Origin of the sequence: Paludisphaera rhizosphaerae (genome assembly GCF_011065895.1) — a bacterium.
In the GTDB taxonomy this organism is placed as follows: domain Bacteria; phylum Planctomycetota; class Planctomycetia; order Isosphaerales; family Isosphaeraceae; genus Paludisphaera; species Paludisphaera rhizosphaerae.
The window spans coordinates 1-46,497 of sequence record NZ_JAALCR010000039.1; the positions used below are offsets into that span (position 1 = coordinate 1).

Annotated in this window: 37 protein-coding genes; 23 read left to right on the plus strand and 14 right to left on the minus strand. The window is 67.5% G+C overall.

Features of this window, described 5'->3' with window-relative positions; all coding sequences use genetic code 11:
- Positions 1 to 230 precede the first annotated feature (230 nt).
- A complete protein-coding gene (locus G5C50_RS28730; RefSeq protein ID WP_165074653.1) occupies positions 231 to 1,100 on the plus strand; it encodes an oxidoreductase in 870 nt (289 codons plus the stop codon).
- 10 nt (positions 1,101 to 1,110) lie between these two features.
- Here G5C50_RS28730 and G5C50_RS28735 read toward each other — a convergent pair whose 3' ends face one another.
- The 3 genes from G5C50_RS28735 to G5C50_RS28745 all read right to left on the minus strand — a co-directional run bounded on the left by G5C50_RS28735 (position 1,111) and on the right by G5C50_RS28745 (position 3,124).
- Positions 1,111 to 2,229: a Kelch repeat-containing protein gene (locus tag G5C50_RS28735; RefSeq protein ID WP_165074655.1), complete on the minus strand. Its 1,119-nt coding sequence runs from the start codon at positions 2,227 to 2,229 to the stop codon at positions 1,111 to 1,113.
- A gap of 81 nt (positions 2,230 to 2,310) precedes the next feature.
- Positions 2,311 to 2,895: a TMEM175 family protein gene (locus tag G5C50_RS28740; protein ID WP_165074657.1), complete on the minus strand. Its 585-nt coding sequence runs from the start codon at positions 2,893 to 2,895 to the stop codon at positions 2,311 to 2,313.
- 22 nt (positions 2,896 to 2,917) lie between these two features.
- Positions 2,918 to 3,124, minus strand: a complete 207-nt coding sequence (locus G5C50_RS28745) for a hypothetical protein (protein ID WP_165074659.1) — start codon at positions 3,122 to 3,124, stop codon at positions 2,918 to 2,920.
- 440 nt (positions 3,125 to 3,564) lie between these two features.
- Here G5C50_RS28745 and G5C50_RS28750 point away from each other — a divergent pair, with 440 nt between their 5' ends.
- From G5C50_RS28750 to G5C50_RS28760, 3 genes are all read left to right on the plus strand, one after another.
- Positions 3,565 to 4,884 (plus strand): ATP-dependent 6-phosphofructokinase, encoded by a 1,320-nt coding sequence (locus G5C50_RS28750; protein WP_165074661.1) that lies wholly within the window; start codon positions 3,565 to 3,567, stop codon positions 4,882 to 4,884.
- Between the two features lie 75 nt (positions 4,885 to 4,959).
- Positions 4,960 to 5,532, plus strand: coding sequence for a hypothetical protein (locus tag G5C50_RS28755; protein ID WP_165074663.1), 573 nt, complete (start codon positions 4,960 to 4,962; stop codon positions 5,530 to 5,532).
- Positions 5,529 to 6,050: a hypothetical protein gene (locus G5C50_RS28760; RefSeq protein WP_165074665.1), complete on the plus strand. Its 522-nt coding sequence runs from the start codon at positions 5,529 to 5,531 to the stop codon at positions 6,048 to 6,050. Before G5C50_RS28755 ends, G5C50_RS28760 begins: the two co-directional genes overlap by 4 nt.
- A 19-nt stretch (positions 6,051 to 6,069) precedes the next feature.
- Here the strand turns inward: G5C50_RS28760 and G5C50_RS28765 are convergent, their stop codons facing one another.
- From G5C50_RS28765 to G5C50_RS28780, 4 genes are all read right to left on the minus strand, one after another.
- Positions 6,070 to 6,807 (minus strand): hypothetical protein, encoded by a 738-nt coding sequence (locus G5C50_RS28765; protein WP_165074667.1) that lies wholly within the window; start codon positions 6,805 to 6,807, stop codon positions 6,070 to 6,072.
- Between the two features lie 165 nt (positions 6,808 to 6,972).
- Complete coding sequence (locus tag G5C50_RS28770; RefSeq protein WP_165074669.1) at positions 6,973 to 8,076, minus strand: hypothetical protein; 1,104 nt, start codon at positions 8,074 to 8,076, stop codon at positions 6,973 to 6,975.
- 83 nt (positions 8,077 to 8,159) lie between these two features.
- Positions 8,160 to 9,284, minus strand: a complete 1,125-nt coding sequence (locus G5C50_RS28775) for a hypothetical protein (protein ID WP_206107900.1) — start codon at positions 9,282 to 9,284, stop codon at positions 8,160 to 8,162.
- An 86-nt stretch (positions 9,285 to 9,370) separates the two neighbouring features.
- The gene (locus G5C50_RS28780) at positions 9,371 to 10,201 is read right to left on the minus strand and encodes a hypothetical protein (RefSeq protein ID WP_165074673.1); all 831 of its coding nucleotides are present in this window, start codon (positions 10,199 to 10,201) and stop codon (positions 9,371 to 9,373) included.
- Positions 10,202 to 10,870: 669 nt separating this feature from the next.
- Between G5C50_RS28780 and G5C50_RS28785 the strand changes: the two genes are divergently transcribed.
- The 7 genes from G5C50_RS28785 to G5C50_RS28815 all read left to right on the plus strand — a co-directional run bounded on the left by G5C50_RS28785 (position 10,871) and on the right by G5C50_RS28815 (position 18,122).
- Positions 10,871 to 12,013, plus strand: coding sequence for a glycoside hydrolase 5 family protein (locus G5C50_RS28785; protein WP_165074675.1), 1,143 nt, complete (start codon positions 10,871 to 10,873; stop codon positions 12,011 to 12,013).
- A gap of 385 nt (positions 12,014 to 12,398) precedes the next feature.
- Complete coding sequence (locus tag G5C50_RS28790) at positions 12,399 to 13,214, plus strand: hypothetical protein (RefSeq protein WP_165074677.1); 816 nt, start codon at positions 12,399 to 12,401, stop codon at positions 13,212 to 13,214.
- 55 nt (positions 13,215 to 13,269) lie between these two features.
- Positions 13,270 to 14,076: a hypothetical protein gene (locus tag G5C50_RS28795; protein ID WP_165074679.1), complete on the plus strand. Its 807-nt coding sequence runs from the start codon at positions 13,270 to 13,272 to the stop codon at positions 14,074 to 14,076.
- A 6-nt stretch (positions 14,077 to 14,082) separates the two neighbouring features.
- Positions 14,083 to 15,129, plus strand: a complete 1,047-nt coding sequence (locus G5C50_RS28800; RefSeq protein WP_165074681.1) for a putative GNAT family N-acetyltransferase — start codon at positions 14,083 to 14,085, stop codon at positions 15,127 to 15,129.
- A 99-nt stretch (positions 15,130 to 15,228) separates the two neighbouring features.
- Positions 15,229 to 15,939 carry an ABC transporter ATP-binding protein gene (locus G5C50_RS28805; RefSeq protein WP_165074683.1) on the plus strand — a complete coding sequence of 237 codons (711 nt, stop codon included), beginning with the start codon at positions 15,229 to 15,231 and terminating at the stop codon, positions 15,937 to 15,939.
- 25 nt (positions 15,940 to 15,964) lie between these two features.
- The gene (locus G5C50_RS28810; RefSeq protein ID WP_165074684.1) at positions 15,965 to 17,509 is read left to right on the plus strand and encodes an ABC transporter permease; all 1,545 of its coding nucleotides are present in this window, start codon (positions 15,965 to 15,967) and stop codon (positions 17,507 to 17,509) included.
- A 94-nt stretch (positions 17,510 to 17,603) separates the two neighbouring features.
- On the plus strand, positions 17,604 to 18,122 hold the full coding sequence (locus G5C50_RS28815) for a hypothetical protein (protein WP_165074686.1): 519 nt from the start codon (positions 17,604 to 17,606) through the stop codon (positions 18,120 to 18,122).
- A 154-nt stretch (positions 18,123 to 18,276) separates the two neighbouring features.
- Here G5C50_RS28815 and G5C50_RS28820 read toward each other — a convergent pair whose 3' ends face one another.
- Together G5C50_RS28820 and G5C50_RS28825 are read right to left on the minus strand one after the other, a co-directional pair.
- Complete coding sequence (locus G5C50_RS28820) at positions 18,277 to 20,274, minus strand: redoxin domain-containing protein (protein WP_165074688.1); 1,998 nt, start codon at positions 20,272 to 20,274, stop codon at positions 18,277 to 18,279.
- Between the two features lie 79 nt (positions 20,275 to 20,353).
- Complete coding sequence (locus G5C50_RS28825; protein ID WP_206107901.1) at positions 20,354 to 21,235, minus strand: metallophosphoesterase family protein; 882 nt, start codon at positions 21,233 to 21,235, stop codon at positions 20,354 to 20,356.
- Between the two features lie 26 nt (positions 21,236 to 21,261).
- On the opposite strand from G5C50_RS28825, the gene G5C50_RS32450 reads away from it, so the two are divergent.
- The 3 genes from G5C50_RS32450 (at position 21,262) to G5C50_RS28840 (ending at position 26,783) form a co-directional block, all read left to right on the plus strand.
- Entirely contained in the window at positions 21,262 to 23,565 is a 2,304-nt protein-coding gene (locus G5C50_RS32450) for a nucleoside hydrolase (RefSeq protein WP_206107902.1), read from the plus strand.
- Positions 23,566 to 23,633: 68 nt separating this feature from the next.
- Entirely contained in the window at positions 23,634 to 25,967 is a 2,334-nt protein-coding gene (locus G5C50_RS28835) for an alpha/beta hydrolase family protein (protein ID WP_240907408.1), read from the plus strand.
- A gap of 138 nt (positions 25,968 to 26,105) precedes the next feature.
- Complete coding sequence (locus G5C50_RS28840) at positions 26,106 to 26,783, plus strand: O-methyltransferase (protein WP_165074691.1); 678 nt, start codon at positions 26,106 to 26,108, stop codon at positions 26,781 to 26,783.
- A 150-nt stretch (positions 26,784 to 26,933) separates the two neighbouring features.
- Here the strand turns inward: G5C50_RS28840 and G5C50_RS28845 are convergent, their stop codons facing one another.
- Complete coding sequence (locus G5C50_RS28845; protein WP_165074693.1) at positions 26,934 to 27,446, minus strand: hypothetical protein; 513 nt, start codon at positions 27,444 to 27,446, stop codon at positions 26,934 to 26,936.
- 363 nt (positions 27,447 to 27,809) lie between these two features.
- Between G5C50_RS28845 and G5C50_RS28850 the strand changes: the two genes are divergently transcribed.
- The 4 genes from G5C50_RS28850 to G5C50_RS28865 all read left to right on the plus strand — a co-directional run bounded on the left by G5C50_RS28850 (position 27,810) and on the right by G5C50_RS28865 (position 35,137).
- Complete coding sequence (locus G5C50_RS28850) at positions 27,810 to 28,265, plus strand: hypothetical protein (protein ID WP_165074695.1); 456 nt, start codon at positions 27,810 to 27,812, stop codon at positions 28,263 to 28,265.
- Positions 28,266 to 28,391: 126 nt separating this feature from the next.
- Positions 28,392 to 30,008, plus strand: coding sequence for an efflux RND transporter periplasmic adaptor subunit (locus G5C50_RS28855; RefSeq protein WP_165074697.1), 1,617 nt, complete (start codon positions 28,392 to 28,394; stop codon positions 30,006 to 30,008).
- A 114-nt stretch (positions 30,009 to 30,122) separates the two neighbouring features.
- The gene (locus G5C50_RS32825) at positions 30,123 to 34,244 is read left to right on the plus strand and encodes an efflux RND transporter permease subunit (protein WP_240907409.1); all 4,122 of its coding nucleotides are present in this window, start codon (positions 30,123 to 30,125) and stop codon (positions 34,242 to 34,244) included.
- Positions 34,245 to 34,495: 251 nt separating this feature from the next.
- Complete coding sequence (locus G5C50_RS28865) at positions 34,496 to 35,137, plus strand: NAD(P)-dependent oxidoreductase (RefSeq protein ID WP_165074699.1); 642 nt, start codon at positions 34,496 to 34,498, stop codon at positions 35,135 to 35,137.
- Here G5C50_RS28865 and G5C50_RS28870 read toward each other — a convergent pair.
- Entirely contained in the window at positions 35,131 to 35,664 is a 534-nt protein-coding gene (locus G5C50_RS28870; RefSeq protein ID WP_165074701.1) for a HEAT repeat domain-containing protein, read from the minus strand. The two genes, G5C50_RS28865 and G5C50_RS28870, sit on opposite strands and share 7 nt — an antisense overlap.
- 290 nt (positions 35,665 to 35,954) lie before the next feature.
- Between G5C50_RS28870 and G5C50_RS28875 the strand changes: the two genes are divergently transcribed.
- Genes G5C50_RS28875 through G5C50_RS28895 form a run of 5 tightly spaced genes read left to right on the plus strand, consistent with a single transcriptional unit; the run spans position 35,955 to position 42,850 of the window.
- On the plus strand, positions 35,955 to 37,448 hold the full coding sequence (locus G5C50_RS28875; RefSeq protein ID WP_165074703.1) for a GMC family oxidoreductase N-terminal domain-containing protein: 1,494 nt from the start codon (positions 35,955 to 35,957) through the stop codon (positions 37,446 to 37,448).
- Positions 37,445 to 38,371 (plus strand): archaetidylserine decarboxylase, encoded by a 927-nt coding sequence (asd, locus tag G5C50_RS28880; protein WP_165074705.1) that lies wholly within the window; start codon positions 37,445 to 37,447, stop codon positions 38,369 to 38,371. Before G5C50_RS28875 ends, asd begins: the two co-directional genes overlap by 4 nt.
- A complete protein-coding gene (locus G5C50_RS28885) occupies positions 38,325 to 40,193 on the plus strand; it encodes a hypothetical protein (protein WP_165074706.1) in 1,869 nt (622 codons plus the stop codon). The genes asd and G5C50_RS28885 overlap by 47 nt, the downstream gene beginning before the upstream one ends.
- Before the next feature lie 7 nt (positions 40,194 to 40,200).
- Complete coding sequence (locus G5C50_RS28890; protein ID WP_165074708.1) at positions 40,201 to 42,360, plus strand: aminotransferase class III-fold pyridoxal phosphate-dependent enzyme; 2,160 nt, start codon at positions 40,201 to 40,203, stop codon at positions 42,358 to 42,360.
- Complete coding sequence (locus tag G5C50_RS28895; protein WP_165074709.1) at positions 42,317 to 42,850, plus strand: hypothetical protein; 534 nt, start codon at positions 42,317 to 42,319, stop codon at positions 42,848 to 42,850. The genes G5C50_RS28890 and G5C50_RS28895 overlap by 44 nt, the downstream gene beginning before the upstream one ends.
- Before the next feature lie 284 nt (positions 42,851 to 43,134).
- Here G5C50_RS28895 and G5C50_RS28900 read toward each other — a convergent pair whose 3' ends face one another.
- The 3 genes from G5C50_RS28900 to G5C50_RS28910 form a co-directional block, all read right to left on the minus strand.
- Positions 43,135 to 43,947 (minus strand): class I SAM-dependent methyltransferase, encoded by an 813-nt coding sequence (locus G5C50_RS28900; protein WP_165074711.1) that lies wholly within the window; start codon positions 43,945 to 43,947, stop codon positions 43,135 to 43,137.
- A 64-nt stretch (positions 43,948 to 44,011) separates the two neighbouring features.
- Positions 44,012 to 44,794 (minus strand): UDP-2,3-diacylglucosamine diphosphatase, encoded by a 783-nt coding sequence (locus tag G5C50_RS28905; protein ID WP_165074713.1) that lies wholly within the window; start codon positions 44,792 to 44,794, stop codon positions 44,012 to 44,014.
- Between the two features lie 243 nt (positions 44,795 to 45,037).
- The gene (locus G5C50_RS28910) at positions 45,038 to 46,444 is read right to left on the minus strand and encodes a DUF1501 domain-containing protein (RefSeq protein ID WP_165074715.1); all 1,407 of its coding nucleotides are present in this window, start codon (positions 46,442 to 46,444) and stop codon (positions 45,038 to 45,040) included.
- Between the last annotated feature and the right edge of the window lie 53 nt (positions 46,445 to 46,497).

Genomic DNA, 46,497 nt, shown 5'->3' on the forward strand with positions numbered 1-46,497 from the left:
TGAAGCTCAATTCCCGTGCCGAACAGTATTGGCCCGAAGGGCCGGATGAGGGGGGTCATAACGGCATTGGCTTCCGGTTGTGAACCCCTCATCCGCCGCTGCGCGGCACCTTCTCCCACAAGGGGAGAAGGGAGGTGTCAACGGCCCTCGCGTCTGCACTTCCAGAGTCAGCCGCTGTATGATGCGGAAACGCTCCGGTTGAACGAGCAGACTCACGGGGAGATGATCTCATGAACCCGAATCACGACCTCGCCGGAGCGTTCACGTTCCCCGGCTCGTCCACCACGGTGAAGCGTCTGGGCTATGGGGCGATGCAGTTGGCGGGCAAGGGCGTCTGGGGGCCGCCGGAGGATGAGGACGCGGCGGTGGATGTGCTGCGCGAGGTGGTCGCGAGCGGCGTCGATCACATCGACACCAGCGACTTCTACGGGCCGCACGTCGTCAACCGGCTCATCCGCAGGGCGCTTCATCCCTATCCGGAGCGACTGACGATCGTCACGAAGGTCGGATTTCGACGGCCGGCGGATCGGTCGTGGCACCCGGCGCACTCGGCCGAGGAGTTGACGTCGGCCGTGCACGACAACCTCCGCAACCTCGGGCTCGACGCCCTCGACGTCGTCAACCTGCGGGTCGGCGACGACGGAGAATCGATCGCCGAGCGGCTGACCGTCCTGGCCGACCTCCAGCGACAAGGGCTGATCCGACACATCGGCCTCAGCAACGTCACCGCCGGGCAGGTTGAGGAAGCCCAGTCGATCGCCGAGATCGTCTGCGTGCAGAACCTCTACAACGTCGCCAACCGCCGCGACGACGCGCTCATCGACGACCTGGCTGCGAAGGGAATCGCGTACGTCCCCTTCTTCCCGCTCGGCGGCTTCACGCCGCTCCAGTCGTCGGCCCTCGATTCGGCATCGGCGTCGCTGGGAGCGACGCCGATGCAGGTCGCCCTGGCCTGGCTGCTGCAGCGCTCGCCCAACATCCTGCTCATCCCGGGGACGAAGTCGCTCGGCCACCTGCGAGAGAACCTGGCCGCCGCCAGCCTGCGCCTCACGGAGGAGACGGTCGCGGAACTTGACGCCATCGCCGCGAAGACCGGATGAGCGGGATCGCTCAGGAGTCGCCCTGAAGAAGGCACGGCCTTCCCGTCGCCGCCTCGACGGCCTGACGGCATTCCTCGGCGATCTGATCCGCCTTCGCCGGGTCCATCACGCCCTCGACGACAAGCTTGATTCCCGGATGGCTCAGGTCGACGCCGATCGGAACGCCGTCCACGAGGAACCGCTCGTTGGGCCTCCATTTGCCGAAATCCCAGTCCTCGTCGAACGGCGTCTCGACGTCCTCGTAGGCGAAACTCCGAGGACGTATGCATCCGGGATCGATGGAGATGCTCCACTTCTCAATCTTCGGCGGCTCCTCGCAGGCTTCCTCTTCGTCGCTCGAGCAACAGCCGAGAGGACCAAAATCCCTCATGAACGACTTACCCCCGGCGTCACGGATCAAGAACTGCCGCCACCCTCGATTCGTCAGGCGCGTCCAGAGCCCCGTGAGGGGGTCGTAGGCGAACTCGTCGAAGTTGAAGAGGATCGGCAGGTCGTCCTGCGGCGGGAGCCATTCGCCGTCGGCTATGGTGATGCGGCCGTCGGGGCCGAGCGTCGCCGAATGGCTGTGGATCCAGCCCGGCGATTCGCCGTGGGAGGGAAGCTCGACGATCCGGTAGTCGCGCAGGTCGAGGGCGAACACCGGCGTCGCGCCCGGTCGGCGGTCCTCCTCATAGCCAAGGCTGCCGATGATGATCACGCGATCGCCGAGAAGGGTGGCGGAATGGAAATCCGTGGGCGGAAAGACGTCTCGCGGGTAGCCGTAGATCTCGACGGAACCGTCCAGGTCGAGGATCACGACGTCGTTATAGATGCAGAAGTCGGGGTCGTACCCGTCCTCGTGTTCGCCGGCGATGCAGATCATCCGCCCGTCGGGATGCGGCGTCCGGCTCGCGCCCATCCGCTCGAAGTTCCAGATGGGCCCCTTGGAATAGTCGCCCTCCTGGCCGAAGTGCCGGCGGACCTGGTAGGGAGACCGGATCAGGTCCCCGCTCTCAGACCATTCCCGCAGGCGGCTCTCCTCCTGGTTGCGGATGATCCACTCCCAGAACGCGAGCCTCATACGCTCGGGATTCGCGCCGCCGAACCGTCGGCCGCGCTGCTGCTCGAAGACGTCGAGCGAGATCTCCATGCGGGCTTCCTCCGGCGACGGGCGAATCGGCGACCGTCTTGCTCAGACTTCTCGCGAGCCTCCCAGGTTCGGGCCGACGCCTCAGGATTCGACACGATCGTTGAGGGCCTCGATGCGACGGTCCGGGATCAGCCAGATCAGCGCGACGGCGGCGTAACAGCCGATGGCGAGCCACGGGTTGACGAAGGAGATCGCCACGCCGACGGCGTAGACGAGGAGCGAAACCTTCCCCTTCGCATCCTCGCCGACGGCGCGCTTGAGGCGCGACCCCTCCCCCTCGGCCCGGATGATGGCGGCCTGGAGCAAGGTGTAGGCGATCGCGGCGAGGAACAGGACCACGCCGTAAAGCGACGCCGGCAGCGCGGCGAACTCGCTGGCAGCCAGCCAGCTCGTGGCGAACGGGAAGAGCGAGAGCCAGAACATCAGATGCAGGTTCGCCCACAGCACCAGGCCGTCGATCCGGTCGGTCGCCTGGAGCATGTGGTGGTGGTTGTTCCAGTAGATCCCCAGGTAGACGAAGCTCAGCGAGTACGTGAAGAGCGTCGGCGCCACCGACAGGAGCGCGGGCAGGTCGGACCCCTTCGGGGCCTTGACGTCGAAGACCATGATCGTGATCAGGATGGCGATCACGCCGTCGCTGAAGGCTTCCAGCCGTCCCTTGCCCACGTTCGCCGTCGCATCCTTCCTCTTACACTCGGCGCGGCCAGTAACCGGTCCGGGCGATCGTCGCCAGGACGTAGGCGAGCAGCAGGTTGAATCCGACGAAGCCAACGCCGTGGAGACGGTCGCGATCGTTCACGGCCGCCAGCACCGCCAGCGTGGGACCGATGACGGCCATGACCGCGGCCAGCTTGCGGGCCGTCGGCCCGGCAGGAGGCCGCGTAACGGGGCTCATCGTATCGGAACCTCCAGAGATGCACCGCCCACGAATCGGCCAGCGTCTGCCCTTGAATGCAGCATTCTAGCACAGCCGGCCGCCGGGAATACGAGAAATCTCGAAGTCGCGCGGCTCGGCGCGGGAGTTGCTTCCCGCGTGACGCGGACCCTTTGCCGACCGTCATGGATTCGGGTCGACGATCATAACGGCCTTCCCCCCTGGAGGGGGAAGGTGGCCCGAAGGGCCGGATGAGGGGGACGACCGGCGTCGGACGTGGGTCCGACAGGTTATTCTCAATCCCGCGGCGGTCGTCCCCCTCATCTGACCGCTTCGCGGTCTGTCTTCCCCCTCCAGGGGGGAAGACGGTCTTCGTCGAGGCCAGCCCAGCATGCATGACGGTCAGCCGTTCCGCCTGCCTCTCCGAACGAAATCGTCGCCGTCGTCGAGGACGCCCATCCATGGTCACCCATGATGATCTGGTCGTGAAATCGCTCGGGCCGTGTCGGGTGGATTCGCCGCTCTTGCCGATGCTGGAGAAGCGGCAGCGGAGCTATTACAACGTCGACGAGTCCGACCGCGTGCTGTTCGACGACACGCTGTCGGCGCTGCAGGCGCGCGGGGGGGCGATCGACCAGATCCCGGGCTTTGTGCCGGCCGGGGCTCGGCGGAAGATCTACTTCGACCCAACCAAGAGCCGGGCCGGCATCGTCACCTGCGGCGGCCTCTGCCCGGGGTTCAACGACGTCATCCGGGCGCTGGTGATGGAGCTGCACTTCGCCTACGGGGTGCGGCGGATCCACGGGTTCTGCAACGGCTATCAGGGATTCATCCCCAAATATAAGCGCCCCGTGCTGGAAATGACGCCGCAGTCGGTCAGCCGGATCAACGAGCTGGGGGGGACGATCCTGGGGACCTCGCGGGGCCAGCAAGACCCGGTGGAGATCGTCGACTGCCTGGAGCGGATGGGGATCAACCTGCTCTTCGTCATCGGCGGCGACGGCACGCTCCGGGGCGCCCAGGCGATCAGCCGGGAGGTCGAGGAGCGGGGGTCGAAGATCGCCGTGGTGGGCGTCCCCAAAACGATCGACAACGACATCATGTTCATCGACCAGTCGTTCGGCTTCCAGACCGCCTTCTCGGTGGCCGCCGACGTGATCCGCACCGCCCACGCGGAGGCCAAGGCGTCGCCCAACGGGATCGGGCTGGTGAAGGTGATGGGGAGGCACTCGGGCTTCATCGCCTGCTATGCGTCGCTCGCCCACAACGACGCCAACTTCGTGCTGATCCCCGAGGTCCCGTTCAAGCTCGACGGCCCCGACGGCTTCCTGGCCTCGGTGAAGGCCCGCGTCCGCGACTGCGGCCACGCGGTGGTGGTCGTCGCCGAGGGCGCAGCCCAGGAGTTGATGGGGGGCCACTCGGGCTCGGACGCCTCCGGCAACGCCAAGCTGGGGGACGTCGGCGTGTTCATCCGGAACCAGATCACGGAATCGTTCGCCGCCGACAACATGGAGCTGAACCTCAAGTACTTCGATCCCAGCTACCTCGTCCGAAGCGTGAAGGCCAACCCGTTCGACGCCGTGTACTGCCTGCGACTGGCCCACAACGCCGTCCACGCCGCGATGGCCGGCTACACCGAGGTCGTCGTCAGCCGATGGCACGGCCGGTTCGTCCTGCTCCCCATCCCCCTGGCCGTCCGCGACCGACACACCGTCGACCCCAACGGCGACCTCTGGATGTCCGTCCTGGAATCCACCGGCCAGCCGCAGACCTTCGGGTGAGCATGCTTGCCCCTGGCCCCGGCCCGCCTTAGAATCGCCTCTCTGACGATTGTCGATTCTCGGCGAGGCCCCGCCATGCGGCCGAATCCCTACCGCCGCTTCTCGATCGCCGACGCGATGATCCTGGTGGTCGCCGGCGCTGTCGCCGCGCTCCTCGGCCGATCGATCGCGCCGAGCCTCAAGGAGCCTCCGCCGTCGGGATTCGCCGCGATCTGGCAATACGTGGGCTGGGTGCAACAGGTCGGCACGTGCGCCGCGGTCCCGGGGATGGCGGCGATGATCGCGATCCGACTGCGACGGCCGCGGCCGTCCCGGCTCCGCCTGAGCTTTCAGCCGGGATTCGTCGCCTGCGTGGCCGTGATGGCGTCGCTGCTCCCAGGCCTGGCCTGGTACGCCGGCATCCGCCATCGGCCGGGGTTTCAACGTCCCGGGTTTTTCGATCAGGTCTGGTATTGCGTCACCGAGTGGACCGGCACGGCGGTCCTCGGCGCGTGGATCGCCCTGCTCCTCGCCCGTCGCTGGCGGCCCGAGCCGTCGTGGATCGATCGGACCGGCCGCGCCCTGGGCTTCTACTGGATCGGCCTGCTCGTCCTGTCCTATGGGATCCAGGCGATGCTCGAGCTGCAACGACGAGGATTCCTCCATTGATCGGCCGGACGGTCCTTCGGGCCGCGATCATCCTGGCGGCCGTCGCGCTTGGGAGCGTGCTCATGCGACGGGCCGACGCCGAATTCGAACTCCTCCCATCGAGGCCTTCATCGGCGTGGGAGCATCGATACAGCCGTGTGAGGAACGCCCTGCCCTGGGCCGGCGTGGCAGCCACGCTCGGCGCGGCGGGCCTGGTCGCCGCCGACCCCCGATCGCGACGCCGCCCCTGGTCCGCCGGCGCGATCACCGTCGCCACGGCGGCGTTCACGGCGGCGGTCGTCATCGCCTCTTACATCCTGACGTTCCCGCCGGCTTTCCGAGCCAATCGCGATTTCATCAACCTGGGGGATCAACTAGGGACCAGGGTCCCCGGCGCCGTGATCGGCGTGTGGGTCGCCCTGCTCCTGGCCCCTCGGCGAAGACGCCGCGCGCCGATGGAACTCGCGGGCCTGCTGGTCGGCGGGATCTGGATGCTGGACGTCGTCCTGTTGATCCTCTACGGAGTCATCTTCGGCTGACGGCTCGTCCCGGTCGGTCTCAGAAAGCGACGGGGAAAACCCGCAAGCTGGGCCTGGCGGTCTCGGCGTCGGTGGAGATCAACTCCAGGCCGCCGGCTCCGAAGGAGTAGGTCTCGTCGACGTAGTCGTTCACGAAAGAATGGCGAAGGGAGTAGGAACACAGGTACGGCGAGAACCGGACGGTGATCAATCGGCCGCCGGGGACTTCCTCGATCTTCTGGACGACGCCCCACCAACCGACCGGGAACGTCCAGCCGAAGTACGGGAGCCAGGCGAAGTGCAGCGCCCGCGAGGCCGGCTGGGGATCGCTGTCGCGCATCGCCATGGCGAAGGCCGCCACAACCTCCAGGGTCGCGTCGTCCGCCTTCGGATCCAGCCAGATGCGCGTACCCTTGTAGGGCGGCGGGGTCGGATCCTCGGGGATCGGCATGAGATCCCGGGGGATGCCGAAATGCGCCGTCTTTTTCTTCCGCCATTGTTCGAGTTCCGCCGCGCGCCGGAGCCGCTCGCGGTCTCGCTCCTCCTTCTGGCGCTTCCAGTCGGGGGACCCCATCTCGTAGCTGTAGCGGGCTTCGGTCGTGCCGGGTAACGGGGGAATCGCGATCCTCCGCCATCCGTTGGTCGACGTCTGAAAGCCGATGCCCGTTGAGGTCCAGGGTACCGGCCAGGAGTCGGGCGCCGGTTCGTCTGCCCGGCCGACCGTCGTCCCCAGGACCGCCAGCGTCGCACCGATCGCGAGCCGAACTCCCTTCCGCATGGCGCATCCTCCCGCCGGCCTCCGGGTCCAAACCGCCGCAAGGCGAGATTCAACCCGAGGGAACAGGTTCGTGCAAGGCCTTCCGTCGTCCTCGCAACGCCCGGGCGCCCACGAGCAGGACCGTGAACGCTATCCGTCGCGCGGAAGGGCGGCGGGCCCGCCGCCTCAGATTCGCGAGCGCGCCAGGCGGGCCTTCTCGCGACGGGCGGCGTCTCGGGCCTCCCGCTCTTCTTCGAGGGAGCGACTGAGCCGACGAGTCGCCGAGACGCTCGCCAGCAGAGTGAACCACACGCCGTTCAGGACCAGGAAACGGTCGAGCTGATCCTGAGCCTCTTTGTTGGTCATCAGCCGGCGCTGCTGCCACTTGAAATCCAGGGCTTCCAGAAGCGGAAACGTCATCGAACTCGACGACCTGGTTCCTGATCCCGGCAACGACGGCGGAGGCCGATTCGCATTCGCGGGAGGAGTCGCCTGCGAAATCCATTTGGGGACGCCCACATACTGGAGCGGCCCGACGAGCGAATCCGGCAGGCTGGGGTCCAGGGCCCAGGTGAAGACGGCGAAGGCGATCGCCGAAGCCGCCAGCCTGGGCTCGCGGAGATACCACACCGCCGCCGCGCCGATGACCACGACCAGGATGATGCCGTCGACCTCGAACGAACGGAACGGAAACGCGTACACGCCGCAGAGCATCGCCATCAGCGGCAGGGCCAGGACGTAAGACCCCATGAGCCCCCGGCCTTCCGGCGACCGTCGCTTCCTCCTCGGGACGCCGAACCCAGCGTGACCGCGCTCCTCCAGCGCCAGGACGAGCGGCGCCCCGGCCCGGCCGCTTCTCGATCGGTCGGGCTCCTCATGCTCGCGACGCCGCTTCCACTCCGCGAGGGCCAGCAGTCCGAGGAACGCCCCGGCGTTCAGGACGACATAGGTGTAGAGCCGGCGCTGGGCGTCGGCCTGCTGCTCCCGGCGGAACTTGACCCACTTTCTAATCTGCTGTTCTCCGAGGGTCGCGCCCTCGGGCGGCTCCGGCGCGGCGACCATGCTCCGCAGCGGGTTCGGTCCGACGGGCGGCCCCAGGTCGAGCCAGCATGTCGCCAGAGCGATGGCCGCCGCCCCAACCGCCAGCCGAGCGTCGCGCAAATACCAAACGGCCGCCGCCCCGATCACCATCATCAGGAACAGGTGATCCGGCCAGAAGTCGCGCTCCGACTGCATCAGCACCAGCACGACCACCAGCGCCAGCATCGGTGCCGCGACCCAGGAAACCATCCTCAATCTTCGTCGCGACTCGCTCATCCCATCCCCCGGCCGGTCCATCAACCATCAGCCGACGTCATGCGATCGCGTCCCGATCAAACGCCCGAACGACTCAGCCGCGGCGGCGCGCGGCGAGCGGCCGCGCGAGCCTCCTTCGCCTCGCTCGCGGCGCGGCGTTTCCGGAGGACGGCGGCCGTCGCCGCCAGGGCTCCGAAGCCCAGGGCGTTCAGGATCAGGAAGCGGTAGAGCTGCTCCTGAGCATCGTCCCGGCTGAGGCTCGCCCGCCGCTTCCACTCAGCGTCGACGAAGGAGAAGTACCCCTCGTGAGTATGCGGCTCCCAATCGTACGTCACTCCGTTCCAGACGGCGATGTACATCGCCGACGGATTCGAGGTCGCCGACGCGACAGCCTTGGCCATCAGGAGGGACGAAGGCGCGCCCATCCATCGCAGGGGGGCCGCGATCGGAAGCGGCATGTCGGGGTCGACGCACCACGTGCAGGCGGCGTAGGCGATCGCCGCCCCGGCCAGTCTGGGCTCGCGGAGATACCACACCGCCGCCGCGGCGATCACCACGACCAGGATGATGCCGTCGACCTCGAACGAACGGAGCGGGAACGCGACCACGCCGAAGATCATCGCCATGAGCGGCAAGGCCAGGATGTACGAGCCCATCAGCCCCCGACGTTCCCTCGAGCGCCTGCGGCTGCTCGCGCCGAACTCTCCATTGACGCCTTCCTCGATCGCCAGGACCGGCAGCGGTTCAACGCCCCGTCGCAGCGACGATCGATCGACCGCCTCACGCAGGGCTCGACGCCGCATCCGCCAGGCGACCGCCAGCAGACCCACGAACCCCAGCGCGTTCAGACCGACGAAAACCACAAGCCGGCGCTGGGCGTCGAGTTGCTGGTCGGCGCGCCACCTGGCCCACGCCTCCTGCCCCGCCGACCTACGGATCGTCAACTCCGAAGGGGCGGCGGGGGGCTCCACCATGGCGGCCAGCGGATCCGGCCCAACCGGCGGACCCAGGTCGAGAAAGCACGTCGCGAGCGCGATCGCCGCCGCGCCGGCGATCAGCCGAGGGTCTCGCAGATACCACGCCGCCGCCGCGCCGAACAGGGCCGTCAGGCAGAGGTGGTCGGGCCAGAAGTCCCGCTCAACTGCATCAGCACCAGCGCGACCATCCCCGCCAGCGCCGGCGCGGCCAGGCAGGAAATCCACCATGATCCTCGTCGTTGAGATTCGCCCATCCCGCCGCTCCGATCACACGCCACGCTCGACGACGAGCCGTGCTCCAACATCCAACTTCAGCAGGACCGAGGCCCAGGTCCGATGCGCAGCCGCCCGAGGCGAGCGAGTTCGCGCTGCCGGGCGGCGACCCACGCCATCTGTTCACTCGTGACGCGATGCTTCCGATGAAGGACCGCCACCGTCGCCAGGGCCCCGAACGCCAGGGAGTTCAGGATCAGGAATCGGTAGAGCTGCTCCTGCGCCTCGTCCCGACTCAGGGCCCCCCGCCGCCGCCATTCGAGGTCGAGCGACTCCATGAGGCTCTGGGCGTTGAACCTGATCAGAGAGTTCGAGGGGCGATTGTTGCGACGAGCCCAGGCCGCGGCCGAATCGCTCGGGACCTCCGCCGTCGTCGCCTTCGCCCACATGACCGAGATCGGCGCCCCCGCCCATCGCAGGGGAGCGGCGATCGGCTCCGGCATGTTGGGGTCGACGCACCAGGTGAGGGCGGCGAACACGACGGCCGCCCCGGCGAGCCCGGCGTCGCGGAGGTACCACACCGCGGCCGTCGCGATGACCACGACCAGGATGAGGCCGTCGACCACGACCGCCCGGCCCGGAAACGCGGCCACCCCGCAGATCATCGCCAGCAGCAAGGGCGCCAGAAGGGACGACCCCATGATCCCCCGACGACCCGACGACGGTCTCCACCGCCGCGCGCCAACTCCCGAGCCGCCCCCCGCCTCGACCGTCCACATGAGTCGGCCAGCCTGTCTGCGTCCGCTTCGTCGACGCACCACCCGCGCGAGCACCGCCGCCATCGCCGATGCCGCGAGGTAGGAGATCCGCCTCAGTCCTCGTCGTCGCGAGTCGCTCATCGCCATCGCCCCGAGCGGGTCGCGGTCCATGAAGAGAACTTCACAACCAACGCGATTGTTTCACTTTGTTTGATTTTAACGCCGACCCACGATCAACCGCCAGAGGACGTTGGCGCTAGCATTCAAACTTTTCGCCGGCGCGACCAGAACGACGAATCAGTCTTAAGGTATCTCAATAAGAGGGGTCGTCGAACGACCGAGGCCCGTCGGAAGGGAGAGGTGGCCTGACGGATGGACGAAACGGTCGAACGAACCCGATTGCGTCGGCGGGGCTTTGCAGCCTGAAATCCAGGGAAAATGCGAGAAAACGGGAGGCGGCGACGTGACGAACGAACCCGAAGGAAGCCGCCGCGAGGGCGCAATCAAAAAGGCGGGCGAGACGTACTGGTTCCTTGACGCCTCGCCCGCCCGGGGAGTGTTTCGAGTTGGGATCGCGAGGGCGGGGCGGGTTCTGGGGTGTCGAGCTTCTGAGCGTTCGGCGGGTGCTTCCCGGCCGGCCAGCCTTCGCGATCGGCTGTATTATGCCACCCCCGATGCGGAACGCAAATGCTCGTCGCGGAATCGTCGGGAATCGGCCGCCAAGCGCCCGCCGCCGCCGCGCGGGGCGGTTGATCCCGGGTCGCTCGCGAGCGTAAACTGCGCCCTGGCCAAGACCTGTGCAACCCTCTCCTCACGAACCGAACGGATGAAGACATCGCCATGAGACGCGCCCGCCCGATGTTCCCGGCAATCGTCGCGACCGCCGCACTCGCCCTCGCCTGCGCAGCGGGCGCCACCTCCACCCTGGCCGAAGAGGGCCCCTGGCCGGTCGCCCGGGCCAAGGCCTGGGGCGAGGCCCACCCCTGGCTCGCCGGCTGCAATTACTGCACCAGCACAGCCATCAATCAACTTGAGATGTGGCAGCCCGAGACCTTCGACCTGCCCACCATCGACCGCGAGCTGGGATGGGCCCACGACCTGGGGTTCAACTCCATGCGGGTCTTCCTGCACGACCTCCCCTACAAGCAGGACCCCGAAGGTTTCCTCAAGCGGATCGACCAGTTCCTGGAGGTCGCCGACCGCCACGGGATCGGCGTGATGCTCGTCCTCTTCGACGGCGTCTGGGACACCGACCCCAAGCTCGGCAAGCAGCGCGACCCCAAGCCCGGCCTGCACAACTCCGGGTGGGTCCAGAGCCCCGGCCGCGCGATCCTGGGCGATCCCTCGCGGCACGACGAGCTGAAGCCGTACGTCGTCGGCGTCGTCTCCCGGTTCAAGGACGACCGCCGCGTCCACGTCTGGGACCTCTTCAACGAGCTGGACAACCCCAACACCAACAGCTACGGCGCCACCGAGCTGAAGGACAAGACCGAGCGCTCCTGGGAATTGCTCAAGAAGGAGATCTCCTGGATCCGCCCGCTCAACCCCAGCCAGCCCCTGACCATGGGCGTCTGGCGGAACAACTACACCGACCCGGCGAAGATCACCCCCATCAACAAGTTCCAGCTTGAGCAGTCGGACGTGATCAGCTTCCACAACTACAACCCGCCCGACAAGATGAAGCACGACGTCGACGCCCTGAAGAAGTACGACCGCCCCGTCCTCTGCACTGAGTACATGGCCCGCCCCAACGGCAGCCGGTTCGACCCGATCCTCGGCTACCTCAAGAAGGAAGGCGTCGGCGCTTACAACTGGGGCTTCATCGACGGCAAGAGCCAGACCATCTTCCCCTGGGACTCCTGGCAGAAGCCCTACCCCGGCGAGCCCCCCGTCTGGTTCCACGACATCCTCCGCCGCGACGGCAAGCCCTACGTTCAGGCCGAGGTGGACTACATCAAGTCGGTCACGGGGGGGAAGAAGTAAACGCATCGATCGAACCGGCACTCGAAAGCCCCTCGGCCGACCCTTCGTCCCCTCTCCCGCCGGGAGAGGGTGGCCCGAAGGGCCGGGTGAGGGTCGTCGGACTTGCAGGCTTGGCAATGGGGGCAAGAACATCTTCCCCCCTGGAGGGGGAAGACAGACCGCGAAGCGGTTAGATGAGGGGGACGACCGGCGGCGGGTTGAAGCAAGTCGCCAGGCTCGAAGGCTTCTGGATCTCCACCCCTCATCCGCCCCTTCGGGGCACCTTCCCCTCAAGGGGGGAAGGCCGTTACGGTCCCGGATTTAATCTGACACGTTCTCTGATATCCCACGACTCTCACCCGCCGCTGCGCGACCGTCCTCTCCCACCCACCCGGAGCCCCGACCGATGAGACGCATCTTGATCCTCCTCTCGGTCCTCCTGGCGGCAGCCCCCCTGCTCCGGGCGTCGGCCGCGCCGGCGGCGGGTTCGCCGGAGGCGGTGGTGGAGAAGGCGTTCGACGCCCTGTACCACAATCGGATCCCGGAGTTCATCCAGGCGTTGCACCCCGACGCGCTGAAGGAGTTTCGCTCATCCATCCTGGAACTCCTGGACCTCGTCGCCAAGAAGGGGCACCCGGAGATCCTGACGGAGGCGTTCCAGGGGGTTGCCAACGCGGAGGAGCTGAAGAAACTCGACGCGGCGGCGATGCTGACGGCGAGGTTCGCCAACCTGACGTCCTCGCCTCGCGTCAAGATGTCGTGGGAATCCACGAAGGTTGAGGCCGTCGGCAGCGTCCTGGACGGACAGGACAGGGCGTACGTCGTCTGCCGATCGAAGACGACGATCGGCGACGTGATGATCCAGCGCTTCAGCGTCGTCGCCGCCCGCAAGAGCGGGGAAGACTGGAAGATGTCAATGCCCGACGAGTTCACCGGGGAACTGGCCCTGATGAAGCAGAGCGTCGCCGAGGTCCCCAAGCCGCCCAACTTCGCCGCGACGAAGTTTGAGCCGCTGGGCCACGTCATGGACGGCAAGGACGCGGCGATGGTCGTCTACCGCATGGAGACCCCGGTGGGCGAGACCTCCCTCACGCGGATCAACGTCCTGAGATCCACCCCCGACGATCCCGAGTGGGCCAACGTCCTGAAGGACGAGAAGGCCGCCACGCTGGAGCTTCTCAAGCGGAAGGTCCCACTCCCTCAGGCGTCGGACGCCCGATAGGCCGCTCTGAGCGCGACCGTCCCACCACGACCAGGTTCTAGCGGAGTCTCGGACGATGAAGCGAATCATAATCCTCCTGACCGTCTCGCTGGCGACGCCGCAGATGCACCTCGCCGCCGCCGCCGACGGATCGCCCCGAGAGGCGATCGAGAAGGCCCTCGACGCCATGAATCACGGCCGCACGTCCGAGTTCGTGCAGGCCGTGCATCCGGACGACTTGAAGGAGTTTCGCGCCAGCGTGCTCGACGTTGTGAACCTGGCCGTCGAGAACGGGCAGGCGGAAGAGGTCCTGGCCGTATTTCATGGCGTGAAGAACGCCGACGAGCTGAAGAAGCTCGACGCGGCGGCGATGTTCACCGCGATGATCTCCAAGGTGACGTCAGACCCCGAAGCCAGGCAGGTTCTCGCGGGCATGCGGGTCGAGGTCATCGGCACCCTACCAGCCGGCAAGGACAAGGCGTACGTCGTCTACCGAACGAAGATGCAGATTGGCGACACGGCGATCGAACGCCTCACGACGACCGGCGTCCGCAAGAGCGGAGACGACTGGAAGATGCTGCTGGACGACGTCGCCGGCGAGATGGCCGTCCTCAAGGCGCGCCTCGCCGATGACTCCAAGCTGCCGGACGTCGCCGCGACGAGGTTCGAACCGCTGGGGCACGTGATGGACGGCAAGGACGCGGCGATGGTCGTCTATCGCATGGAGACGCCGATGGGCGACGTCGTCCTCGCCAAGATGGGCGTCGTGAAAGCCGCGCCCAGCGACCCCCAGTGGACCGCGGTCCTGAAGGACGAGAAGGGGCCCGTTCAGGAACTCATCAAGTCGAAGAGCCCCCTGCCCCGACTCCCCCGTCCCGAATGAGCCGTCATGAGCGTTGAAATCCGCCCGCTCGCCGACGCCGACCTCCCCGCGCTCTCGGGCTTCCTCACGGCCGGCTTCCACACGCCGCCGGACGCCGAGTTCGCCTCGGTCGACGTCCTGCGCTGGAAGTATCTGGAATCGCAGGGGGACGCCTCCGAGCCTGCGCCGCGGAGCCACGTGGCCGTCGACGCCGGGGCGATCGTCGGTCACGTCGGCTACGTCCCCTCGGCGTTCGTCGGACCGGGGATGAGCCGGGCCGTCCCTACGCTGCACATGATCGACTGGCTGGGATCGGCGGGTCATCGGTCGGTCGGCGCCAGCCTGATGCGGCGGGCGCACGAGACGGCGCCCGTTCAGTTCGGCCTGGGGGGAAGCGACGCCGGCCGCGCGGTCATCAAACGGGGCGGCTACGAGCCGATGCCCCCGATCTTCGTCTTCGATCGGATCCTCCACCCGCTCCGCTGGCTCCGCGCCGGCGGCTCCTCGCCCCGAGGCGTGGCGCGGACGGCCCGCGACCTCGCCCGAAGGTTGATCAACCCCGTCCGCTCCACGAACCTCGACCTGATGCTGGAGCCAGTCTCATCCTTCGGTCCCGAAGTCGCCGAGATCGTCCGGGGCGGCTCGCAGTCGGCCCTGATCGCCGTCCGCAGGCCGGAGCGGCTGAACTACCTGCTGCGATACCCGCGCCTCCGACCGATGGGATATCTCATTCGCGACGAGGACCGCCGCCCCCGGGGCTTTGCGATCCTCGCCGCGATCCCCCGCGAAGGCGGCCGGGTCACCCTTGGGCGGATCGTCGACCTCCTGCTGGACGACGCCTCCCCCGACCTCTGGCACGCCTCCCTGCTCCTCCTCTCGCGCGAGCTGGCCCGCCTCGGCGCCCACGTCGCCCAGGCGTTCGCCTCGCCCCCCTGGACGATCGAAGCCCTCCGCCGCGCCGGCTACGTCCAGCGCCACCCGTTGGAGTTCCAGCTCCGCGACCGCGACAGGCTCATCCCCCGCGAACATCCCTTTTATGTAACGCCGATCGAAGCGGATTATGCGTTCACATAACTGAATTTCTCCACAACCCTCGCAGGCTGGCAAAGCTGTAGCAATCTGGTACGATGTCCACCCGACGACGAGTGTCCGACGAAGAGGAGCGAGACGGTGATGGGATCGGATCGCGACGGGACCGACGGGCCGGCCATCCGCGCGGTCGAGGTCCGCAAGGTTTACGGGACGAAGGCGGCGCAGGTCGAGGCGCTGCGGGGGGTCTCGCTGGAGGTCGCGCGCGGCGAGCGGGTGGCCTTGCTGGGGAAGTCGGGGTCGGGGAAGTCGACCTTGCTGAACCTGCTGGGGGGCCTGGACCGGCCCAGTTCGGGCGAGTTGAGCGTCGGAGGCCATGACCTCCACGGGCTCTCCGGGCGTGAGATGGCCCGGTTCCGGTCGACGACGGTCGGCATCATCTTTCAGTCGTTCAACCTGATCGCCTCGCGGTCGGCCGTGGAGAACGTCGAGCTGCCGATGGTCTTCGCCGGCCGATCGCCCCGCGACCGGCGGTCCGCCGCGCGCGGGGCGCTGGAGGCCGTCGGGCTCGGGGGGCGGCTGACGCATCGGCCGAGCCAGATGAGCGGCGGCGAGAGCCAGCGGGTCGCCGTCGCGCGGGCGCTGGTGAACCGGCCCCGGATCGTCCTGGCCGACGAGCCGACGGGCAACCTGGACAGCCAGACGGCGCGGCAGGTCATGGCCCTGATCATCGATCACGTCCGCGAACACGACGCCACCCTCGTGCTGGTCACCCATGACGAGGAGTTGGCCGCGACCTGCACCGACCGGATCGTCCGACTGTCCGACGGCCGGCTCGCGGCGGGGGAAGCTTGATCGGGAGTTGATGGAGGATCGCCTCGTGCGCTGGATCGACCTGCTGCGGTTTCCCCTCGTCTCGCTGGGCCAGCACAAGCTGCGGACGTCCCTGACGACCCTGGGCGTCGTCTTCGGCGCGTTCGTGCTCGCCGCCAGCCTGTCGATCGATGAAGGGGTGCAGCGGACCATCGAGCGCGAGGCCGGCAAGGGGGACGTCGCGCGCAAGGTGACGGTCTCTTCGGGGTGGCGGCCGGCCAAAACCAAGAAGCCGGAGGAGGTGAAGGTCGCCGGGCGGATGTCCCAGGGTCGCCGCGATCGCATCCACAAGGTCTTGACCGAGAGGGCCCGCCAGGGCGGTTCCGACCAGGAGCAGGTCAAGCTGACCCAGGAGCGGCTGGCGGAGCTTTCGCGGCTCCCCCACGTCCGCCAGATGGTCCCGATCGTCGGCGGCCGGGTCGTCGCGACGCTGGGCAACCGGCCCGAGGAGGCGGGCGTCTCGTCCGGCGCCGGCGAGGATCCCGAGTTCCCCAAGCGGATCGTTGCCGGCCGGGCTTTCCGATCGGAAGACGAGCGGTCGGTCCTGCTCTCCGAGATGTTCGCGCATCGGATCGGCCTGGTCGACGACGCGGATCTGGAGCAGGTCGTCGGCAGGCCGTTGCGGCTCGAGATCCGCAGCCAGGAGGCCGGGCCGACCTTCAACGTCTCGCTCGCCGATCGGTCGCGGTCCGGAGGCGGTCGGGACGAGCAGCTAGCGCTCCGCCAACTCGCCTGGCAGCTCCCGGGGGCGCTCGACAAGTTCAGCCTGACCGATGCGGAGCGCACCACCCTGAAGGCGGCGATCCAGAGTGAGCCGGCGAAGGCCGATTCGGACGTCGTCGTCGAGGACTTCCAGGTCGTCGGGATCTTCCGCGAGATGACCGACGAGGAGAAGAAGGAGGCCTGGAGCCAGTTCCCCGCCGACACGGACCTGGTCCTCCCCCGGCGGACGGCGGTCGACTTCGCCTTCCGCTCCCCCGCGTATCACGAGGACGGTCTCCCGCGGGTCGTACTGTTCGTCGACGACATGAAGAACGTCAAGGAGGTCGAAGGCCAGGTCGCGGCCCTCGGCCTGAACGGCCGCTCGGCCCACGACTTCATCGAGCGCCAGCGGCTGACCTACCTGCTCGTCTTCGGCGGGATGACCTGCGTGGCCGCGGTGGCCCTGCTCGTCGCCTCGCTGGGGATCGCCAACACGATGCTGATGAGCGTGTTGGAGCGCCGTCGCGAGATCGGCATCATGAAGGCCGTCGGCGCGACGAACTGGCAGCTCCAATCCCTCTTCGTCATCGAAGGCGCCCTGATCGGCCTGGTCGGCGGGACGCTCGGTCTGCTGCTGGCCTGGTCGATCTCCTACCCGGGCGACGCCTGGGTCCGCTCGATGGTCCACCGCGACATGAACATGGACCTCTCGGGCTCGATCTTCGCCTTCCCCAACTGGCTCGCCTGGACCGTCCTCCTCTTCACCGTCGGCGTGACCATCGCCGCGGCGCTGTATCCTTCAAGACGCGCGGCGAAGGTCGACCCGGTTACGGCGCTGAGGCATGATTGAGAGGGTCCGGCCCGACAAGATCGAACACTCGATTCTCTGACAGAATTACCGTCGACGACCAACCTACCTCCGGACCATCCTTGGAAGTGTAAACGTGGGTTGCGATATCCATTGCTGCATCGAGTACGCTTCCCGGCCCTCCTCGGACGACTCGCTGTGGGATTACACTCCCTTCGCCTGGGAGATCAACCTGGGCCGCGACTATGACCTCTTTGCTCTCCTGGCCGGGGTCCGCGGCAGAGATGGCGTCGTGCCAGTCTGTGAGCCCAAAGGGCTGCCCGAGGACGTCTCAACCGCGTTCTTGTTGCACTCGTCCTACAAGATCGACGACGAATTGGCCGCCCTGGAGGTCGATGGCTACTGCAGCCGCGAAGAGGCCGAGCAGTGGGTTCAGGAAGGGTCTTCGCTTTCTGTCGGTGAGACTGCGGTCACGAATCCTGACTGGCACTCGATCTCGTGGTTGAACGTTGCCGAGCTTCAAGAAGTTCAGCGTCGCTATCGGCTTCTGCACGATGCCGATCATCTCAAACTCTCAGCGGTCATCGCCGCGATGGGCGCATTGGATAACCAGCAAGGGGGACGGAGTCGTCTCGTCTTCTGGTTCAAGGGATAGAAATGATGGGTGCCACCGAAGCGGCCACGTCGGCTCCTGGCTGATCGACGACAGTCGTGCACCTGCCCAACGCCGGTTCATGGCCACGCGAGCGTGGCCATGGCACCCGAGTCGAGGACTCGACGGAGAGCGAATAGCCCGGAAGGGTTCCTTCTCACGGCAGACGGATCAGGCTGTTGTGGAAGAAGCCGGCCGAATTGGGGTTCCCCGGGTCGTGGCGGAAGGTCTGGCCGTCGATGAGGAATTTGTACTCGTGCGATCCGGCTTCGAGGGGGATCGTGGTGGAGTAGTTCCCCTGGGCGTCGGGGCCGGTCATGGCGAGGGGCCGGTTCTTCCAGTCGGTGAACGTGCCGACGAGGGCGACTGACTTCGCCGGGCCCTCGGGATGGTGTCGGAACGTCACCTCGTACCGGCCGTTTTCCAGCTTCTTCGAGACCGGCGCGCCGAGCGTCAGATCCTGGTCGGCGAGGACGAAGTTGAGATAGCCGATGTGCATCTCGTCCCACGTCTGTTCGCCGAAGGTCACGGCGCGTTTCGGGTCGGGGTTGTTGGGGTTCTCGTCGGAGTTGTCGAAGTGGGCCTCGGTGCGGAGGATGGTCCCCTCGGGCATCGGCTTGGGCTCGGCGAGGACGTAGAGGTTCTGCCAGTCGAACTCATAGCGGGGGACGTCCAGCACGGTCTCGCGACGACCGTCAGGATAGTCGACGACGAACCGCATCGACTTGCCCCGCAGGTGCATGTGGGGCATGAGCGAGATGAGCATCGAGGGCTGCGAAAACCGGAACTCTCCCCGCGAAACGTAGTCGCGCGTGCCGGGCGGGATCTGGAACCGGAAGTCGAGCGCCATGCCCGACATCAGCTCCTTGCGAACCGTCGTCGGGTCGGCGAAGACCAGGCCGATGCCGCTGCGGTCGACCTGCTTCGTCCCCCGGGTGGTGTAGTGGAGCTGGAGCATGATCCTCGACCCGGCCGGGATGCGCTTGGCCATGCCGTCGGCCAGGATCCGGGGGGGCATGCCCGGTGCGTAGGCGGCCAGGAAGTCGCCCCCCTCCTCGTCGATCTTCGACACGCCCGGCGGCATCACGTAGGCGACGACGTGGTGGACGACCGACGTATTCCGCGGGCGCACCTGCGAGGCGCGGACCCAGACGTCATGGCTCAGCTTGGGGTCGATCTCGACGAGTTCGTAGGGCATTGAGCCCTCGGCCGGGATCTCGACCTCGCGAGGCATCTCGAGCACGAGGTCGGGCTTGGGGATCCGCCAGCCCTCGACGAACGTCGCGGGCGGAGGAAGGTCGGCCGGATCCCCCTCGGGCGAGCCGGCGGCGACCCAGTCGCGGATGGCCTGCTTCTCCTCGGCCGTCAGCCGGGCGTCGTTGGCGAACTTGCCGTGCTCCGGCGAGGCGTGCCAGGGGGGCATCCGTCCCTCGTCGACCACCTCGGCGATCATGCTCGACCAACCGGCCGCCTGGCGGTACTCGGTCAGCGAGAACGGGCCGATCTCCCCCGGCCGGTGGCAGGAGACGCACCGCGACTGGAGGATCCGCGAGACCTGCTTCGCATAGGTCACGGTCGCGCCCGCCGACGGCTTCGACACCCGCCCGATCAGGCAGCCGACCACGTCCGTCCTGGGCGTGGCGACCGGCCGCCCGGCGAGGGCCGCCTCGACGGCGTCGACGAGGTCGCGACGGGTGGGCGTGGGCCGATGCACGCCGATGGCGTACTGATCGTCGATCCGCCCCCGGTAGACGACGGCCCGCGACTCGTTCAGGACGAAGACCTCGGGCGTGCGCTCGGCCCCCAGGCGATCGGCCAGCTCATTGCCGACGTCCTTCAGGACGGGGAACGGCAGCTTGTGCTTCTCCGCGAACCGGCCGATCGCGACCGGCCCGTCCTGCTGGTTGGCGTCGACGCCGAAGAAACCGACGCCCCGCTTCTCGAAGTCGCGGGCGGCCTCGGCCAGGATCGGCGCGTAGGTGTCGGCCAGCGGGCACTCGACCCCCAGGAAGGCCACGACGACGACCTTCCGATCGCGGGCCTCGTCCAGCGTGTGCCAGGCCCCGCGATAATCCTGGAGACGGAAGTCGGCCGTCGTCTCGCCCGACGCCGCCAGGCCCGCCAACACGACCCCGATCAAACCGGCAGCGATCATCGCCAGGCCCTCGTCATACCCAGGCCGATCCCCGAACCCCGCATCGACAATACCACAGATGTCCGAGATCCGCCACGGCTCATGACCAGCGGTAGTTCTGCTGGCGGCGGAATCCGGTCACCACGATCGAGCCGTCCGGCCGGATGGAGGCCGTCGAGTAGCCGCTGTTCTCGGGGCCGGAGCCCTCGATCATCGCGGCGAGGGTCGCGTAGTGGACGCCGTTGATCTCGCGGTGGTCGTTCTGGTGGCTGTGGCCCTGGAAGACGGCGAGCACCTTCCCCGAACCCTCCAGCGCCTGCCGCACTCGGGCCGCGTTCTTGACGAAGTGCGAGCCGGTCCCGTCGAGCCGCTGGTGGGCGAAGACGACGACCTTGCCGGCGGCAGCCTTCAGGTCGCCCTCCAGCCATTCCAGTTCCTCGGCCGGGATGTTGGCGTCGGTCCATTCGGAGTTCTTGCGGCCGTAGGGCTTGCCGTCGCTCCGGAAACAGGCGTCGAGGACCACAAAGTGGACTCCCCCTCGGTCGAAGGAGTAGTATGACCGCTCGCGACCGACGCCGCCGAGAAACTCCTCCTTCGTCAGCGTGTCGACGCAATGATTCCCCAGCACGTAATGCCGATCCGCCGAAGCCGTCGAGAACTCGGCGTCGATCTCGCTCAGCCAGCGCTTCTCGACGTCGACCGAATCGGCGGCGTCGATCAGGTCGCCCAGCTCCACGACGAACGCCGGCCGCAACTCCTTGAACTTCGCGACCGCCTCCGCGAGCTTCCCCCGCGTCTCGCGATAATACCGCGTCCCGGCCGGCGCCTTGTCCGCATGGTGCAGGTCCGTCGCCAGGCCGATCAGCAGGCCCTCGCCCTCCACGACGGCTCCTCCCACGACCGACGTCGCCGCGAGCAGCAAGGCGCCGTCGGCCAGGAACGCCCGCCGACCCATCGTCCAACCGCCTTCATCGCGCCGCATGACAGGACTCTCCCGGGGGATGAACCATGAAGAAGACGAAGAGCACCACCGGCGACGGAACCAAGCCTCTCTTCTTCAATCGAGGCCAGTGCGAATCGTCCCTTCTCCCCTCGGGAGAAGGTGCCGCGCAGCGGCGGATGAGGGTCGCCGCGCTTCGGGAAGAGATCCGCTCTCGCGGCATACCGTCCGAAATCCGACGACCCTCACCCGACCCTTCGGGCCACCCTCTCCCGGCGGGAGAGGGAACGTTCCATCGCCTTCATCTTCAACGCCAAGGCCCCGCGCGTCCAGCATGCGGCCAGGCCCTGACCGTCCTGGCGCTCATACTCTTACCCCTCACAACCGCGCCCGCCGCCGAGCATAAAACCAGCGTCGCCATCGTCGGCGACGCCTTCCACATCAACGGTCGGCCGACGTTCGAGGGCCGGGTCTGGAAGGGGAAGAGGGTCGAAGGGTTGCTGCCGAACTCGCGGATGGTCCAGGGGATTTTTGACGATCGCAACCCGGAGACTCGCCCTCGGTTCGCCTACCCGGACACGGGCGTCTGGGACGCCGAGCGCAACACCCGCGAGTTTATCGCCGCCATGCCCGAGTGGCGCCGCCACGGGCTGCTCGCGTTCACGATCTGCCTTCAGGGCGGCAGCCCGGAGGGCTACTCGAAGGACCAGCCGTGGCACAACTCGGCCATCGAGGCCGACGGCTCATTACGAGCCCCGGATATGGCCCGGCTCGCCCGCATCCTCGACCGCGCGGACGAACTGGGGATGGTCGTGATCCTGGGCCTCTTCTACTTCGGCCAGGACCAGCGCCTGGCCGACGAAGCGGCCGTCGTCCACGCCGTCGACGAGGCCGCGGCCTGGGTGCTCGCCGGCGGCTGGCGGAACGTGATGATCGAGGTCGCCAACGAATGCAACGTCCGCTACGACCATGAAATCCTCCGGCCGAAGCGCGTTCATGAATTGATCGAACGCGTGAAGGCGAAGACCGTCGACGGCCGCAGGCTGCTCGCGGGCGTCAGCTACGGCGGCGGTACGATCCCCGGCGAGAACGTCGTCCGCGCCTCCGACTTCCTCCTGATCCACGGCAACGGCGTGGCCGATCCCGAGAAGATCGCCGCCATGGTCAAACGTACCCGCCAGGTCCCGGGCTACACCCCCAAGCCCATCCTCTTCAACGAGGACGACCACTTCGACTTCGACAAGCCCGCCAACAACTTCCTCGCGGCTCTCACCGAATACGCCTCGTGGGGCTACTTCGACCCCGGCGATCGCGGCCCTGACGGCAAGCGACTGCCCAACTACGCCGACGGCTACCAGACCGTCCCCGTCAACTGGACGATCAACACGCCGCGCAAACGGGCCTTCTTCAACCTGCTGGCCGAGATCGTCGGCGCGGACGCCGGCGGGGCCTCGCCGGGTCCCGTCAAGCTGATCCTCGACACCGACATGTCCGGCGACTGCGACGACGCCGGCGCGATGGCCCTCCTGCTCGCCCTGGCCGATCGCGGCGAGTGCGACCTGCTTGCCATCCCCGTGAACCGCGCCGACCGCACGAAGGCCTCGGCCGCCGCCGTCGACGCAATCGCCACCTATTACGGCCGGCCGAACATCCCGATCGGCACCGACAAGCAGGGCCCCACCGCCCTCCAACGCACCAGCGCCTATGCCCCCGCCCTCCGCGACGGCTTCCCCAACGACGTCGGCCCCGACGACCAGGCGCCCGACGCGCTCGACGTCTATTGCAAGGCCCTGTCGGACCAGCCCGACGGCTCCGTGACGATCTGCTCCGTTGGCGCGCTGTCGAACCTCGCCGAACTCCACCGCCGCGAGCCCGCCTTGGTGCGGGCGAAGGTCCGTCGGCTGGTCGTGATGGCGGGCGAGTTCCCGCCGTCGAAGAAGCCCGAGACGAACCTCTTCACCCACCTGGAGGCGTCGCGGTACGTCGCCGATCACTGGCCGGGGGAGATCGTCTGGCACGGCTTCGAGGTCGGCGAGGCCCTGTTCACCGGCTCGCGATTGAAGGAGACGCCGGCGGCCAATCCCGTCCGTCGCGCCTACGAGCTGAAGCCCTACGGCAAGCGCCCGGCGATCGAAGGGGGCCAGCCGAGCTACGACCAGGCCGCGGCGCTCTTCGCGGTTCGCGGCCCGCAGCCGGAGTTCTGGCAGGTCGTCTCCGGCGGTCGCGTGCGGATCGACGACGCGGGCCTCACCCACTGGGAGCCCGACCCGAACGGCCGGCACGCCTACGTGAAAATCGCCGGCGAGCCCGCGCGGCTGGCGGCGGAGATCGAAACCCTGATGATCGCCCCGCCGAAGGGCGGCACTCCCTGATGCGACCGACTCCGGGCGCGGACGACCCGACGTTTTCTTCCCTCGGTTCACTTCTCCAGGAGAGGCATGTGCCAGGCATTCGCACTCTGCTCGCATTCGCTCTCGGCTGTGCGGCGTCGATCGCGCTCGGCTCATTTCCGGTTCCCGCGACGGCGAACGAGCCTTTGCCGAACACTCAGGCGCTGACCGAAGAGGGCGACCTCGCGGCCAAGATGGTGGCCGGGATCCACAGGTACCTCGACCGTGAGTTGGCGGCGTCTGTCGAGAATCGGAAGGCGATGTGGAAGGTGGACGCCTCCTCGGTGGAGGCCTATCGCAGGTCGGTCGAGCCGAATCGGGCGCGGTTGCGGAAGTACCTGGGGGTCGTCGACCCGCGCCTTCCGGCGAGCGTCGAATACGTCGGCGGTCCGGATCAGCCGGCGCTCGTTGCCGAGGCCGCGGAGTATCGGGTCTACGCGATTCGCTGGGCGGTCCTGCCCGGCGTGGACGGCGAGGGCCTGTTGCTGGAGCCGAAGGGGAAGGCCGTCGCCAACGTCGTGGCCCTGCCCGACGCCGACTGGACGCCCGAGATGGCCGTCGGCCTGGCCCCGGGCGTCGCGCCCTCGGCGCAGTTCCCGCGTCGCCTGGCCGAGAACGGCGTTCGCGTGATCGTCCCCACGCTCATCGACCGCAAGGACGACTTTTCAGCGAACCCCAGGCTCAACCGCGCGACCAACCAGCCTCACCGCGAGTTCATCCACCGGATGGCCTTCGAGATGGGCCGGACCTTGCTCGGCTACGAAGTGCAAGAGGTGCTGGCCGCCGTCGACTGGTTCTGTCGCGACGAGGGCCACCCGCGCACTGGCGTCATCGGCTACGGCGAAGGCGGATTGATCGCCTTCTACGCAGCGGCGCTCGACGAGCGGATCGACGCCGGCCTGATCAGCGGCTCCTTCGGCCCTCGCGAACAGATCGCCGAGGAGCCGATCTACCACGACGTCTGGGGCCTGCTCACCGAGTTCGGCGACGGCGACGTCCTGCGCCTGATCGCCCCGAGGTCGATGGTGTTCGCGGCGGCCCCGTTCACCGCGCCGGCCGGCCCGCCCGCTCGAAGTGGGAGGAGCGGGGCCGCACCCGGAAGGAGCCAGGCCGCGAGCCCGGAAGCGGCGAAGAACGAGGCCGCAACTGTCCTTCACGAACTCGCCGGCGCCGGCGACGCCGCCCTGCGAGGCGTCCGGTTCCCCGTCGAGGCGAGCGCCGGGGCGGACGAGCCGGTTTCCGAGGCCGCCTCTGCGAGCTTCTTCCAGATGCTCGGCATCCCGGCGAAGCCAGCCGCGCCGGGGGCGCCTCCCGTCGACTCCCGCAAATCGTTCGATCCGGTCCCCCGCCAGAAGCGGCTGTTCGATCAACTGGTCGGCTTCACTCAGAAACTGTGGCGCGACAGCGAAACCACGCGCAAGGCCTTCTGGGCCCGGGCCGACGCCCCGTCGCCGGCGAGTTGGGAGAAGTCGTGCGAGTGGTACCGCGACTACTTCCATACCGAGGTGATCGGCAAGCTCCCGGAGCCGACGATGCCCCCGAACCCGCGCACGCGGCAGGTCTACGACCAGGCGACCTGGACCGGCCATGAAGTGATGATCGACGTCTATCCGGACGTCTTCGCCTCCGGCGTCCTGCTCCTCCCGAAAGACCTCAAGCCCGGCGAGAAGCGGCCCGTGATCGTCACCCAGCACGGCCTGGAGGGGACGCCCCGGCATACCATCGATGCCGAGAAGAAGCCCGTTTACGACGAATTCTCCAGGAAGCTCGTCGAGCAGGGGTACATCGTCTACGCACCTCAGAATCCGTACTACGGCGACACGGTGTTCCGCCAGTTGCAGCGGAAGGGGCACCCGCTCAAGCTCGCGATCTTCAGCTTCGTCATCCGCCAGCATCAGCGAACGCTCGACTGGCTGGAAACCCTGCCGAACGTCGATCCCGGGCGGATCGCATTCTACGGCCTGAGCTACGGCGGCAAGACGGCGGTCCGCGTCCCGGCCGTCGAGAAGCGCTATTGCCTCTCAATCTGCTCCGGCGACTTCAACGAATGGATCGGCAAGAACGTGTCGGTGGACCTCGACCGCAGCTACATGTGGACGCGCGAGTACGACATGGGCGAGTTCGACATGGGGAACACCTTCAACTACGCCGAGATGGTCAATCTGATCGCGCCTCGGCCCTTCATGGTGGAGCGCGGTCACGACGACGGCGTGGGGACCGATGAGATGATCTCCTACGAATACGCGAAGGTCCGCTACCTCTACGCCAACCGCCTCAAGATCCCCGATCGCACCGAGATCGAATACCAACCCGGCGGCCACCGCATCTACGGCAAGGGAACGTTCGACTTCCTGCGGAGGCACCTGGGATGGACGAGCAAGTGAATCATCGCCGGCGAGCCCGCGCGGCTGGCTGGGCCGTTCGGCGCCCTGAGCGACTCCTGGCGTGGGCCCCCTTGCGGGCGCATACTCGGGGGGAATCGACCTGATCGAGACCCGTCGCGAGAAAGGGGGATCCTAACGATGATGTTTCAACCCAAGGCCCTGACCCTGATCGCCGGGGCCCTGCTGCTGGGGGTGCCCGCCATGAGCCAGGGCCAGCAAGCGGCCGACCCAAAGAATCCGCAGAAGCCCGCCCTGGCCAAGGACGACGGCGAGAAGCGGATCATGGAGACGATCGTCGAGGCCCGCAAAGGCCAGCGCTACGCCAATGTTTCCGAGGCCGACGGCCGCCTGATGCGGCAGCTCGTGGAGGCCCTCGGCGCCAAGCGGGTCGTCGAGCTGGGCACCAGCACCGGCGAGTCCGGCCTGTACTTCTCGATGGCCCTGCGCAAGACGGGCGGCAAGCTCTACACCTACGACATCGACCCCGAGCGCTCGAAGGTCGCCAAGGCCAACTTTGAGAAGGCCGGCGTCATGGACCTGATCGTCATGACCCTGGGCGACGCCCACGAGACGGCCCCCAAGAACACCGACCCGATCGACGTCCTGTTCATCGACGCCGAGAAGCCCGGCTACGACGCCTACCTCCGCGAGCTGCTCCCCTACGTCCGCCCCGGCGGCCTGATCCTCGCCCACAACATGCGCCAGCCCGCCCCCAACCCGAAGTACATCGAAGCCGTCACCACCAACCCCGACCTCGACACCTCGTTCGTCCTGATGGACGGCGCGGGCCTGGGCATCACCCTGAAGAAGCGTTGAAAAGCGGGAGCCAGGGGCTCGCACCCGCGAGCCCCTCGCCTCTGTCAGGCTGAAACCACCCGCGAAAAAAGCCGCCGCACCGGGTCGACCCCGATGCGGCGGCGATGTATTTCAATCGGACGTGCGGACGCCCGGTGGAATCCAATCAGGTTAAATGTTCGCGCCGCGCTCGCGGCGGATCTGGGCGCAGCGGTCGTAGGCGTCCTTGACGGGTTCGCGTGCGCGTTCCCATTCCATGTCGCCTTCCCAGCCGCTCTTCAGGTCGTCCTCGATGTCGCTGAACTTGCCTTCGCCGTACTGCGACTCGGCCGTGGCGCCGTAGCGATAGGCCGGGACGTGGGTGTCGAAGGTCTCGCCCTCGCGGACGTAGGGACGAGAAGAGAAGTTGTCGCGCAGCCAGTTGTCCTCGGTCGTGGGATCGATCAGCTCGCCGATCCCCTTGCCGGCGTAGCCGCCGGCGACCGCGCCGAGGGCCGCGCCGACCGCGGTCCCCACGGGGCCGGCGACCGAGCCGACCGCCGCGCCGGAGGCGGCCCCGCCGAGGGCGGCGCCGACGCCGACTTCGATCGGGTGCGAGCCCGGGGCGTCGGTGATCGGGTCTGGATTGCGGTCGCCGTGAGGCGGGAGATCGACGCTCTTCTCGGGATTGTGGGTCGTGGCCATGGTGTCGCTCCGGAGAGGTTTATCGTGGCTATCCCCCCGAGTCGATCCCCGGGGAGGTCGGATAAATGTGTTTGCAAATACGTTGCCATCAGATGCGACTGCAGGTCGAATTTCTGACTTTCCCTGAACGAGCGAGGCCGCCTCAAGGGAAAATGAGCCGACCCGCTTCGATGAGAGCGGCTTCTCGTCGCCCTGAGCGGTGACACGATTCTCCTCCCCGGGCGTTATCTCGATGCTGAAAGGCCCGGGGCCGAGGAACCGCGACTCCCCGGCATTCCGTCAAGTCCCGCTTTCCGAACTGCCGACCTTTCGTATAATCACAAATAGAACGAAATCTCCCCCGGCCCCCTTTTGGACCCGGCCATGACGACCCGACGAACCAGCCCGACGCTCGCGATGATCGCCCTGGCGATCGCCGCCGCGCTCGCGCTGTCGAGCGTCGGCGAGGCCTCGGCCTGCTCGTCTCCGGCTCCGGCGAAGGCTCGCGGCTGCTGCGCCAAGCGCGTCCAACCCGCCTGCGGCTGCTGCAAGACTCCCCAGAAGGAGAAGGAAGAGGCCGTCGCCCCGAAGGTCGACCTCCTCGCGTCGCTGTCGCCGGTCGAATCCGAATCCGGCCCCTCCTGCGGATGCCTCCCCGCCGATCCCGCCGCGCCGACCGAACGGCGGACGGTCGAACCGCGCAGCGAGTCCTCAACGACCCAGCCCGCGGCCGTCGCCTTTGAGATGGCACCCGTCGCGGCGACCGCCCTCGAACGCCCGACCTCTTTCGATCCGCTCCCGCGCCCCGTCTACCTGCGCACTTCCCGATTGAGATTCTGACGAGGCTCCTCCTGGACGCGTTTGCGTTCTAGGTTTCCCGATGGGCCTATTCCCGTCTCCTCTCCCACAGCGAGACCGGGCCGTCTTTCGATCAGAATCCTAATATCAATCAATCGGGAGTTCCCCATGTCCTCCGCCGACCAACCGCTGACGCGCTGGCGGAAGTTTCGGATGGTGATGAAGGTCGTCGAGCTTCGGCTGCGGTTCGTGGCCTTGATGGCGGCGACGGCGCTCACGTTCGCCTACTGGGACACGCTCGGCAACTACTACGAGAAATGGACGCGACCGACCGGCCCGACGATCGCCGCGACGGCCGACCACGAGTTTTACTGCCCGATGCACCCCACGGTCGTCCAGCCGACGGCCGGGTCGTGCCCGATCTGCGGGATGCCGCTCTCCAAGCGGGTGAAGGGGGCCGAGACGCCCCTGCCGGCCGGCGTGCTCTCCCGACTGACGCTGGCGCCGGACCGCATCGCCCAGGCCGGCGTGAAGACCGTGGCGGCCAGCTACGTCCCGCTGACGGAAACCGTGGCCACCGTGGGGACCGTCGAGATCGACGAACGCCGGCTGCGGCGGATCGCCTCCCGGACGAAGGGCCTGGCGCGGGTGGAGAAGCTCCATGTGGACTTCACCGGCGTCCGCGTCGAGGCCGGCCAGCCGCTGGCCGAGGTCTACAGCCCCGAACTCTATCAGGCCATGCAGGAGATGCTCCTGCACCAGCGCACCGCCCAGGCGAGCCCCGCAGGCAACCGCGTGCTGGGCGACCCGCAGAACCTCGTCCGCCTGGCCGCCGACAAGCTCAAGCTCTGGGGGATCACCCAGGAGCAGATCGACCGCATCCTCAAGGACGGCAAGGCCGATTACCGCCTGCCGATCCTCTCACCCATCGGCGGCGTGGTCGTCCGCAAGGGGGTCGTCGAGGGAGACTACGTCGCCGAAGGCCAGGCCCTGTTCGAGGTCGCCGACCTCTCCCACATCTGGGTCAAGGCGCAGGTGTATGAGAACCAGTTCGCCCTCGTCCGCGAGGGCCAGGCCGTGCACGCGACGGTCGAGGCCTATCCCGGCGAGGTCTTCTCCGGCCGGGTCGCGTTCATCGACCCCGTGCTCAACCCGCAGACCCGCACGGCCGTCGTCCGCTACGACCTGGACAACCCGAACCTCCGCCTGAAGCCCGGGATGTTCGCCTCGGTGACGCTGGAGACCCCCATCGCCGACGCCCCGGCCTTCCGCGAGCGGATCGCCCGCGCCAACGCCGGCGCGGCGAAGCTCCACAAGGCCGTGCTGACGGCCGAGGAGCAGGAGAAGTGCCTGGTCACCGACGCCAAGCTGGGCTCGATGGGCGACCCGCTCCCCGTGGAAGTCGACGGCCGCAAGCTCTGGATCTGCTGCGCCAGTTGCGAATCCAAGATCAAGACGACCCCCGCCAGGTACCTCGCCCGCCTGGAGGCCGTCCCGGTCGACGCCGTGCTGGCCGTCCCCGAATCCGCCGTGATCGACGCCGGTTCGCGGAAAGTCGTCTACATCGAGGCCGAGCCGGGCGTCTTCGAAGGCCGCGAGGTGGTCCTCGGCCCGATCTCGAACAGCCGCTACCCCGTGCTGGAGGGCCTCAAGCCCGGCGACCGCGTCGCCGCATCCGGAGCCTTCCTCATCGACGCCGAAACCCGCCTCAACCCCCGCGCCGCCGGCCAGCCGAGCACCCCGGCGCCTCGGTCGGCGGCCACGAACTCGACGACTCGACGTTGATTCGGATTCGGGGTTCAGGTTTTCTCGGGTGGCATGGCCACGCTTGCGTGGCCATGGACCAGCGCGGGATCATCGCTCGACCGTCGCCGATCGCATGCCCACGCGAGCGTGGGCATGGCACCCATCACGCTCAATCGGACTAATGCGGACGGAGTCAAGCCGGTGATCGAAGGCGTCGTCGAGTGGTCCATCCGCAACCGGTTCCTCGTCATCATCGCGGCGATCGCGGTGGGGGTGGCGGGGCTGCGCGCCCTGGCGACGACGCCGGTGGACGCGGTGCCGGACCAGTCGGAAAACCAGGTCGTGGTCTTCACCGACTGGATGGGCCGCAGCCCCCAGGAGATCGAGGACCAGATCACCTACCCCCTGACGACGAAGCTCCAGGGGTTGGCCGGCGTGAAGGTGGTGCGGTCGTCGAGCGAGTTCAACTTCTCGATGATCAATATCATCTTCGACGACTCGGTCGAATATTACTTCGCCCGCGAACGCGTGCTGGAAAGGCTGGCGACCGTCGCCCCGGACATGCCCCAGGGGGTGACGCCCTACATGGCGCCGGACGCCACCGCCGTCGGCCAGATCTTCTGGTACACCGTCGAGGGGGACGGCGTCGGCCTGGACGAACTTCGGGCCATCCAGGACTGGTACGTCCGCTACCAGCTCAACGCGGTGCCGGGCGTGGCCGAGGTCGCCTCCGTCGGCGGAGCCCCGCGCGAGTATCAGGTCGACCTGGACCCCAGCAAGCTGCGGGCCTTCGGCGTCTCGCTGGGCGAGGTCTACTCGGCCGTCCAGCGTTCCAACTCGGCGGTCGGCGGGCGCGTCATCCACAAGGGGAACGCGGAGTACCTGATCCGATCCGTCGGCTGGCTCCGGGGCGTCGACGACCTCAAACGCACCGTGGTCGCCCAGCGCAACGGGACGCCCATCTACCTGGAGACGATCGCCTCCGTCCAGACCGGCCCCGGCTTCAAGCGGAGCGTCCTGGAGAAGGACGGTCGAGAGGTGGTCGGCGGCGTGGTGATGATGCGGTTCGGCGAGAACCCGCTGGAGGTCACCCGCCAGATCAAGGAGAAGGTCGCCGCCCTCTCGCCGGGGCTCCCCGAAGGCGTGCGCATCGTCCCCTTCTACGACCGCACGCCGCTGATCGAGAAGGCGCTCGAGACGGTGTCGGACACGGTGTACGAGGAGATCTTCATATCCACGGTCATGATCGTCCTGATCATGGGTCATCTCGGCGGTGCGTTCATCGTCTCGCTGACGTTGCCGCTGGCGATCCTGACCAGCTTCCTGATGATGAAGATCTTCGGCGTCCCCTCCAACATCATGAGCCTGGCGGGGATCGCCATCTCGGTCGGCATCCTGGAGGACCAGGCCGTCGTCATGACGGAGAACGCCGCGCACCATCTGACGCGACGGTTCGGCGACCAGCCGGTGCGCGGAGACGCCCTGGACGTCATCATCCCCGCCTGCCGCACCGTCGGCCGGCCGATCTTCTTCTCGGTGCTCATCACGATCCTGTCGTTCCTGCCGGTCTTCGCCCTGACGGGACGGTCAGGCAAGATGTTTCACCCGCTGGCCTGGACCAAGACGTTCGCCCTGATCGGCGTGGCCGTGCTGGCCGTGACCCTGGTCCCCGCGCTCATCCCCATCTTCCTGCGCGGGCGGATCAAGTCCGAGGACGACTCGTGGCTGGTCCGAACGATGATCACCATCTTCAAGCCGATGCTCTCCTGGCTGATGGACCGCACCACGCTGGTCTGCTGGCTGTTCGTCTGCATCCTCGGCCTGGGATGGCTGGCGGCCGGCCGCCTGGGGAGCGAATTCATGCCGCCGCTCGACGAGGGCTCGATCCTCGACATGCCCACCAGCGTGCCGCGGATGTCCGTCGCCCAGGCGACCGAAGACCTCAAAGCCCGCAACGCCGTGCTGCGCGGGTTCCCCGAAGTCGCCCAGGTCGTCGGCAAGGCCGGCCGCGCCGAGACCGCGACCGACCCCTCCCCACTCGACATGGTCGAGACCATCATCAACCTGCACGACAAGGACCTCTGGACCAAGCGCAAGCTTCTCTTCGAGGACGCCCTCTGGCAGGTGGAAGCCGCGCGCAAAGCGATGGAGCGATCGGCCGATCCGACGTCTTCCCCCCTCGCGGGGGAAGACAGATCGCGAAGCGATCAGATGAGGGGGACGACCGCCGCCGGACTCGAGTCTGACGGCCGCTCCGAAACCAACGCCGATCCCCCCTCATCCGGCCCTGCGGGCCACCTTCCCCCGCGAGGGGGGAAGGCCGTTGTGGTTGTGGACGCAAACGACGCGGCCATGCACGTCGTGTCACGCGTCGACTCGACCCTCAGAATCCTCGCCGCCCGGCGCATCCAGGAGCACCGCCCGGCCATGCTGCGAGCCGCGGCCGGCGAGGCCGTCGACGCGATCCTGGAACGAGCCGGCCGGACGACGCGTGCGCTCACATCAAATGAGCGCGACGAGTTGTCGAAGGCGCTGGCCGATCGCTTCGGCGAGCGCCTGGCGGACGGCCCGGCGGTAGAGGACGTGGTGATGATCGCCGACGCCGCGACCGCCCGCCTGATCGCCATGGGCGTCTTGCCCGCTGCCCCTGACCTGCTCTCCGCCCCCCCTGCCCTCTGGGACCGTGCCCGCGACCTGACGGCCTCGGCCCTCGGCGGTCGCGCGAAGTCGGCCTACGAGCGGATCGCCGAGCGAGTCGCTGCGGCCCGCGACGCCAGCCTGAAGGCTCGCATCAAGGACCTCAACTGGGAACTCTTCGACCGGGCCGTCGAGACTGCGACCGAGGCGGCGATCGACGCCCTCGCGGGCGAGAAGCCGCCCACAGCCGAGCAACGGTCATCCCTGATCGCCTCGCTCTCAAAACCCTTCGCCGACCGGCTGTTCCTCTGGAAGAAGACGAAGCAGGATCTGGTCGACGAGATGGACACGGCCCTGCAGGTGCCGGGATGGGGCAATATCTTCACCCAGCCGATCATCAACCGGATCGAGATGCTGGCGACGGGCGTCCGCACGCCGGTCGGCGTGAAGGTCTTCGGCGACGACCTCGACGAGATCCAGCGTGTGAGCGGGCAAGTCGCCGACGCGCTCCGGTCCGTCCGGGGCGCGGGGGGCGTCGTCGCCGATCAGATCGTCGGCAAGGGATACGTGGAGATCGACATCGACCGCGAAAAGGCCGCACGCTACGGCGTGCAGGTGGGAGACGTGCAGGACGTGGTCGAGGTCGCCATGGGGGGCCGCCCTCTCACCACGACCGTCGAGGGCCGCCGCCGCTTTCCCGTCCGCGTCCGATACGCTCGCGACTTCCGCGCCGATGAGGAGGCTCTCAAGAACATCCTCGTCACCAGCCGAGGGGCGACCGGAGAAGCGTCGGCCGGCATGGGGATGCCCGACGGCGACGCGAAGCCCGGCGCGGCGGCGGCCCCCGTGCCGGTGCCGCTCTCGCAGGTGGCGACCGTGAAGATCGTCGAGGGCCCCTCGATGATCAAGAGCGAGAACGGCCTCCTGCGGTCGTACGTCCAGCTCACCGTCACAGGCCGCGACGAGGTCGGGTTCGTCGAGGAGGCCCGTCGCGTCGTCGCCGAGAAGGTCAAACTCCCCAAGGGGATGTACCTGGAATGGTCGGGCCAGTTCGAGAACGAGTTGAAGACCAGGCGCACGCTCCAGGTCGTCTTCCCGGCCGTGCTGGTGGTGATCGTCCTGATCCTGTACATCACCTACAAGAGCTGGATCGACGCCGCCCTGATGATGACGAGCGTCCTGGGGGCGCTCGCCGGCGGGGCGATGTTCCAGTGGCTCTTCGGCTTCAACTTCTCCGTCGCCGTCTGGGTCGGATACATCGCCTGCTTCGGGATGGCCACGGAGACGGGTATCGTCATGCTCGTCTATTTGCGCGAGGCCCTGGAAGAGCGCGGCGGGCTGGAAGCGATCACGTCCGTCGACCAGTTGAAGGAAGCGATCCTCGAAGGCGCCATCCACCGGCTGCGTCCCAAGCTGCTGACCGAAGGGACCACGATCATCTCAATCGCCCCGATGCTCTGGGCCAGCGGCGTCGGCGCCGAGGTCATCCGCCCGATGGCCGCTCCCGTCCTCGGCGGCCTCCTGATCGCCGACGAGGTCATCGACGTCTTCCTCCCCGTGCTCTACTTCACCATGAAGAAATGGCAGTGGAGACGCCTTCATGGTTTGGGGCCGCTGGATACGGCGCGGGAGGCGTGAACGTCGCCGAAACGGAGTGATGCTCTTCGTCCCCTCTCCCACCGGGAGAGGGTGGCCCGCAGGGCCGGGTGAGGGTCGTCGGACTTGTAGATATCGCGAAGGAGTGCCGATCGCCCGGCTCCGAGATACCTTCCGAAATCCGATGACCCTCACCCGCCGCTGCGCGGCTGCCCTCTCCCGGCGGGAGAGGGGACCTGGATCCAGCCGGCTTGCCACGCTTCCACGGTCTGCGAGAAGGAGTTCTGCCTACAATGAACATCGCCCTCTTCGGCGCGTCCGGCATGATCGGGCGTCGCATCCTGGACGAGGCCCTAGAGCGGGGTCACCGCGTGCGGGCGATCGTCCGCGATCCGTCGCGGTTGGAGGATCGGCCCGAGGGGCTGACGGTCGAGGTCGGCGACATCCTCGATCCGGCGAGTGTCGCCGAAGCGGCGAGCGGGTGTGGCGCGGTGGTCAGCGCCTTCGGCGTCCGGGCCGATCAGGGGCCGGGGGCCGTCGCGCGGGCGGCGCGGGCCTTGATCGCGGGGCTGAAGGACGGCGGCCCTCGGCGGCTGATCTTCGTCGGCGGATCCGGCAGCCTGGAGGTCGCGCCGGGGACGTGGGTTCTGGACGTCCCCCACTTCCCCCCCGCCTTGCGACCGATCGCCCTGGACCACGCCCACGCGCTGGAGGTCTTCCGCAAGGAGGGCCAGGCCCTCGAATGGACCTACTTCAGCCCCGCCGCCATGATCCACCCCGGCGAGCGGACCGGCCGGTTCCGCCTCGGCGGCGACCGCCTCGTCGCCGACGCCCAGGGCGACAGCCGAATCTCGGCCGAGGACTACGCCGTCGCCCTCCTCGACGAACTGGAGAACCCCCGGCACGTCCGCAAACGGTTCACGATCGGCTATTGAGCCCAATCCTCCAGTTCCGCATCGAGCAGGTCGACGAGAGAGCAGAGATGAATCGACCTCTCGTCATCGAGCGGCACGCCTTCGAGCCTCTCAAGCAGGTCGTCCCGACTCGCGACCAGTTTCTCGACATCCTGAAGAGGGATGATCCCATTAAGGATCATGACGGCCTTCGCGCGAACCTCGAAGTAGTCGTCGAAGACCAGTTCGTAGAGGAAGTCATAGTCGTCGCGGCAATCCAGATCGAGCATCGCGTAGAGGAAGCTGCCGCGATGGCCCTTCGTCCTCGGGTCCCGGATTAACTCGATAAGCCTCGGTTTGGCCGCCTGGACTTTCAGCTCTCCCAGGGCGTAAGCGAACGCGCCAAGTTTATGCAGAGCCTCGGCTCCCGCCGGGGGGAGCGTGGACAGGAGGCGCAACAGGTCCGGCACGGCCTCGACGCCCCCCATGTGGGCAAGATCGAACGCCGCCTGAACGGCGACCTTTCGGTCGTTCGAGCTCAGCCGCAGGATGGCGTGTGCTTGGTCCATGCTTTCTTCGATCGGAGTTCTCTTCCTCAGCGGGACGCTGTGGACGCCCGCGTTTCGCCGCCCACCGATGGCGATTGGGACAGGCCGAGAGCGAATGCTCCTTGCGGCGATCGGTCCGAAAGGGCGACGGGCGACGACGACCGCGATGGCCCGGCGCTGCAAGACTACGATCTCACCTGGGAGACCGCCAGCAATCTTCACGCAAACTTTACGGCCGGTTCGACGTTTGAACCCATCAGGACGTTCATACTCGGGGAGGTTTCTGTACAAGGCGGGGATGGAGACTCGAGTTGGACTACGATTTCGACGTCATCGTCGTGGGCGGAGGAGCAGGCGGCGCGACGTTCGCTTACGCCTGCGCCCAGGCCGGGAAGTCGGTCCTGGTCCTGGAGCGAGGCGGCCGTCACACGGTCGGGACGCCCCACGACGAGAAGGCCGCCCTGATCGACAAGAGGCCTTACGACGACCGCGAAGTCGAGGTCAACGGCAAGGCGAAACGGCTCTACATGGGAGGGATCCTCGGCGGCGGCTCCAGCCTCTACGGCGCGGCGCTGATTCGACCGAGCGAGGAGGACTTTTATCCCGGCCGCTACTACGGCAAGCGGATCCCCAAATCGATCTGGGACTGGCCGATCTCCTACGCCGACCTTGAGCCCCATTACACCGAGGTCGAGCGGCTGCTGGGCGTGGCGGGATGCGGCGACGACGACTTCGGGCCGCTGCAGAAGCCGGCCGCGGGCTTCCCGGGCGAGCCGCTTCCGCTGCACCCGATCAACGAGCGCCTGATCTCCGCCAACCGTCGCCGCGGGCTGCGTCCGTTCCAACTCCCGCTGGCGATCGACTCTTCACGATGCCTGCGATGCTCCCTCTGCGCGGGGCTCCCCTGCCCCACCGGAGCCCGCGGGTCGTCGGCCCAACTCCTCGACTCAGCCCAGGCGAGAGGCCTGGCGCTGACGGTCCAGACGCGGGTGGAGGTGGAGAAGCTGGCCCGCGAGCCGGGGACCGGCGCGACGGTCGTCGACGTGATCGACCGCAACACGGGGAATCGCCGGCGCTACAGGGCCCGTCGCTACGCCCTGGCCGCCGGCGCGTTCGCCTCGCCGCTGCTGCTGATGCGGTCGGGCGTCGAGCATTCCCAGCTCGGTCGCAATTACATGATGCACATCTGCGCGTTGGTCGCAGGCGTCTATCCCAAGGAGACGGACGCCGAGTCCTCGTTCGTCAAGCAGGTCGGCTTCTCGGACTTCTACTTCGGGACGAAGCGATATCGGCACAAGATGGGGTTGGTCCAATCACTGGGCGTCCCTGGCCCGTTGATGACGGCCAAGGTTTCACCGTTCCTCCCAGCACCCGTGCGGAAGTTCCTGCGGGAGCGGATCCTCCTCATGGCGGGACTCATCGAGGACCTGCCGAACCCCGCCAACCGCGTCGGCCTGGAATCGGACGGCCGGGGCTCGCTCACCCATCGCTACGCCCGCTACGATCGCGTCCGACGCAAGCGACTGGCCCCGCACATCGCGCGGATCTTGAAGCGCTCGGGCGCGATCTACTGCGTCGCACCACGGTATTCCTCTCACGAGCACGTGGCCCATCAGTGCGGGACGATGAGGTTCGGCAAGGACCCGGCCCACGCGGTCCTGGATCCGGACTGCCGGCTGTTCGCGAACCCCGACGTCTTCGCGGTCGACGGCGGATTCATGCCGACTTCGCTGGGGGTCGGTCCCGGGCTCACGATCATGGCGAACTCGTTGCGCGTGGCGTCGAAAGTGGTGGCCGAGCTGTGAAGACTTCCGAGAAACTGTCGGCGGCTGGCCTCTCACGGCGCGTCTCCATCAGACTGGAACAGTTCCGCCAGGCCCGCCGGATCCACGGCGGCCTGCGAGGCCTCGGCACGGCCGTCCTCGGGGTTAAGCTCTCGCGCCTGCCGATCCCTTCGCGACGCCTTCGCGGGCGGCTCTTCCGCGACCTGTACGCTCGGATGTATCCCCCCGGGCTCAACGCCGACGAGGCCGAGCGGCCGCTGGAAGACTACCCGTCGTTCAACGCCCTCTTCACACGAGCGCTCAAGCGCGAGCACCGGCCCATCCCCGACGACGGAGCCAGCCTCCTGAGCCCCTGCGACGGCGTCGTCCAGGACACAGGACGCGTGGAAAACGGGCGGTTGATGACGGTCAAGGGGATCGAGTACAGCGTCGAGTCGCTGCTCGGCGGCCTGGATCCCGGGCCCTATGAGGGAGGCCAGTTCGCGATCGTCTTCCTCTCGCCCATCGACTGCCACCGCGTCTTCAGCCCGACCGACGCGGTCATGGAGGAAGCGATCCACGTCCCCGGCGCCCGTCTGCTCGTCCACCCCCCGTTCCAGACGGCCGAGTATCCCGTCTACACGTTGAACGAGCGCGTGATTTTCCGACTGGCCACGAGCTCGGGGCCGTGCGCCGTCGTCATGGTGGCCGGTTGGGGCGTGGGGAACATCACGCTCCCCCTGGCGCCGGACTTCCGGACGAACGGTCGACGGATCGAGTCGCATCGCTGGCCGTCGCCGCCCGAGGTCCGCCGAGGCGACTGGATCGCCACGTTCGAGCTGGGTTCGACGGTCGTCCTGTTGGCCTCGGCGGCGCTCAAAGCGACCCCCCTGGTCTCCCCGAACGAGAAGGTCCGCTATGGTCAGCCCGTCTTCAAACTCGATCCCTGCGCCGTCGCTCGATGAGCCGACGGCAGGGCGCGTCGCAACGCTCTCCGGAACGGGCGAACCACTCCGGGCCGGCGTCATGCTCATCGTAGGCTTCGGCGATCCGCTCGCGTCCGCACTGGCCGCTTTCGTGAGGCAGAGCCCGGACCGTGAGGCGGTCGTCGTCGATGACGATTCGCGGAGCCTGGCGATCCCTCGCGATCGAGAGGACGGCGAGGCGGCGAGCCTGATCGTGGTCTTGCCCTCTCGCCTCGGAGAGCGTGAGCGTCATCACCTCGCAGCGCTTCTCGACGAGGCCCGCCGCACGTCGATCGCCTTCGTCGGGTTGGTCGGGACGTTCCGCGTTCATCTCGACGATTCGACGGCCGAGGAGATGGAGCAAGCCGCGCTGGCGATGGTCGAATCGAAGCTCGCCGGAGCCCGCATCGCCGTCTTTCGGCCGAGCCACGTGGTCGGGGTGGGCGGCGAGGCGGATCGCTGGCTGAAGCGGTTGGGCCCGCTCTTCCCGCTGGCTCCCGACGACCTGCGGACCTGCTTCGTCGAGGCCGACGAACTCCTCGCCGCGATCGAGGATGAGGCGAGCGGGTCGTCCGTCGACGAGAAATCCGAAACACCCGGCCGGCCGCTGGACCGCCGCCGCAGGGAGTACACGTTCCTGGGCGGGAACGTCGCGTGGCGTGAGATGCTCGCTCGCCATCGCGGCCATTCTCCGGTCCACAACGCGGCGACGGCCTTAGCACACGGACTGTCGTGGCTGCTGGTCGGGCGACTGCTCGCGGCCGCCTTGGCGACGGCCTCACGGTGGTCGCCGACCGCCAGGGCCTGGTCGGTCTCGACGCTCAAGCCGCGAACGATGCGGGAGTTGGTCTCGCTCTGCCATCGCGGGAACATCGACCGCGTGCGAGTCGTGGGCTACAACAACGGCGTGCACCACTTCGGCCATCGCCATCCGGGGAAGACGATCGTCTCAACCGTCCGGCTGCGACGGACTGTTCACGCGCGGCCGGGCGTGATGAAGGCGGACTCCGGCGCGACGATCCGCCGCGCGAAGGACTACCTCGGCGGTCGCGGCGAGGAGTTGTACGTCATGCCCAACTACTCGTACGTGGCTCTTGGGACGGCGTTCTTCGTGCCGATCCACGGATCGGCCGTCGATTACGCCACGGTCGCCGATACGATCCTCCGCGTCGTCCTGTACGACCCGGATCAGGACCGGATCATCGTCGCCGATCGAGACGACGCGGCCTTCCGCGAGAACGTCTATAACCCCCGGTCGCGAGCCGTCCTGCTGAGGCTCTGTCTGCGGACGCGTCCCAGGTCGAGCTACTACGTCCGGAGCGAGACCACCAAGGGCCTGGGGGGGCGAGAACTGCTCGCGGCCCTGCGCGATCGCGACGCGGCGAACGTCGAGGTCCGCCAGGCCAACGCAGCGAGCGACAAGGTGACCGTCTCCCGCTACTACACGAAGGCGACCGGCCCGTCCGCCGCCGCGTTGGAGTCCCCGCGCGACGCGCTGGGGAGGCTCTGGGATCGGCTGGAAGAGAACCCGATCACGTCCTACCTGATGCACGCCCTGAGCCGTCGCGTGGCCTGGCACACGGAGTTGTTCCTCACCCCCGCCGAGTTCGAGCGCTTCTGGACGACTCACGATCAGGTCCCCCTGCGCAAGATTCAGCTCCGATACATCTACCGCGACGGGATGCCCCACTCGCCCTTCCGCGACGAGGACTGCGTCTCGGCCGACCTCTTCCTGTTCCGGCTCGACAAGCCGAAGTTCGACGCCTACATGGCGAAGCACCTGCCGAACGTTCGGTTCAACCCCGGCAAACACAGCAACTAGGCCACGAATGCAAACGCCGCCGCCGATCGAAACCCTGAAGCAGATCCTGCGGGAACGTGAGCCCAACCTGCTGAGGCTCTACCTGAACCCGCACGTCGCCAGCACGTGCTTCTGCCTCGACCGCCTCGTCCGATCGACCTGGGCGCTGCCGTCAGGTCCGGCCGACGAGGCCTGGCAGTCGTTCCTCGCGAACGGGTTCGAGGAAGCGCTCGGCGGCGCGGTGAAGCTCGTCCGCTACAACCGCGACGAGACCGAGGCCGACGGCGTGGCGATCGTCGTCGACCCCTGTGACCGCCTGGAGGGGTTCGCCGATTGGCGACTCCCAGACGGCTCCCGCGTCGAGTTCCTCCCCGGGTTGCACGTGCTCGGCTCGTCGGATCTGGCCGAGGGCCTGCGGCGGATCGAGGACGATGCGAAGATCGAGATGCTCGTTCTCGTCGCCGGCGATGACCATCGGCTTGACGAGCACGCCGAGGAGATCCAGGCGATCGTGAAGCAGCATGCTCCGGCGGTCGTCGCGTGCGTCGATCGCGGCGGGTTGTCGAGGCTTCGCGAAGGGAAGCGCGACTGGCTCCGCGCGATCCCTCCCGACGTGGTCGTCTTCGACGACTCGTTCACGGGCAACTCTGTTCCCTTCGGCGCCTTCACGGCCCGCCAGTCGCTGTTCGCGGCCTGGAATCGGCCCGGGAAGAGCACGTTCCATTCGACGACGTTCCAGCCGAACACGATCTCCACGCGGCACTTCATGAACGTCCTGACCGCGGTCGACCCGGAGTTCGTCCGGATCCGCGCCGACGACCTGAACGCGATCAGCGTCGATCTCGCGCGTCGCGGGGAGGCGTTCCGCCGTTACTACAACCCCTCGCTCTTTCGGTTGATCCGGGCGGCCGGGTTCGCGACGGCCGACGTGAAGGCGGCCGGCGGCGACGTCATCGTCAACGGCAACCGCATCCTCGATTTCGTCGGCGGGGTCGCGTGCAGCATGAGAGGCCACAACCCGCCGGCCTATGCGGATGAGTTGACTTTTCAGGGAGGCGCGGCTGATTCGCTTCGGGCGGAACTCGAAGCGCGGCTCCTGCCGCTCACTGGGCTCGGCAACGTCCTGCCGGCGGTCAGCGGCGGCGGGGCCGTTGAGAGCGCACTGAGGACAGCGCTCGTCGCCAGGTTCCCCCGTCGGCGAATCCTGGCACTCAGGGCGGGTTTCGGCGGCAAGACGCTCTTCTCGCTGACGGGGACTGCCAACCAGTCGTACAAGGACCGCATCGGCCCTTTGTACGCCGAGGTGCATTACGTCGACCCCTTCGCCCCCGACGCCGCCGAACAGATCGATGCCCTCTTGTGCGCCGATGATTTCGCGGCCGTCATCCTCGAATTGATCCAGTCCGTGGGCGGGGTGCGAGCGATCCCCGAATCCCTGATCCGACGCCTCGACGAGGAGCGACGCCGGCGCGGCTTCCTGCTGATCGTGGACGAGGTCCAGACCGGCATGTACCGCACGGGCCCGTTCTGCCGCTCGCAGGCGCTCGGCCTGACGCCAGATCTCATGCTGCTGGGCAAAGGGACGTCCGACATGATGTTCCCCTTCTCCCTGACCCTCTACTCCGACGCCGTGGCCGAATTGCTCCGCGGCCGAGGCGAGGGGTTGATCGAGTCGATCCGCGAGCGCTACGGCTATGAGTTGGGCTATCGGACCGTGATCAACGTCTTGCGGTCGGCCGAGGAAATGGAGCTTTCCGCCCGGGTCGTCGAGGCCGAGGCGAAGTTCGAGGAGAAGCTCCGCAGCGGTCTGGGTGCCCTCAAGAACGTCCGCGACGTCCGCGTCTTCGGCCTGCTCATGGCCGTCGAACTCGACGTGGAGCGAGGCTCGCGGCGTTGGTTGCGGAAGCGGCTTGGGGCGCTGTATCTGCTTGCGATGCTTCAGCGCAAGCAAAACCCGCTGCTCGCCGGCTTCTGCCAGTACGAACCGAATACGTTGAAGATCACCCCGCCGCTGAATGTCGAGGCCGACGAGATCGACAGGGCCTGCGAGACGATCGTCGAGGTCCTGAAGCGGCCGTTCGCGCGCGTCTTGCTCGCGGGTCTCATCCAGCTTGGAAAGCCATCACCGTTCCGAAAGGGAATCCATGAGCACGGCGACCGCCCGGCCGTTGAGTTTGCTGCACGTTGATTTCGACGGCCTCTACACCCGGCACCTCGGCCGGCACTCGCAGTTCGGCATCAACGTCAATCACCTGATCGCGTTGTACATGCTCTGGTTCGGGATCTACTCGTTCCTCACGCAGGGGGCCCGACTCATCGGCGTCCCCTCGCCGTGGGTCGTGCCCGTGGGGTTGGCCGTCGCCTACCTGGTGGTCGTCAGCCTGCACTCGCCGCTCCGGGTAATCCTCGTGACGGCTGCGTTTCTGGCCCTGTTCGTCGCCAGCGTCCTGATCGTCCCGCAGGTTCCGGCCTGGGCGATCCCGCTGTTCCTGCTGCTGATCCCCGTCGGCTACAAGATCCAGTCGCGAGGCCACAGAATCTGGACGGCTGCCGCGGATATGTCCGACTTCAACCGACGCTTCCCCCCAGGCCGCGACCTGAACATCGTCCTGCTCTTCTACGAGATCCCCATCTGCCTGAACTACCTGACGTACCGCCGCGCGGACTGGAAGCGGTGAGGACGTAGACCCCTCTCTCTATTCAGATCATAACGGCCTTCCCCCCTCTCGGGGGTGTATGGACCGGGGACATGGGTAACAGGTGTTCGGGGACATGGGTGACACATTTGGGAATCATGGAGGGCCTTCCAAGAGGAGGCTCGAAGGGCCGGATGAGGGGGGATTGGTGGCGCATTGACAGCCATGCTTCGGACGTGAATCCGGAGCCGGTCGCCCCCTCATCTGACCGCTTCGCGGTCTGACTTCCCCGGCAAGGGGGGAAGACGTCGGAACGGATACGCCGCTCAGCGCTTGCGGCCCAGCACGGCGACGATGTCGTGCGAATCCTGGATTGGGAACGCCAGGCGGTTGAGGAGCCATCGCTTGGCCGCGCCGGCGCGGTGCAGACCCATGCTTTCGATCAGCGGGGTGAGCCAGCCGCCGTGGTAGGCGAACTCCATGAAGCCGTCGAAGTTCTCGAAGTTCAGCGTGGGCCGGAACGTCTCGCTGCGAAGGACCTCGAAGCCGTTGGCTTCCATGACCTCGGCGACCTCGCCGGCGTCGGCCGGATTCAGGACGGTGTCGTCCATCCGCCGCGAGCCCGCGCCGGTGTACCAGCGGAGGAACCTGGAATCACCCTTGGCCTGGAGCGCCGGGTAGGCCGCCTTCGTGCCGCCGACCAGCGACCAGCAGCCCCCCGGCAGGAGCTTGCCGGCGATCTGGGGGGCCAGCGTGCGCATCGACACGAACCCGGTGACGAAGTGCGTGCAGACGCAGTCGAACTCGCGATCCTTGAAGTACGCGTCGAGCTTGGAGGCGTCGCCGGCGACGGCATCAAGGTCCGGCAGCCTCCGCCGGGCCACCTCCAGCATGCTCTCCGCCAGGTCGATCCCGAAGGGGATGATCCGACCTTCGGACGCCTGCTGGAGCTTCTCGAGGAAGAGCCCCGTCCCCATGCCGATGTCGAGGACGTGCAGGTCTCGGTCTGTCAGCAGGCCCTCGGCCTTCATCTGGCCGATGCCGAGGTCGAGCGCCCGGCCGATGACGCCCTGGGGATCGAGGTCGTAGTGCGTCGCGACGACGTCGTTGTATGCCTGGTGGACCGCCGTGGTATTCATGGAGGCTCGTCCTGGGGATGAGAGGTGGGCGCTAGGCCCGAGGGTGCGGGGCTAAGACTGGTTTTCAGCTTGCGGACGGCATGAGGCTGGCGGAGGGCGCGACCGCTGAGGTCGTCGCCGCGGCGTCGCCTCGATCATGCGTCGGGGCTTCCGCCTCTTCTGTCGCGAAGGGCCAGTATTCCAGGCGAGCCTCGCCGTCTCGGACGGAGATGAACGGACAGGGCGGATGCTCGGTCCAGGTGCCGCTGTTGACGTACTGGACCCCGCCCACGTCCTCGGCGATCGGCAGATGGGTGTGCCCACAGGTGACGTGACGGAAGCCCTTCGACCTGGCGTAGGCCACGGCTCCGTCGCGGATCGAAACGCTGCTCCGCTGCCACTGCTTGGAGACGCGCCGGATGTACCGCGCGGCGTGGTGGGGGGCCCACCGCTGGATGTAGTAGAAGAGCCCGCAGGCGATCTCGGTCAACCAGCCGTAGTTGTTGACGAATCGGTCGAACTGGTCGCCGTGGAGCACAAGGAGGGCGAAGCGGTCGTTCCGGAAGATGTACTCGTCGAGAACCTCCACGCCGACCACGTGGCCGACGACCTCGGCCGGCCCGTCATGGTTGCCTCGGACCCAGACCAGGCGAAGATCGTCGCGGTCGGAGTTCCGCCGCAGGATCTTCAAGCAGGCGAAGTGCCGCTTGGAGAGCCGTTTGAAATTCAGGTCGTCGAAGATGTCGCCGTTGATGACCAACTCGCGAGTGTTCTCAACGGCCCATTTCAGGAAGTCCTCAAGGAGCGAGGCCTGACAGACTTCGCTCCCCAGGTGCAGATCGCTGATGATGAGGCAGTCGTATCGCATCGGGGTCGCTACTTCGGTACGAACCTCGGTTCCGGTCAGGCGACCCAAAGTATGGCCGGCCGACGCCGCGCTTCCAACGGCTGTCGGCCGAAATACATCAAACCCACGTCATCTATTCTTGATCCACCCAGACACCTCGTCGAATCCACATCCAACGCCCTGAACAAGTGGATTCCCGAGGCCGATTCTTGCGAATACGCCCCCGCCGCGCGGCGTCGAGGCGCGCGCCAGGAGGGTCTTTCGTCAGGCCAGGATCGGCTTGACGAGTTCGCCGTGGACGTCGGTCAGGCGCATGTCGCGACCGCCGAAGCGGAAGGTCAGGCGTTTGTGGTCCAGGCCCAGCAGGTGGAGCATCGTGGCGTGAAGGTCGTACATGGCGACCTTGTCGACGACGGCGTGGTAGCCGTAGTCGTCGGTCTCGCCGTGGGTCACGCCCCCCTTGACGCCGCCGCCGGCCAGCCAGACGGTGAAGCCGAACGGGTTGTGGTCGCGGCCGTCGCTCCCCTGGGCCATCGGGGTGCGGCCGAACTCGCCCCCCCAGAAGACCAGGGTGGAGTCCAACAGGCCTCTCCCCTTCAGGTCGGAGAGGAGCCCGGCGATCGGCCGGTCCACGGCGCGGGCGTTCAGCTCGTGGCCTTCCTTCAGCCGGGAGTGCTGGTCCCAGCGATCGTGGCCGACCGACGGGCAGAGCACCTCCACGAACCGAACTCCGCGCTCGACCAGCCGGCGGGCGATCAGGCACTCGCGGGCGAAGATCCGAGTCGGGCCGAATTCGTCGTCGAGCCCGTATAGTCGCCTCGTGGCGGGGGATTCGCCGTCCAGATCCATCAGACCCGGGACGGCGGACTGCATCCGGTAGGCCAGCTCGTAATTGGCGATGGCCGCTTCCAGGGCGTCGGGCTCGCCCATCCGCGAGGAGACGCCGCGGTCGAGGTCGCGGATCAGGTCGAGCTTCCGAAGCTGGCCGCCGGGCTCGGCCTCCGCCGGCCGGATGTTGGCGACGGCCTCGGCCGAGGGGCGGAAGACCGAACCCTGGAAGGCCGCGGGGAGGAACCCGTTGCTGAAGCAGTCCAGGCCGCCCGGCGGGATCAGGCCGCCGTTAAGTACGACGAAGCCGGGGAGGTCCTTCGACTCGCTCCCCAGCCCATAGGTCGTCCAGGCGCCGTGGCTGGGCCGGCCTTGCAGCCCGCTGCCGGTGTGCAGGAAGTAATTCGCCGCCGTGTGCTCCGAGAACTCCGAGGTCATCGAACGAATGATGGCCATCTCGTCGACGTGCTGCGCGACGTTGGGGAAGAGGTCGCTCACCGGAGCGCCTGATTCGCCGTAGCGACGGAACTTCCAGGGGCATTTCAGGACGGCGCCCACGTTGTTGAACTGCGTGGGAGCCGTCTTCACCTGGATCGGCCGGCCGTGCTCGCGGTCGAGCCTCGGCTTGGGGTCGAAGGTGTCCATCTGTGACGGACCGCCATCCATGTACAGGAAGATGACGCTCTTCGCCTTGGCCGGGTGATGCAACCCGCGGCCGACCGCATCCGCGCCGAACGCCTGATCGCGCAGCAACGCCGAGAGCGCCACCGCCCCGAACCCATTCGCGCAACGGGCGAGCATCCGGCGGCGGTCGATCGGCGTGGAAAAACGTCCGCAGTGCATGGCGAGGGCCCCGGGCGTGGCTGAGGCTGTTTCGGGTGTGGCTCCTCCGACGT

Excerpts from the sequence above, each read along its gene's own strand:
- G5C50_RS28730 (WP_165074653.1), top strand. The coding sequence starts at position 231 with ATGAACCCGAATCACGACCTCGCCGGAGCGTTCACGTTCCCCGGCTCG.
- G5C50_RS28735 (WP_165074655.1), bottom strand. The coding sequence starts at position 2,229 with ATGGAGATCTCGCTCGACGTCTTCGAGCAGCAGCGCGGCCGACGGTTC.
- G5C50_RS28745 (WP_165074659.1), bottom strand. The coding sequence starts at position 3,124 with ATGAGCCCCGTTACGCGGCCTCCTGCCGGGCCGACGGCCCGCAAGCTG.
- G5C50_RS28750 (WP_165074661.1), top strand. The coding sequence starts at position 3,565 with ATGGTCACCCATGATGATCTGGTCGTGAAATCGCTCGGGCCGTGTCGG.
- G5C50_RS28755 (WP_165074663.1), top strand. The coding sequence starts at position 4,960 with ATGCGGCCGAATCCCTACCGCCGCTTCTCGATCGCCGACGCGATGATC.
- G5C50_RS28765 (WP_165074667.1), bottom strand. The coding sequence starts at position 6,807 with ATGCGGAAGGGAGTTCGGCTCGCGATCGGTGCGACGCTGGCGGTCCTG.
- G5C50_RS28770 (WP_165074669.1), bottom strand. The coding sequence starts at position 8,076 with ATGGTTTCCTGGGTCGCGGCACCGATGCTGGCGCTGGTGGTCGTGCTG.
- G5C50_RS28780 (WP_165074673.1), bottom strand. The coding sequence starts at position 10,201 with ATGGACCGCGACCCGCTCGGGGCGATGGCGATGAGCGACTCGCGACGA.
- G5C50_RS28785 (WP_165074675.1), top strand. The coding sequence starts at position 10,871 with ATGAGACGCGCCCGCCCGATGTTCCCGGCAATCGTCGCGACCGCCGCA.
- G5C50_RS28790 (WP_165074677.1), top strand. The coding sequence starts at position 12,399 with ATGAGACGCATCTTGATCCTCCTCTCGGTCCTCCTGGCGGCAGCCCCC.
- G5C50_RS28795 (WP_165074679.1), top strand. The coding sequence starts at position 13,270 with ATGAAGCGAATCATAATCCTCCTGACCGTCTCGCTGGCGACGCCGCAG.
- G5C50_RS28800 (WP_165074681.1), top strand. The coding sequence starts at position 14,083 with ATGAGCGTTGAAATCCGCCCGCTCGCCGACGCCGACCTCCCCGCGCTC.
- G5C50_RS28805 (WP_165074683.1), top strand. The coding sequence starts at position 15,229 with ATGGGATCGGATCGCGACGGGACCGACGGGCCGGCCATCCGCGCGGTC.
- G5C50_RS28820 (WP_165074688.1), bottom strand. The coding sequence starts at position 20,274 with ATGATCGCTGCCGGTTTGATCGGGGTCGTGTTGGCGGGCCTGGCGGCG.
- G5C50_RS28825 (WP_206107901.1), bottom strand. The coding sequence starts at position 21,235 with ATGCGGCGCGATGAAGGCGGTTGGACGATGGGTCGGCGGGCGTTCCTG.
- G5C50_RS32450 (WP_206107902.1), top strand. The coding sequence starts at position 21,262 with ATGAAGAAGACGAAGAGCACCACCGGCGACGGAACCAAGCCTCTCTTC.
- G5C50_RS28840 (WP_165074691.1), top strand. The coding sequence starts at position 26,106 with ATGATGTTTCAACCCAAGGCCCTGACCCTGATCGCCGGGGCCCTGCTG.
- G5C50_RS28845 (WP_165074693.1), bottom strand. The coding sequence starts at position 27,446 with ATGGCCACGACCCACAATCCCGAGAAGAGCGTCGATCTCCCGCCTCAC.
- G5C50_RS28850 (WP_165074695.1), top strand. The coding sequence starts at position 27,810 with ATGACGACCCGACGAACCAGCCCGACGCTCGCGATGATCGCCCTGGCG.
- G5C50_RS28855 (WP_165074697.1), top strand. The coding sequence starts at position 28,392 with ATGTCCTCCGCCGACCAACCGCTGACGCGCTGGCGGAAGTTTCGGATG.
- G5C50_RS32825 (WP_240907409.1), top strand. The coding sequence starts at position 30,123 with ATGGCACCCATCACGCTCAATCGGACTAATGCGGACGGAGTCAAGCCG.
- G5C50_RS28865 (WP_165074699.1), top strand. The coding sequence starts at position 34,496 with ATGAACATCGCCCTCTTCGGCGCGTCCGGCATGATCGGGCGTCGCATC.
- G5C50_RS28870 (WP_165074701.1), bottom strand. The coding sequence starts at position 35,664 with ATGGACCAAGCACACGCCATCCTGCGGCTGAGCTCGAACGACCGAAAG.
- G5C50_RS28885 (WP_165074706.1), top strand. The coding sequence starts at position 38,325 with ATGGTCAGCCCGTCTTCAAACTCGATCCCTGCGCCGTCGCTCGATGAG.
- G5C50_RS28890 (WP_165074708.1), top strand. The coding sequence starts at position 40,201 with ATGCAAACGCCGCCGCCGATCGAAACCCTGAAGCAGATCCTGCGGGAA.
- G5C50_RS28895 (WP_165074709.1), top strand. The coding sequence starts at position 42,317 with ATGAGCACGGCGACCGCCCGGCCGTTGAGTTTGCTGCACGTTGATTTC.
- G5C50_RS28900 (WP_165074711.1), bottom strand. The coding sequence starts at position 43,947 with ATGAATACCACGGCGGTCCACCAGGCATACAACGACGTCGTCGCGACG.
- G5C50_RS28905 (WP_165074713.1), bottom strand. The coding sequence starts at position 44,794 with ATGCGATACGACTGCCTCATCATCAGCGATCTGCACCTGGGGAGCGAA.
- G5C50_RS28910 (WP_165074715.1), bottom strand. The coding sequence starts at position 46,444 with ATGCACTGCGGACGTTTTTCCACGCCGATCGACCGCCGCCGGATGCTC.